Source organism: Streptomyces pinistramenti (assembly GCF_020564935.1).
GTDB classification, from domain to species: domain Bacteria; phylum Actinomycetota; class Actinomycetes; order Streptomycetales; family Streptomycetaceae; genus Streptomyces; species Streptomyces pinistramenti.
In genome coordinates this window covers 1-56969 of the sequence record NZ_JAJCXB010000041.1, presented here as the reverse complement: position 1 = coordinate 56969, position 56969 = coordinate 1, and the positions used below count along the sequence as shown (strand labels likewise).

The following is a 56969-nucleotide window of genomic DNA, read 5'->3' as shown; positions in this document are numbered from 1 at the left end:
CGGGGCGGCCGTGGTGGTGGCGGTGGTGCTGGGGGTTGTGCTGGGGGGATGACCGGCGGGCGGTGGTGCGGTGGTCGTGGACGGGTTCGGGGGCGCCGGGCGGGTGGGTGTGCGGTGGCGTGGCAGGGGCCGGGAGGCGGTCGTAGGCTGGCCGTATGTCGACCCATGCGAAGCGTGAACGGCTTCTCCTCGCCGACCTGTTGGAGAGCGCGGGCCCCTCGGCGCCGACGCTGTGCGCGGACTGGACGGCCCGGGATCTCGCCGCCCACGTCGTGGTGCGGGAGCGGCGTGCCGACGCGGCGGGCGGGCTCTTCGTCAAGCCGTTGGCGGCGCGTCTTGAGCGGGTGCAGGCGGAGTATGCGCAAAAGCCGTTCGACGAGCTGATCGGACTGATCAGGAGCGGGCCGCCGCGGATGTCGCCGTTCGCCCTGAAGCAGATCGACGAGGCGTCGAACACCGTCGAGTTCTACGTCCATGCCGAGGACGTGCGCCGGGCTCAGCCGGACTGGGTGCCGCGGGCGTTGGATCCCGTGTTCTCGGACGCCTTGTGGACGCGCCTGGAGAAGATGGCGCGGCTGCTGGGGCGGAAGTCGCCGGTGGGGCTGGTGCTGCGGCGACCGGATGGGCGGGTGGCGGTGGCGCGGCGAGGGGTGCCGGTGGTGACGGTGGTGGGTGAGCCGGGTGAGTTGACGTTGTTCGCGTTCGGGCGGCAGGGGGCGGCAGATGTGTCGCTGGAGGGGGATGAGGCAGCGGTGGGGCGGGTGGTTACGGCGGCTCTGGGGGTGTGAGGGGGCCGGGTGCGGTGTCGTGGTTATGAGGAGGTAGGAGGCAGGTGGGACCGGAGGATGTTCTGGAGTTCTCTGGCGGCTCGTGGGGGTGAGACGTCGCCGCGGTGGGCCATGGAGATGGTGCGGTGCATGCCGGGGGTGGCGAAGCGGGTGATGCGGAGGCCGGAGCGTTCGGCGACCATGCTGGGGACCACGGCGATGCCCAGGCCGGCGCGGGCGAAGCCGAGGACGGCGTCCATTTCGCCGCCCTCGACGGTGAAGGCCGGTTCGAAGCCGGCCGCGCGGCAGGCGGCGGTGGTGAATTCACGGAGGTCGTAGCCGCGGCGGAACATCGCCAGCGGGCGGTCGCGGAGGTCTTCGACGCGGATGCGGCGGCGGCCTGTGGGGGCGGGGGCGTCGGGGGAGGAGACCACGACGAGTTCCTCGCGGAGGAGTTCGGTGGTGGTCAGGGCGGGAGCCTGGACGGGGAGCGGCGTGATGACCAGGGCCAGGTCGAGTGCGCCGGCGGCCAGGGCGCGGACGAGGTCCTGGGAGCCGTCCTCGTTCACGATCAGGTCGACGCCGGGGTAGCGGGTGTGGAAGGCACTGAGGACGTCGGGGACGAGGGTGGCGCAGAGGCTGGGCGGGGCGCCCAGGCGCAGGCGGCCGCGGCGGAGCTGGGCGACTTCCTGGACCTCGCGGCGGGCCGTTTCGGTGTCGGCGAGGATGCGGCGGGCCAGCGGGAGGAGGGTTTCGCCGGCGTCGGTGAGGGTGATGTGGCCGCGGGCGCGGTGGAAGAGGTCGGCGCCCAACTCCCGTTCCAGGGCGCGGATCTGCTGGGAGAGGGAGGGCTGGGCGACGTGTTCGCGGTCGGCGGCGCGGGTGAAGTGGCGGGTGTCGGCGACCGCGGTGAAGTAGCGGAGCTGCTGCAGCTGCATGGTGGGGATGGTAGGCCACGATAGGCATGGGCTATCGAGATCAGCTGGTCCATGTCTTGGACTGATGAGGGTGGCGGTCCCTACCGTCAGGACTCATGGCACTGGACACTCGGACGGATCGACGGCCGTCCTTCGCGGGCCTGCTGTGGGGCTCGACCGTCGGCAAGAAGACGGCGATGGCCGTCAGCGGCGTGGTGATGCTGCTGTATCTGGTCGCGCATCTGCTGGGCAATCTCAAGATTTTCTTCGGGGCCGGGGAATTCGATGCGTACGGGCAGTGGCTGCGGACGGTGGGTGAGCCGTTTCTGCACCATGAATGGTTCCTGTGGATCGCGCGGGTGGTGCTCGTGGTGTGTGTCGTCACGCACGGGGTGGCCGCCTATCAGCTGAGCCGGCGGGATATCGCGGCCCGGCCGACGGGATATGTGCACAAGAGGCGGCGGGCGAGTTATGCCACGCGAACGATGCGGTGGGGCGGGGTCATTCTCGCGCTGTTCATCGTCTGGCACATTCTCGATCTGACGACGCTGACGGTGAACCCGCGGGCCGAGTCCGGGCATCCGTACGAGAATCTCGTCGCGAGTTTCGACCGGTGGTATGTGGCGGCCTTCTACATCGTGGCGATGCTCGCGTTGGGGCTGCACATCCGGCACGGGTTCTGGAGTGCCGCGCAGACGCTGGGAGTGGGCAGCCGTGCCCGTGACCGTGTACTGAAGACCGTCGCCGATGTTCTTGCGCTGGTGCTGACGGCGGGTTTCGTTTCCCTGCCGGTCGCCGTGCTGTGTGGATGGGTGAGTTGACATGGCTTTCAGTGATTACGAGACCGGGGATCCGGTCGTTGACGAGAAGGCTCCCGGCGGGCCGATCGCCGAGCGGTGGGACACCCGGCGATTCCAGGCGAAGCTGGTGAATCCGGCGAACCGCCGGAAGCAGAGCGTCCTCGTGGTGGGCACCGGTCTCGCCGGTGGTGCGGCGGGTGCGACGCTGGCCGAACAGGGTTATCACGTGGTGCAGTTCTGCTATCAGGATTCCCCGCGGCGGGCGCATTCGATCGCGGCGCAGGGCGGCATCAACGCGGCGAAGAACTACCGGAACGACGGGGATTCCGTGCACCGGTTGTTCTACGACACCGTGAAAGGCGGCGACTTCCGGTCACGGGAGTCGAATGTGCACCGCCTCGCGCAGGTGTCGGTGGAGATCATCGACCAGTGTGTGGCGCAGGGCGTGCCGTTCGCGCGGGAGTACGGGGGCCTTCTCGACACCCGTTCGTTCGGCGGGGTGCAGGTGTCCCGGACGTTCTACGCACGCGGGCAGACGGGCCAGCAGCTGCTGCTGGGTGCCTATCAGGCGCTGTCCCGGCAGATCGCCGCGGGGAATGTGGAGATGCATCCGCGGACCGAGATGCTGGACCTGATCGTCGTGGACGGGCGGGCCCGCGGCATCGTGGCGCGGGATCTGGTCAGCGGGCGGATCGCCACGTATTTCGGCGATGCGGTGGTCCTGGCGAGCGGGGGCTACGGCAATGTCTTCTACCTGTCGACCAACGCCATGAACTCCAATGCGACGGCCGTGTGGCGGGCGCACCGGCGGGGTGCCTACTTCGCCAATCCGTGCTTCACGCAGATCCATCCGACGTGCATTCCGCGGACCGGTGACCATCAGTCGAAGCTGACGCTGATGAGTGAGTCGCTGCGCAACGACGGCCGTATCTGGGTGCCGAAGGTGAAGGGTGACCTGCGGCCGGCCCGGGAGATTCCGGAGGACGAGCGGGACTACTACCTGGAGCGGATCTATCCGGCGTTCGGCAATCTCGTGCCGCGCGACATCGCCTCCCGGGCCGCGAAGAACGTGTGTGACGAGGGGCGCGGTGTCGGGCCCGGCGGGCAGGGCGTCTATCTGGATTTCGCGGATGCCATCGGGCGGATGGGGCGCGCCAAGGTCGAGGAGAAGTACGGGAATCTCTTCGACATGTACGAGCGGATCACCGCGGAGAATCCGTACGAGGTGCCGATGCGGATCTATCCGGCGGTGCATTACACGATGGGCGGGCTGTGGGTGGATTACGACCTGCAGACCACCGTCCCCGGCCTGTTCGCGATCGGTGAGGCCAATTTCTCCGATCACGGCGCGAACCGGCTGGGCGCTTCGGCGTTGATGCAGGGGCTGGCGGACGGCTATTTCGTCCTGCCGTCGACGATCAACGACTATCTCGCGCGGCATCCGCACGACGACGCTGTGGACGCGGGTCATCCGCAGGCGGCGGCGGTGGTGCGGCAGACGGAGGAGCGGCTGGCGCGGCTGCTGGCCGTCGACGGGGACCGTACGCCGGATTCCTTCCACCGTGAGATCGGTGAACTCATGTGGGAGTTCTGCGGGATGGCCCGGACGGAGAGCGGGCTGCGCAAGGCGCTGGAGCGGATTCCGGAGATCCGGGCCGAATTCTGGCGGCGCATCAAGGTGCCGGGCAGCGGCGAGGAGTTCAACCAGTCGCTGGAGAAGGCCAACCGGATCGTGGATTACCTGGAGTTGGCCGAGCTGATGTGCCTCGACGCGCTGCATCGCGGCGAGTCCTGCGGCGGACACTTCCGTGAGGAGTCGCAGACGCCGGACGGCGAAGCGGCCCGGCGCGACGAGGAGTTCTCGTACGCGGCCGCCTGGGAGTACCGGGCGGCCGGGGACGGCCCCAAAGACGAATCCGGCGGCCCCGGTGCGCCCGTCCTGCACAAGGAAGACCTGGTCTTCGAGTACGTCCATCCCACCCAGCGGAGCTACGCATGAAGCTCACCCTGCGCGTCTGGCGCCAGAAGAGTCCCGATGTCCCCGGCGCCATGGCCGCCTATGAAGTCGACGGTATTTCGCCGGACATGTCGTTCCTGGAGATGCTCGACACCCTCAACGAGGAGCTGATCCTCGGCGGCCAGGAGCCGGTCGCCTTCGACCACGACTGCCGCGAGGGGATCTGCGGGGCGTGCAGCCTGGTGATCAACGGCGATGCGCACGGCCCGGAGCGCACCACCACCTGCCAGCTGCACATGCGGTCCTTCCGGGACGGCGACACCATCGATGTGGAGCCGTGGCGGGCCGCGGCCTTCCCCGTCGTCAAGGACCTGGTCGTGGACCGGTCGTCGTTCGACCGGATCATCCAGGCCGGCGGCTACGTCGCCGTGCCGACCGGGGCGGCGCCCGACGCCCATGCGACGCCGGTGCCGAAGCCGGACGCCGACTTCGCCTTCGAGCACGCCGAGTGCATCGGCTGCGGCGCCTGCGTGGCGGCCTGTCCGAACGGCTCGGCGATGCTGTTCACCTCGGCGAAGGTCAACCATCTCAACGTGCTGCCGCAGGGCGCCCCGGAGCGCGAGTCCCGGGTGCTGGAGATGGTCTCCACGATGGACGACGAGGGGTTCGGCGGCTGCACCCTGGCCGGGGAGTGCGCGACGGCCTGCCCGAAGGGGATCCCGCTGTTCAGCATCACGTCGATGAACCGGGAGTTCGTGCGGGCCGCCCGCAAGCGCCGCTGACGCGGAGTCAGACCGCGGCGGTGCCGATGAGCCCTTCCCGGGTGACGAGCGCGGCGAGTTCCGGCTCGCTCAGCCCTCCGGTGCCGTCGGGCCGCCGCGGCAGGACGAGGTAGCGGCTCTCCGCGCTGGAGTCCCACACCGTGATCGCCGTGTCGTCGGGCAGATGCAGCCCGAACTCGGCGAGTACGGCGCGGGGTTCACGGACCACGCGGGAGCGGTACGCCTCGCTCTTGTACCAGGACGGCGAGGGGCCCAGCAGTCCGATGGGGTAGCAGGAACACAGGGTGCAGACGAGGACGTTGTGGGCGTGTGGGGTGTTCGCGACGACCTTGAGGCGCTGCTCCTGGATGCCGCCCTTCATCGACAGGCCCACCTCGGGCAGCGCGGCGTTGGCATCGGCCAGCAGCCGGGCGCGGAAGCCGTCGTCGCTCCAGGCGCGGGCCACGATCCGGGCTCCGTTGAGCGGGGTGGCGCCCTTGAGCATCGCGGCGAGGACCGCGTCCAGCTGGTCCTGGCCGACCACTCCGGCGTCGATCAGCCGCTCCTCCAGCCGCCTGACCCGCGCCGCCACCGGCACACTCGCGTGCTCACCGCTCATCCCGCGTCCCCTCCACCCGTTCCATGTACGACTCCCAGAGGTCGACCGTGACCTCGTGCTCTCCGGCGCCCCACAGGTCGCGGGCGGCGAAGGCGACGGTGTAGACGGGCTCCACGCGCGGCGCCGCGGCGCCCGCCGCGACCTCGTCGGCGAGCGCCCAGCGTCCCTGCATCTCGACGATCCGCCCGGTGTGCCCGCGGACGTACCGGGGCGCGCGGGTGTGCCCCGCGGGGTCGGTGGCGCGCACCCGCACCCGCTCCCCCGCCCGGAACTCAGTCACCTGTGCCCACCCCGCGGCGCTCCAGGAGCGTTTCGATGGCGGCCAGCCAGCGCTCGTAGTAGGACGCCGCCAGATAGTCGGCCGGCGGCAGCCGTTCGACGGTGTCGCGGAACTCGTCGAGGCGGTAGACGCCGTTGCGTACCAGCACGGAGTTCAGCGCGAACACCCGTGCCTCCCAGTCGGCGTGGAACGGCGGTTCGTCCGCCTCGATCTCCAGCGCCCCGAAACCCGTCTGCCCGCCCACATCATTGACCCGGCTCATGGGCGGAGCCTACGGGGACCGGCGGGCCGGGTTCAGCGGACCGGGTGCCCGGCGTCCCGGAGTGCGTCCTTGACCTGACCGATGCGCAGGTCGCCGAAGTGGAAGACGGACGCGGCGAGGACCGCGTCGGCTCCGGCGTCGACGGCGGGCGGGAAGTCGGCGAGCCGGCCGGCGCCGCCCGAGGCGATGACGGGGATGCTGACGTGCGCGCGGACCGCCCGGATCATCTCGACGTCGTAGCCGTCCTTGGTGCCGTCCGCGTCCATGGAGTTGAGGAGGATCTCGCCGGCGCCCAACTCGGCGGCGCGGTGGGCCCATTCGACGGCGTCGACGCCGGCCGGGCGGCGGCCGCCGTGCGTGGTGACCTCGAAGGAGCCGCTCTCGGTGCGGCGGGCGTCGACGGAGAGGACCAGGACCTGGCTGCCGAAGCGTTCGGCGATCTCGCGGATCAGGTCGGGACGGGCGAGGGCCGCGGTGTTGATGCCGACCTTGTCGGCGCCGGCCCGCAGCAGCTTGTCGACGTCCTCGGGGGTGCGCACGCCGCCGCCGACGGTGAGCGGGATGAAGACCTGCTCGGCGGTGCGGCGGACCACGTCGTAGGTGGTCTCGCGGTTGCCGGACGAGGCGGTGATGTCGAGGAAGGTCAGCTCGTCGGCGCCCTCCTCGCCGTAGATCTTGGCCATCTCGACGGGGTCGCCCGCGTCGCGCAGGTTCTGGAAGTTCACGCCCTTGACGACCCGGCCGTTGTCCACGTCCAGGCAGGGGATGACTCGGACCGCCAGGGTCATGGGTCACGGCTCCTTAGGAGGGTTGCTTGAAAGCTTCTAGTTCTACTTCGACCAGGACGCGGGAGTCGAGGAACCCGGAGACCACGACCAGGGTCGCGGCGGGCGGGGCGGCGCCGAACAGCTCGTGGTGGGCGCGGCCGACGGCGTCGACGTCGCGTGCGTGGGTCAGGTACATGCGGGTGCGCAGGACGTCGGCGCTGTCCAGGCCGAACGGGGTGAGGGCGGCGAGGGCGACGCCGAAGGCGGCCTTCGTCTGTTCGTAGGGGTCGCCCTCGCCCTGGAGCACGCCGTTCACCAGCGGCATGGTGCCGGCGACCAGGACGCGGTCGCCGGCCGCCACGGCGCGCGCGAAGCCGATGGCCTCTTCCCAGGAACTTCCGGTCCGTACGCGCTCGATGGTCATCACGCCGCCTTTCGGTTACACCGTCACGACACTGCTGCCAGCGCCTCTTCCAGGGTGAACGCCTTCGCATAGAGCGCCTTGCCCACGATCGCGCCCTCGACACCTTCGGGCACCAGAGCCGCGAGGGTCCGCAGGTCGTCGAGCGAGGAGACGCCGCCGGAGGCGACGACCGGCCGGTCGGTGGCCGCGCAGACGTTCTTGAGCAGTTCGACGTTGGGGCCCTGGAGGGTGCCGTCCTTGTTGATGTCGGTGACGACGTAGCGGGCGCAGCCCTCGGAGTCGAGCCGGGTCAGCGTCTCGTACAGGTCACCGCCGTCGCGGGTCCAGCCGCGGCCGCGGAGGGTCGTGCCGCGGACGTCCAGGCCCACCGCGATCTTGTCACCGTGTTCGGCGATGACCTTGGCGACCCACTCGGGGCTTTCCAGGGCCGCGGTGCCGAGGTTGACGCGGCGGCAGCCGGTGGCGAGGGCGGCGGCCAGCGAGGCGTCGTCGCGGATGCCGCCGGACAGTTCGACCTTGATGTCCATGGAGCGGGCGACCTCGGCGATCTGGGCACGGTTGTCGCCGGTGCCGAAGGCCGCGTCGAGGTCGACGAGATGCAGCCACTCGGCGCCCGCCTGCTGCCAGGCCAGGGCGGCCTGGAGGGGATCGCCGTAGGACGTCTCGGAGCCGGACTCGCCGTGCACGAGGCGGACGGCCTGGCCGTCGCGGACGTCGACGGCGGGGAGGAGTTCGAGCTTCGGGTGCATTACAGAGTCTCGATCCAATTACTCAGGAGCTGGGCACCGGCATCGCCGGACTTCTCGGGGTGGAACTGGGTGGCCCACAGCGGACCGTTCTCGACCGCGGCCACGAAGGGCTCACCGTGGGTGGCCCAGCTGACCTTGGGCGCGGTGATGTGCGGGTTGCCGACCTCCAGCTCCCACTCGCGCGCCGCGTAGGAGTGCACGAAGTAGTAGCGGGCGTCGGCGTCCAGGCCCGCGAAGAGCCGGGTGCCTTCGGCCGTGTCGACGGTGTTCCAGCCCATGTGCGGGACGACGTCGGCCTTGAGGGGGCCGACGGTGCCGGGCCACTCATCGAGGCCGTCGGTCTCCACGCCGTGCTCGATGCCGCGGGCGAAGAGGATCTGCATGCCGACGCAGATGCCCATGACCGGGCGTCCGCCGGAGAGCCGACGGTCGATGATCCACTCGCCGCGGGCCTCCCGCAGGCCCCGCATGCAGGCGGCGAACGCGCCGACGCCGGGGACCAGCAGCCCGTCGGCGTTCATCGCGCGGTCGTAGTCGCGGGTGATCTCCACGTCGGCGCCGGCGCGCGCGAGGGCGCGTTCGGCGGAGCGGACGTTACCGAAGCCGTAGTCGAAGACCACGACCTTCTTCGAAGCCGTCAATTCCACACCTCCAGCCGCATCACGCCGGCGACCAGGCACATGGCGGAGCCGATGGCGAGCAGCGTGATCAGGCTCTTGGGAAGTTTCTGCTTCCAGAAGGAGTAGACGCCGCCGATGAGGAAGAGACCGACCAGGATGAAGGCGGTCGACAGGCCGTTCACAGGGCACCCTTCGTGGAGGGGAGGATTCCGGCGGCGCGCGGGTCGCGCTCGCTCGCATAACGCAGGGCCCGTGCCAGGGCCTTGAACTGGCACTCCACGATGTGGTGGGCGTTGCGGCCGTAGGGCACGTGGATGTGCAGCGCGATCTGGGCCTGCGCGACGAACGACTCGAAGATGTGCCGGGTCATGGTCGTGTCGTAGCTGCCGATCATCGGCGCCATGTTCTCGGGCTCGGTGTGCACGAGGTAGGGGCGGCCGGAGAGGTCGACGGTGACCTGGGCGAGCGACTCGTCCAGCGGGACGGTGCAGTTGCCGAAGCGGTAGATGCCCACCTTGTCGCCGAGGGCCTGCCGGAAGGCGGTGCCCAGCGCGAGGGCGGTGTCCTCGATGGTGTGATGGGTGTCGATGTGCAGGTCGCCGTCGGTCTTGACCGTGAGGTCGAAGAGGCCGTGCCGGCCGAGCTGGTCGAGCATGTGGTCGTAGAAGCCGACCCCGGTCGACACGTCGACCTGGCCGGTGCCGTCGAGGTCGATCTCGACCAGTACCGACGTTTCCTTGGTTGTGCGCTCCACGCGTCCCACGCGGGTCATCGCTGGTTCTCCTTCGAGCTGCGTTCTGTGAACAGCGCGCGCACCGCGTCGAGGAACGCGTCGTTCTCGGCCGGGGTGCCCGCGGTGACCCGCAGCCATCCCGGTACTCCGTTGTCCCGGACCAGTACGCCGTGGTCGAGGAGGGCCTGCCAGGCGACGTGCGCGTCGTCGAAGCGGCCGAACTGCACGAAGTTGGCGTCGGACGCGACGACGTCGCAGCCGATCGCGCGCAGCTCGGTGACCAGGCGGTCCCGCTCGGCCTTGAGCTGCTGGACGTACTTCAGGAGGGTATCGGTGTGCTCCAGGGCGGCGAGCGCGGTGGCCTGGGTGACCGACGAGAGGTGGTACGGGAGGCGAACCAGCTGCACGGCGTCGACGACGGCGGGGTCGGCGGCCAGGTAGCCGAGGCGCAGTCCCGCGGCGCCGAACGCCTTGGACATGGTCCGCGAGACGACGAGGTTCGGGCGGCCCTCGATCAGCGGGAGCAGCGAGGGGCGGTGGCTGAACTCGCCGTACGCCTCGTCGACGACGACGAGGGCGCCCGCGGCGGATGCCTTGGCGGCCTGGGCGGCGTCGTGGAGCGCGAGGACGGTCTCGGCGTCGACGGCGGTGCCGGTGGGGTTGTTGGGCGAGCAGATGAAGACCACGTCGGGCCGGTGCGCGGCGATCTCGGCGCGGGCCGCGTCGACGTCGATGGTGAAGTCGTCGTTGCGGGCTCCGGAGATCCAGCCGGTGCCGGTGCCGCGCGAGATCAGCGCGTGCATGGAGTACGACGGTTCGAAGCCGAGGGCGGTGCGGCCGGGGCCGCCGAAGGTCTGCAGCAGCTGCTGGATGACTTCGTTGGAGCCGTTGGCGGCCCAGACCTGGGCGGTGGTGACGTGGTGGCCGCCGGTGCGGGAGAGGTACGCGGCGAGGCCGGTGCGCAGTTCGACCGCGTCCCTGTCGGGGTAGCGGTTGAGGTTCCTGGCGGCCTCGGTGACGCGTTCCGCGATCCGCTGGACCAGCGGCTCGGGCAGCGGATAGGGGTTCTCGTTGGTGTTCAGACGCACCGGGACGTCGAGCTGCGGTGCGCCGTAGGGCGACTTGCCGCGCAGTTCGTCCCGGATGGGGAGATCGTCGATGCGGGTCGCAGCGGGGGTGCGGGTCACGTGCCTGCTCACTTGTTCTGTGGGACCTTCCAGCCGAACCTTGCCTTCAGCGCGGCGCCGTGGGCCGGGAGGTCCTCGGCCTCGGCGAGGGTCACCACATGGTGGGCGACCTCGGCCAGCGCGTCGCGGGAGTAGTCCACGACATGGATGCCGCGCAGGAAGGACTGCACGGACAGGCCCGATGAGTGGCAGGCGCAGCCGCCGGTGGGCAGGACGTGGTTGGAGCCCGCGCAGTAGTCGCCGAGCGAGACCGGGGCGTAGGGGCCGACGAAGACCGCGCCGGCGTTGCGGACCCGGGCGGCGACGGCCGTGGCGTCGGCGGTCTGGATCTCCAGGTGCTCGGCTCCGTAGGCGTCGACGACCTTCAGGCCCTCGTCGACGCCGTCGACGAGGACGATCGCGGACTGCTGCCCGGCCAGTGCCGCGGTGATCCGTTCGACGTGCTTGGTGGCGGCGACCTGCGGTGCGAGGGCGGCCTCGACGGCGTCGGCGAGCGCGGGCGAGTCGGTGACCAGGACGGCGGCCGCCAGGGTGTCGTGCTCGGCCTGGCTGATCAGGTCGGATGCGACGTGCTCGGGGTCGGCGGTGGCGTCGGCGAGCACCGCGATCTCGGTGGGCCCGGCCTCGGCGTCGATGCCGATCCGGCCCTTGAGCAGGCGCTTGGCGGAGGCGACGAAGATGTTGCCGGGGCCGGTGACGAGGTTGACCGGGCGGCATTCGTCGGTGCCGTAAGCGAACATCGCGATGGCCTGGGCGCCGCCGGCCGCGTAGACCTCGTCGACGCCGAGCAGCGCGCAGGCGGCGAGGATCGTCGGGTGCGGCAGGCCGTCGAATTCCTTCTGCGGCGGGGAGGTGACGGCGATGCCCTCGACGCCGGCTTCCTGGGCCGGGACGACGTTCATCACGACGGACGACGGGTAGACCGCCAGCCCGCCGGGGACGTACAGGCCGACCCGCTCGACCGGCACCCAGCGTTCGGTGACCGTGCCGCCGGGGACGACCTTGGTGGTGGTGTCCGTGCGGCGCTGTTCGCGGTGGACGATCCGGGCGCGCCGGATGGACTCCTCCAGGGCGGCGCGGACGGCCGGGTCGAGTTCCTTCAGGGCCCGGTCCAGCGCGTCGGCCGGGACGCGTACCCGCTCGATCTCGACACCGTCGAACCGCCGCGCGTAGTCGATCAGCGCGGCGGTGCCGCGATGGCGCACGTCCTCGCAGATGGGCCGCACCTTCTCCAGGGCGGCTTCCACGTCGAACTCGGCACGGGGCAGCAGGTCGCGCAGGGCGCCGCCCTCGGGAAGGGCGTCACCGCGCAGATCGATTCGGGAGATCACCCTCCCAGTGTCTCAGACCGGCTCCCGCGTCCCGCCGCCCGTATCACTGAGTGATACAACGCGCCGCACGGTCAGGAGATGCCGGCCGAAGTTGACCGGAGTTGGCCCTGACCGCGCGTGTTCAGGCGCTCACCGGGCGGGAATGGGCCTGGTACAGGCGTACGCAGGCCCGTACACGACCGGTACGGATGGCGGCGGGATGCGCCGGATCCGTACGGAGACAGGGAGGGGGAACCCGCAGTGACCGAGCCCGGGGACGGCGACGCGCCGGCCGATCTGCAGCTGACATCGGCGGAATGGAGCATGTGGCAGGCGTTTCGCAACGGCAGCACCTGCGATCTGCACATCGGGGATCCGGCCCGGGACGATCCGCACGGACAGCATCTGTGGGGGCCCGACCGCCGGGTGCGGGCCCGTGTGGTGGCGCTGCTGCTGCTGGACGGGCCGCCGCCGCAGCCGGGCCGGGTGCCCGCGCTCAAGCTCACCGGCGCGTACATCACCGACATCCTCGACCTCGCGGGCGGTGCGATCAAGCCATTCGTGGAGCTGCGGGACTGCCGCTTCGAGGGCGAGGTGGTGCTGCCGGAGAGCCGTTTCACGACGCTGCGGATGGTGAACTGCGCGATACCCCGGGTGGAGGCGGCGCGGCTGCAGACCGAGGGCGATCTGCATCTGCCGCGCTGCGTGGTGCATTCCGGCATCCGGCTGACCGACGCGCACATCGGCACGGACCTGCTGCTCAACCAGATCGTGGTGCACAAGGACCGGCAGGGCAGGTCGATCATGGCGGACGGGCTGACCGTCGCCCAGGACCTCCAGGCCGAGATGATGGAGTCGTACGGCGAGCTGTCGCTGCGCGGCGCGACCGTGGGCGTATCGCTCAGCCTGCGCGGCAGCCGGCTGAGCAATCCCTTCGGCCGCCGGGCGCTGAACGCCCCGCAGCTGACCGTCGAGCGGACCCTGCACCTGACCGCGGCCGGCCTGGCGAACTCGCCGTTCTCCAGCAGTGCCACTCCCCCGTACGGCACCCCGCACACCCCCGCCCGCGGCACCCGTATGCAGCGCTTCGAGTGCGAGGGCGGGATGCGGCTGGACGACGGGCGGTTCGGGGACGCGGTCGATCTGGAGCACGCGCGGTTCATCATGGAGTCCGACCAGGAGCTGTCGCTGCGCCGCATCCAGACGCCGGAGCTGCGGTTCCTCGGGGAGCGTCCGCAGCGTGGCCGGGTCATCCTCTCCGGCGCCCGGGTCGTCAACCTCGTCGACAAGTCGGCCAGCTGGCCGGGGCTCGGCGGGCTGTGGATGGCCGGTTTCTCCTACGAGACGCTGATACCGCACGGGCACTTCCCACTGGCGCTGCGGCTCCAGTGGGTGGCCGCTGCGACGCCGGAGTACGCGCCGGAGCCGTACGAGATGCTCGCCACGGCGCTGCGCGTCAGCGGTGAGGACGCCGGCGCCCGTGAGGTGCTGCTGGCCAAGCAGCGGCGGCGCCGGGAGACGCTGCCGCTGGCCGCCAAGGCGTGGGGGTTCCTCCAGGACTGGACGGTGGCCTACGGCTACCGGCCGGGCCGGGCCGCGGTGTGGATGGCGATCCTGTGGGCGATCGGCACGGCGTACTTCTCCCACTCGCCGCCCCCGCCGATGAAGCCGGACGAGGCACCGTCGTGGAACCCGTATCTGTACGCGCTGGATCTGCTGCTGCCGGTGATCGATCTCAATCAGGGGACCGCGTGGAAGCCGTCGGGCGAGGCGCAGTGGGTGGCCGCCGTCATGATCATCACGGGGTGGATCCTGGCCACGACGGTCGCCGCGGGCGCCTCGCGGCTGCTGCGGCGGCAGTAGCGGAGCCGGTGGCGCGAAGGCTCCCGGGCATCGCGCCCCGGCGTCCGCCGTCCGGGCGCGGGAGCGGAGGCGTGGCCTCCGCCCGGGGGGCGGGCACGACGCCGGACGCACTCCTCTAGGCTTACCGGCTGTGACCTCCGTGCGCCTGCCGCTCTTCCCGCTGAACTCGGTGCTGTTCCCGGGACTCGTACTCCCGCTGAACGTGTTCGAGTCGCGGTACCGGGCGATGATGCGCGACCTCGACGCGCTCCCCGAGGACGACCGCCGTTTCGGCGTGATCGCGATCAGGGACGGCCGCGAGGTCGCGCCCACCGCCCAGGGCATGCCGGACGCGACGGTGCCGGCCGCCGAAGGCCCCGCCGCGGGCTTCGGCGACGAACCGATGGCGGCCTTCCACGCCGTGGGCTGCCTCGCGGACGCGGCAACCATCCGGGCCAAGTCTTCGGACGACGACACCGGCTACGAGGTGCTGGCCACCGGCACCACCCGCTTCCGGCTGCTGTCCGTGGACGCGTCGGGCCCGTATCTGACCGCCGAGATGGAAGAGCTGGACGAGGAGCCGGGGGACGGCGCGGGCACCCTCGCCGCCGGTGTCGTGCGGGCGTTCCGCACCTACCAGAAGCGGCTGGCCTGGGCGAACGAGCGGACGCTTTCCAGCGGCCAGGACCTGCCCGCCGATCCGTCGGTGCTGTCGTATCTGGTCGCCGCGGCCGCCGTCCTGGACGTGCCGGCCAAGCAGCGGCTGCTGGAGGCACCGGACACCGCGGCCCGGCTCGGCCAGGAGCTGAAAGTCCTTCGCCAGGAGTCGGCGGTGCTCGGCAAGCTCCCCTCGCTGCCGGCCGTGGACCTGACCCGGCAGCCGACCAGCCCCAACTGACGTACGCCCGGCGGCATACCGACGTTGCCACCCCACCGACCCAAGGCACCTCACGTTGTCCAAGAAGCCGAAGAAGGCCCGGCAGCAGGACCGGCCGGGCGCAGCGGGCGGCACCCCCGCGACCGTCGTACTGGCCGCGTCCGGCGTGCCCTTCACCCTCCACTCCTACGTGCACGACCCGGCCGCCCCGTCCTACGGCGAAGAGGCGGCCGAGGCGCTCGGAGTGGCGCCCGAGCAGGTGTTCAAGACGCTGCTGGCCGAGGTGGACGGCGCCCTGACGGTCGCGGTGGTGCCGGTGTCCGGTGCCCTCGATCTCAAGGCGCTGGCGGCCGCGGTGGGCGGCAAGCGCGCCGCGATGGCCGATCCGGCGGCCGCCGAGCGCAGCACGGGATACGTACGCGGCGGGATCTCGCCGCTGGGGCAGCGCAAGCGGCTGCGGACGGTCGTGGACGCCTCGGCCGAGGGCCGGGCGACGGTCTGTGTGTCGGCGGGCCGGCGCGGCCTGGAGGTCGAGCTGGCCCCCGCCGACCTGGTCGCCCTCACGGGGGCGCTGGTCGCGCCGATCGCGCGCGGCTGAACGGAGGCCGGGGGCGGCTCAGACGCCCGGCGGCCGCTGCTCGTGCGGGTCGGGCCAGTGCGCCGCGAACATCTCCGGCTCCGGGTCGCGCGGCCCGAACAGCCCGGTCAGTGCCAGCTGCGCCACCATCGCCCCGACCGGCCAGCCCAGCAGCACGCCCATGGCCTGCAACCGGAGCGGTCCGTCGAAGGTCACTCCGGTACCGACCTGCTTGGCGTGCGCGACGACGTCGTCGGTCGGGCCGAGCGTCATACCGAGCTGCCAGCCCAGCACGGCGCCCAGGAGTCCGCCGACGACCAGGGCGACCACCAGCGGGATGCCGCCGCGCCTGCGGAAGAGGAAGACCACGGCGCCGCTGACGAGGCCGAAGCCGAGGGAGAGCAGCAGGAAGGTGCCGTCGGCGCCGATCGCCTCCTCGCCCTCGGTGTTCTTGAGGTAGACGTTGCGGGTGTCGGCGACCAGCGGAATGTGCGGCGCCAGCCAGGCCCACAGCACGCCGAGCAGCGCGCCGCTGACCGCCAGCGCCAGCGCGATCACCGCGGCGTCGCGCATCTCGCGGCCGAACGGCGGGTCGTCGGCGCCGGACGGCGGGTGGGCGGGCAGGTCGGCCGAGGACCCGGTGGCGGGCGCGGCCCAGGGATTCTGCGGCTCTTCGGACGGTTCGTTGTCGGGCGTCAGCGGTGCGGTCACCCCGTCATCGTGCCAGGTGGGCGGGGTGCTGTCGGCAGCAGGACGGCGGTCGGGTGCTGCGGCGCCGGTCAGCGGCTCGCCGCCCGGCGGAAGGCCCAGGTCGCGAGCGCGAGCGAGAGCAGTCCGACGGCGGCGCAGACCCCCAGGTCGGCACCGACCGCGAACCAGTCCGGGTGCGGTTCGAAGGTGCGCGACAGCGCCTCCACGCCATAGGTGGAGGGCAGCAGATCGCGGGCGTAGCCGATCACCGTCGGCATCCGCTCGGCCGGCAGCACACCCAGCAGCAGCGCGGCCGACATGCCCAACTGGCCGCAGAGGGTGGCGAGTTCCTGGCGCGGGGCGAGCAGGCCGAGGAAGGCGCCGAGGCCCGACAGGGCCGCGCCCGCCAGCGGGAGCACGGCGGCCAGTACCCAGAGGTTGGCCATCGGCAGCTGGAAGAGGCCGCAGCCGACGAGGGCGGTCACCACCGTCCCCGGCACCGTGAACGAGGCGTACGCGCCGGCCGCGCCGAGCACCACGGCGGCCGGCGGCACCGGCAGCGTCGCGTAGTGGTCGAGGCCGCCGCCGGCCCTGAGCTGCCCGAAGTACTGGGCCAGGAGGTTGAGCGCGACGAACGCGACGACCAGCACGCTGGATCCGGAGACCACGGCGCGGGCCTCTTCGGTGCTGTCGACCACGCCGCGCATCAGGACCATGATCCCGACGGACTGGAAGGTGGCGACGAACAGCAGCGGAATCCGCGCGACCCGGGCCCGGGAGAGCTGGGCGCGGTAGACGGCGCCGAGCGCGGGCAGCAGCCGGGCGCGCGGCGCCAGCGTGGCCGCCGGGCCGTACCCGTCGCGCTCCCCGGCGCCCGGGGGCACCGCACCGGCCTCGGCCACCGCCTGCACGGGAACCACACTCACGCGTTCATCCTGCCTTCCTCGGTACGGCGGTACGGCGTCACGGCCCGTCGCCGGGGGTGCGCGGCGCGCCGCGTCCCGCTGCCGCCCGGCCTGCGTCCGCCGTGCCTCACGCCTTGACCAGCCCCTCGGAGCGGCCGCCGAGCGCGAGGTAGACATCCTCCAGGCTCGGGGTGGCCAGCGTGAAATCGTCCAGGGCGGCGAAGGCGGCGCCCGAGGTGACCGCGGCGACCGCGGCGCGGGCCTCGTCGGCGGGCAGCCGCAGGGTCCAGCGGCGCCCCGATGCACGGGCCGCCGAGCGCAGCGCGGCGACCTCGGGGACATCGAGCGGCGGCCGGTCGCGCCACACCAGCTCCAGCCGCACCTCGTCGCTCACCCGTTCCTTCAGCCCGCCGGGTGTGTCGCAGGCGATCAGCTGTCCCCTGTCGATCACCGCGACCCGGTCGAGGACGCTCTCGGCCTCCAGGACGTTGTGCGTCACCAGCAGGACGGTCGCGCCGCGCTCGGCCCGGCGGCGGTCGACGGCGGCCCAGACGGCGCGCCGGGCGACCGGATCCATGCCGGTGGTCGGCTCGTCCAGGACCAGCAGCGGCCGCTCGCCGGTCAGGACGGTGGCGAAGCAGGCAAGACGGCGCTGCCCGCCGGAGAGCTTCTTCAGGGGGCGGCCGGCCAGCTCTTCCAGGCCCAGTTCGCCGAGGATCGCGTCCCGCTCGGCGCGTGCCCTGCGCGGGTCGAGGCCGCGCAGCCGGCCGGTGGTCTCCACGGCCAGGGAGACGGTCATCTCGTCCAGGGCGGTGGATTCCTGCCCGAGGTAGCCGAGCAGCCGGGCGGCGCGTTCGGGGTGGCGCACCACGTCGTGGCCGAGGATCCGGACGCTGCCCGCGTCGGGCCGCAGCAGTCCGGTCAGCTGGCGTACCAGGGTGGACTTGCCGGCGCCGTTGGGGCCGAGCAGGCCGAAGATCTCGCCGCGGTGGACATCCAGGGTGATGCCGTCGCTGGCTCGTACGGCAGGCGCCTGTGCCGCCCCGCGGCGCCCGCGCATCGCGGGGTACGTCTTGACCAGGTCCCGCACGGCGCACACCGTCTCGCCGCGGTCCGCCTGTTTTGCGCCCGTCCTCACGAGCTATGAGGGTACGCGTCCCCGGCCCGCCACCGGCCCGCGGGGCGGCGGTGACAGGGCCTCGGGGGCCGGGGGTGCGCGCGGGTCAGTCTGCGACCGGTGCGTGTTCGGCGGCGGTGCGCAGGTCCACCTCGCGCCAGAAGCCGGCCCTGATCGCGTACCGGTCGTGCTCGTCGATCTGGTCGTCCTTGTGGGCGAGCAGCCCGAAGCGGGCGGCGTAGCGCAGGAGTTCACCGTCGATGCGGTGCGGGATGCGGGGGTATTCGGTCGAGAGCAGCTGGAGATGGCTGGTGCCAGAGAGCCGGTCGGTCCAGCGCCTGGCGAAGACCTGGCCGACCTCGAACGGGTCGCCGCTGACAGCGGTGATGTCCTCCTCGCGGTCGGCCCAGCGCTGTTCGGCGCTGGTCAGCTGGGCGAGGGTGGGCAGCAGCGCGGTCTCGGACGGCTCGCCGACCGGGCCGCCGCGCTCCACCCAGCCCTTGTCCGACGACCAGCGCAGGGTGGCGCTGGGGGCGGGCAGCTGGGGCGCGGCCGGCGTCGGGGAGGCGCCGGACGCGCGGCCGAGCCCGGCGAGGTCCTTGGGGGTGGGGACGCCTTTGGTGGTGCCCGAGCCGTTCTCGCTCGCGGCCGCGGCCCCGTCGTGTTCGGCCGCCGGCCGGGCGCTGCCGTTGCTGCCGCCGTGCCGTTCGCGGCTGTCTTCGGCGGTGTCGGGCCCGGAGGCGGAGGCCGCGGCGGCGGCTGCGGCGACCGCGGATTCGGGGAGGGGCGCGGAGAGGATGGCGGCGATCTCCGGGCGGGGCACCGGCGGCGGGGCGCAGGGGCCGCCCAGTTCCTTGGCGCGTACCGCGCGGGTGATCCAGGCGCGGTCCAGGACGCGGCGTTCGTCGGCCTCGGCGACGAGATCCTCGGACTGGTTGTAGTCGCCGTCGGCGGCCTGCACGGCCCAGAGATGGACGGCGACGCCGTGTTCCTTCGCGGACATCAGTCCGGGCAGCAGGTCGCCGTCGCCGGTGACCAGGACGATGTCGGAACAGGCGCGGTTGCGGGCGAGTTCGGTCAGTTCGGCGTGCATGGCCGCGTCCACGCCCTTCTGCGCCCAGCGTCCGTCGCTGCGGGTCAGTGCGCCGAGCCGGACGGTGACCCGGGGCATCACGCGCAGCCTGCGGTGTTCGGGCTGGGGGACGCGGTCGGGGGCGCCGTCGAACCAGTAGATGCGCAGCAGCGGCTGTTCGGTGTCGGCCTCGGCACGTTGGCGCAGGCCCTGGATGAGGGCGGCGTGATCGACGGTGATCCGGGACCGGGCGGGTTCTCCTGCCAGCAGGCTCGCAGCGGCGCCGAGCAAGTATCCGGCGTCCACCAGGACGACGCAGCGATCCATGTTCCACCCTCTTCCCTGAGGTGCTGAAGTCCGGTCGCCCCCCGACTCGGGCCTGTGGCGCGAGTTTCCTTCGGGTTTACCTTCGAGTCTGCCCGACCGTACGGGGGTTATCTGCCCGAACTCGATCATCGGCGTGGCGGATTCGGCGGCTCCGCGGGCGGGGCCGGGCACTTACCCTTCTCACTCATGGTAATTGCCCGAAATGCAGGGTGGTGTCCGGCATGTAACTCTGGTCGCGGCCCCGATCCCAGGATCCCCCTCAGGAGGCAGATCATGGCCAAGCACAAGAAGGACCGAAGTAAGCAGCAGAAGAGCGGCCCGGCCGAACACGGCCGCGAGCAGGCCCAGAAGTCGGCCATCGAAGCGATCTCGCAGCCGCAGCAGTCCGCGCAGGGCAGCCCGACGGACGTGGCCCGCAAGCACCAGCGGCGCTTCGGCCACAACTGACGCATTCCGCAACGGAGTCGAGGGGCGCACCCGCATCGGGCGCGCCCCTCGCGCGTGCGTTCCTGCCGCTCAGCCGGCCAGACAGGACGGGCCGAGCAGCACCTTCAGGTCGCCGAACAGCGCGGGATCGGCCGTGACCCGGTGCCGGTCGAGGCGCAGCACCGTCGTCTTACGGGCGCCCTGGAGCTTGATCCGCACCTCGGTGGAGCCGCGGTGGCTGGTCAGCACCTCGCCCAGCTTCTCGACCAGCGGCGGGCTGACCTTCACCGTCGGGATGGTGATCGTGACCGGCGCGTTCGCGCCCGCCTCCGAGAGGTCGGGGACCATCATCTCCATGGCGACCAGCCGCGGGATGTCCTCGCGCTTGTCGAGGCGGCCCTTGACGAACACCACGGTGTCCTCGACGAGCTGGGTCGACACGAGCTGGTAGGTGGCGGGGAAGAACATGCAGTCGATGGAGCCCGCCAGGTCCTCGACGGTCGCGATGGCCCAGGCGTTGCCCTGCTTGGTCATCTTGCGCTGGAGGCCGGAGATGATGCCGCCGATGGTGACGATCGAGCCGTCCGAGTAATCGCCGCCGGTCAGCTGGGCGATGGCGGCGTCCGCCTTGTCGGACAGGACGTGTTCAAGCCCGAACAGCGGGTGATCGGAGACGTACAGGCCCAGCATCTCCCGTTCCTGGGCGAGGAGATACGCCTTGTCCCACTCGATGTCCGAGAACTCGACGTCCAGACCGAAACCGGGGCCCTCGTCCGCTGCGGCGTCGCCCATGCCGCCGAAGAGGTCGAACTGCCCCTCGGCCTCCTTGCGCTTGACCTGGACGACGTTGTCGATCATCGGCTCGTACTGCGCGGTGAGGCCCTTGCGGGTGTGCCCCATCTCGTCGAACGCGCCGGCCTTGATCAGCGATTCGGTGGTGCGCTTGTTGCAGGCGGCGGCCTCGACCTTGTCCAGGTAGTCGGGGAAGGAGGCGTACTTTCCCTTGGCCTTGCGCGAGCGGATGATCGCGTCGACGACGTTGGTGCCGACGTTGCGGACCGCGGTGAGGCCGAAGAGGATCACGTCGTCACCCTGGGCGGCGAAGTTGGCCTCGGACTCGTTGACATTCGGCGGCAGCACCTTGATGCCCATGCGGCGGCACTCGTTGAGGTAGACCGCCGACTTGTCCTTGTCGTCGCGCACCGACGTGAGCAGCGCCGACATGTACTCGGCCGGGTAGTTGGCCTTCAGGTACGCGGTCCAGTAGGTGACCAGGCCGTACGCCGAGGAGTGCGCCTTGTTGAACGCGTATCCGGCGAACGGGACCAGCACGTCCCACAGGGCCTGGATCGCCGCGTCGGAGTAGTTGTTCTTCTTCGCGCCCTCCTGGAACAGGACGAAGTTCTTCGCCAGTTCCTCGGGCTTCTTCTTGCCCATCACGCGGCGCAGGATGTCGGCCTCGCCGAGCGAGTAGCCGGCGATGATCTGCGCGGCCTTCTGCACCTGCTCCTGGTACACGATGAGGCCGTAGGTGAGGCCGAGCGTCTCCTTCAGGGGCTCTTCGAGCTCCGGGTGGATCGGCGTGATCTCCTGGCGGCCGTTCTTGCGCTCCGCGTAGTTCGTGTGCGAGTTCATGCCCATCGGGCCCGGCCGGTACAGGGCCGAAACGGCGGAAATGTCCTCGAAGTTGTCGGGCTGCATCTGGCGGAGCAGCGAGCGCATCGGGCCGCCGTCGAACTGGAAGACACCGAGCGTGTCACCGCGGCAGAGCAGTTCGAAGGTCTTCGGGTCGTCGAGCGGGAGCGAGAGCATCTCCAGGTCGATGCCCTTGTTGGCCTTCACCATCTTGACGGCGTCGTCCATGATGGTCAGGTTTCGCAGGCCCAGGAAGTCCATCTTCAGGAGGCCGAGCGACTCGCACTGGGGGTAGTCCCACTGCGTGATGGTGACGTTGTCGGTGTGCCGCGTCCAGAGCGGGGCGTGGTCGACGATCGGCTCGCTGGACATGATCACGCCGGCCGCGTGCACACCCATCTGCCGGACCAGGCCCTCGACACCCTTGGCGGTGTCGATGACCTTCTTGACGTCCGGCTCGTTCTCGTACATCCCCCGGATCTCGCCCGCCTCGCTGTAGCGCGGGTGCTTGGGGTCGGTGATGCCGCTGAGGTCGATGCCCTTGCCGAGGACGTCGGCGGGCATGGCCTTGGTGAGGCGGTCGCCCATCGCGTACGGGTATCCGAGCACGCGCGCGGAGTCCTTGATCGCGTTCTTGGCCTTGATCTTGCCGTACGTGCCGATCATGGCGACCTTGTCGGCGCCGTACTTCTCCGTCACGTACCGGATCACTTCGACGCGCCTGCGCTCGTCGAAGTCGATGTCGACATCGGGCATGGAGACGCGCTCGGGGTTGAGGAACCGCTCGAAGATCAGCCCGTGCGTGATGGGGTCGAGGTCGGTGATGCCCATCGCGTACGCCACGATCGAACCGGCCGCGGAGCCTCGGCCCGGACCCACCGCGATGCCGTTGTTCTTCGCCCACATGATGAAGTCGGCGACCACGAGGAAGTACCCCGGGAACCCCATCTGGATGATGATGTCCATCTCGTACTCCGCCTGCTTCTGGCGGTCTTCGGGGACACCGCCCGGGTAGCGGCGGTTCATGCCGACCCGGACCTCCTCCTGGAACCAGGTGACCTCGGTGAAGCCGTCGGGGATGTCGAACTTCGGCATCAGGTCGCGCTTCTCGAACATCCCGGTGGTGTCGATCTGCTGGGCGACCAGGAGGGTGTTGCGGCAGCCCTCCTGCCAGGCGTCCGACGAGTCGATGGCGTACATCTCGTCAGTGGACTTGAGGTAGTAGCCGGTGCCGTCGAAGCGGAAGCGGTCCGGGTCGGAGAGGTTCTTGCCGGTCTGGATGCACAGCAGGGCGTCGTGCGCGACGGACTCATGGGCGTAGGTGTAGTGCGAGTCGTTGGTGACCAGCGGCGGGATGCCCACCTCCTTGCCGATCCTCAGCAGGTCATCGCGCACCCGGCGTTCGATGTCGATGCCGTGGTCCATCAGCTCCAGGAAGTACCGGTCCTTGCCGAAGATCTCCTGGTACTCGCCGGCGGCCCTGCGGGCCTCGTCGTACTGGCCGAGGCGCAGCCTGGTCTGGAGCTCGCCCGAGGGGCAGCCGGTGGAGGCGATCAGACCCTCCGACCACTTGGCGATGGTCTCCTTGTCCATCCGCGGCCACTTCTGCAGCCAGCCCTCGGCGTACGCGTCGGACGAGAGGCGGAAGAGATTGTGCAGGCCGGTCTTGTCGGCCGCCCAGATCGTCTTGTGGGTGTAACCACCCGAGCCGGAGACGTCGTCCCGCTTCTGGTGCGGCTGGCCCCACTGGATCTTGCGTTTGGTCCGCCGGGACTCGGGCGCGACGTACGCCTCGATGCCGATGATCGGCGTCACGCCGGCCTTCTGGGCGCTGTGGAAGAAGTCGTAGGCGCCGTGGAGGTTGCCGTGGTCGGACATGGCGATGTGCGACATGCCCATGTCGTTGCAGGCGTCGAACATGTCCTTGAGCCGCGCGGCACCGTCCAGCAGGGAGTACTGGGTGTGGACGTGCAGGTGCGTGAAGGGCGGCTTGGCCACGGCTGGAGACCTCCGGAAACGGTGACGGACAGTGGGGGCGGAGCGGCACGCGGCACCTCGGCGAGGGGGTGCCGGCGGACGGGTGGACGGTCTCGAAGTCTACGACCCGGCACTGACATCGCCGCCGCGGCGGCGGCCGGCCGGGCGCTGCGCGAGGGCGACGGACGGCGGCCGGCCGGGCACTCGCGGGCGGCCTCGCGCGTTGTCACCGGCGGAGCACCGCACCGGTCGTCCGTCCGGTCGTCCGTCCCGATCGTCACAGCCAGGAGGCACCCGGCGATGTCGCCCCAGCACGCACCGGCGCAGGACACCGCGCAGCGCAGCGAGGAGATCCTCGCGGTCTTCGGCACCGCCTTCGGAGAGCTGCTCGCCGCCGATCCCGCGGCCTTCCGCGTCAAGTTCCGGAAGATGGCCGCTTCGGCATTCGCCTTCTACCGCGGGGCGGCGTGCCTGTTCTACAAGGACCTGGAGGCGGAGCCGGACGGCGGCGCGTATCTGGACGACCGCACCGGCCGGGTGTGGATCCACGGCGATCTGCACGCCGAGAATTTCGGCACGTACATGGACGCAACGGGCCGACTGATCTTCAACGTCAACGACTTCGACGAGGCGTACGTCGGCCCGTTCACCTGGGACCTCAAGCGGTTCGCCGCGTCCGTGGCGCTGGTCGGCTACGCCAAGGCGCTCTCGGACGGGCAGATCACGGACCTGGTGCACACCTACGCCGCGGCCTACCGCGAGCGGATCCACGCGCTGGCGTCCGCGTCCGGTGGCGCCGCCGACGAGGAGCTGCCGCCCTTCACCCTGGACACCGCCCAGGGCCCGCTGCTGGGCGCGCTGCGCGACGCGCGTGCGCTGACCCGGTTCGGGCTGCTGGAGTCGATGACCGAGATCCGCGACTTCGAGCGGCGCTTCGCGGCGGACGGCGGATCCGTGGAGCTGGACGCGGCGACCCGCTACAAGGTCCTGGCGGCCTTCGACGGCTATCTGGAGACGCTGCCGGAATCCAGCCTGTCCCGCCCCGACTCCTACCGCGTCAAGGATGTGGTGGGCCGGCGCGGCATCGGCATCGGCTCGGCCGGGCTGCCCTCGTACAACATCCTCCTGGAGGGCAACAGCGACGCCCTGGAGAACGACGTGGTGATCTACCTGAAGCAGGCGCAGACCCCCGCGGTCTCCCGGCACATCACCGACGCCGAGGCCCGCGCGTACTTCCTGCACGAGGGCCATCGCACGGTCATCTCGCAGCGCGCCCTGCAGGCGCACGCCGACCCGTGGCTGGGCTGGACGGAGCTGGACGGCGCGGGCCAGCTGGTCGCCGAGATCTCGCCGTACGCGGTGGACCTGGACTGGTCGGATCTGGACGACCCGGAGGAGATCGCGGTGGTGGTGGCCGACCTGGGCCGGGCCACGGCGACGATGCACGCGTCGGCCGACGACGAGAGCGGCCACTCGCTGGTGCCGTTCTCGACGGAGCGGGCCATCGACGCGGCCCTCGCCGCCGACGAGGACGGTCTCGGGCAGCTGCTGGTGGACTTCGCGCACACCTACGGCGCCCGCGCCCGCGCCGACCACCAGATCTTCGTTGACCTCTTCCGCAACGGCCGGATACCGGGGCTGTGACGCGCGGCGGCCGGGCCGTCCGGGTCGGGCCGGGCGGCGGGACGCGGCACCGGGAACCGCCCGTCCCGTGCGCCGTTTCCGCTGCGCCCTCCGTGACCACCCCTTTCGTGGCCCCTGCCCCGCCCCATGGCACACTCGCTGCCATGGACATCTCGGCGGCGCACCTGCGGGCGGTGCGTGCAGCGCTCTTCACGGCGCTGTGCGTGACGCTGTCCGCGGCGTCCCACGTGCTGCTGTCGCGGATGCCGCTGCCGCTGACCACCGTCGCCGTGCTGTCCGCCGCCGTGTTCGCGCTCGCCTACGCGCTGGCCGGCCGGGAGCGGAGCTACGGCCGGATCGCGGCCCTGCTGGTGCCCCTGGAGCTGGCCGCCGACGCGTCCTTCAGCATCGGCCAGCACACCTGTTACGGCAGCGGCCCGGTGACCGGACCGCTGCGCTCCCTGGGCGTGAACCTGCTGTGCGGCGGCGGCAGCGTCGGCACCCCGCTGGCGCAGCTGCCCGAGCACGACCCGCGCAGCGCGCCCGCCACGGCCTGGCTGCTGCTGCTCGGCGCGCATGTGCTCATCGGCCTGCTGGCCGCCGCCTGGCTGCGCCGCGGCGAGGCGGCGCTGGCCCAACTGCTCGGCGCGGTCGCCGGCTTCGCCTTCCGCCCGCTGCTGATCGCCGTCGCGATGGTCGCCCGGGTGTCCGCTGCGGACCGTCCGGCCGTCCCGCGGGGCGCCGCCGGGCCACCCGCCCGCGCCGTCCCCCTGCTCGTGCACTGCGTCGTACGCCGTGGACCGCCCTGCGTGCTCGCTGCCTGAGGCCACGGCCCGGCACCGCGCGTGGCGCCCGCAGCGGGCGCGTACGCCGTCCCGTCAGCACGCACGTCCCTTCCACGGAGCAGGATCAGTCATGAGCAATCGCAACAACCAGGCCAACAAGCAGGCAGCGCGCGAGCGGCTGCGCGCCGAGCGCGAGCGGCAGGCGAAGAAGGAGAAGGTCCGCCGGCAGCTGACCGTCGGCGGCGCGATCGTCGCGGTGCTGGCCGTCGCGGGCGGCATCGGCGTGCTGGTCGCCAACTCGGGCGGCGGCGATGATGGCGGGGGCGCCGCCGCGGCCGCGGGCGACAGCAAGGTGTGGGCGAAGGCCGCCAAGGCCGAGCTGGTCAAGCCGGCCAACACCTCGGGCGCCAAGGGCACCACCCTCGTCGTCGGCAAGCCGAACGCGAAGAACACCCTCGAACTCTTCGAGGACCCGCGCTGCCCCGGCTGCGCCAACTTCGAGCAGAACGTGGGTGAGACGGTCCGCAAGGACGTCAAGGCCGGCAAGTACAAGGCGCACTTCCACCTCGCCACCTTCCTGGACGCCAACCTCAAGGGCACCGGCTCCAAGAACGCGCTCAGCGCGCTGGGCGCCTCCCTGAACGTCAGCCCGGACGCCTTCCTTTCGTACAAGGAAGCGCTGTACTCGAAGGAGTACCACCCGGACGAGATGGGCCCCGACAAGTTCGCCGACGACAGCTACCTGATCAAGGTCGCGGACACCGTCCCGGCGCTGAAGGGCAACGCGGCCTTCCAGAAGGCGGTCAAGAAGGGCACCTACGACCGGTGGGCGCTGGAGATGTCCGACGAGTTCAACTCGCACGCGGACGTCAAGAACACCCCGACGGTCAAGCTCAACGGCACGGTCCTGGGCGCCGAGGGCTCGACGGGCAGCAAGGTCGCCCCGTCCACCCCTGAGCAGTTCACCAGCATGGTCGACAAGGCCGAGAAGTCCTGATCCCGGCCGGATCCGGCCACCGGATCCGGCCCGCCTGGGCATCGCCGCCCGCCGCGCTGCGTCCGCGGGCCGATGCCAAATCTTGACCCGGGAGTCTGCCGTGCTCATGGCAGACTCCCGGCATGCAAGGGACCGGAGTTGACCACCGGGCCCGTTCGGGGGCCGGGCTGAGAGCGGTGCGCGCCGCGGTGTTCACCGCGCTGTGCGTCACCCTGTCCGCCGCCTCCCATGTCCTGCTCTCCCGCACCCCGCTGCCGACCGCGACCCTCGCGGCCCTGTGCGCCGCCGTGTTCGCCGCGGCGTACGCGCTGACCGGCAGGGAGCGCGGGTACGGCGCGGTCGCGGCGCTGCTGGTGCCGCTGGAACTGGCCGCCGACACGGTCCTCACCACGGGCCAGCACGCCTGCTACGGGCCGGCCGGCGGGCCCGTCACCGGGCCGCTGCACTCCGTCGGCGTCGATCTGCTGTGCCGGGGCGGCGAGTGGGGCACCCCGCTGGCCGGGGTGGCCGACCGCCCCGGCGGCCCGCTGCCCGCCGCGCCCTGGCTGCTGCTCGCCGGCCACCTGGCGGCCGGGCTGCTGGCCGCCGCCTGGCTGCGCCGCGGGGACGCCGCGTTGGACCGGCTGCTGCGGGCCGCGGCCGCCGAGGCGTTCCGGCCGCTGCGCACGGTCCGCGCGCCGGCCGCCGCGCCGCTGCCGCCCCGCCACCGCACCCGGCCGCCCGGCCCGCGGCCGCGGGCGTACGGGCTCCCCCTCCTGGTCCGCTGTCTGCCGCGCCGCGGCCCGCCGGCCGCCGTCGCTCCCTGAGTACGCCGCACACGCGCCCATCAGCCACGACGAGGGATCGGACCCCCATGAGCAACCGCAACAGCCAGGCAGGCAAGTCGGCAGCCCGCGAACGGATCCGCGCCGAGCGGGAGAAGCAGAAGAAGAAGGAGAAGGCGCGCCGCCAACTCACCGTCGCGGGCGCCGTGGTGGGCGTCCTGGTCATCGCGGGCGCCGTCGGCTTCGCCGTGGTCAAGGCGACCGAGCCCACCGGCTGGGAGGCCGCCAAGGAGGCGAAGCTGGTCAAGCCCGCGCACACCCAGGGCAAGAACGGCACCGAGATCCTGATAGGTGACAAGAACGCCAAGGAGACCCTGGAGGTCTTCGAGGACCTGCGCTGCCCGATGTGCGCGTCCTTCGAGCAGAGTTCGGGCAAGTCCCTGATCAAGGACATCAAGGACGGCCGCTACAACGTCCGTTTCACTCTCTACACCTTCCTGGACGGCGGCGAGGGCGGCGAGGGCTCGAAGAACGCGCTGAGCGCGCTCGGCGCCGCGCTGAACGTCAGCCCGGACGCCTTCCTCGCGTACAAGTCCGCGCTGTACTCCGCGAAGAACCATCCCGACGAGCGGGACGACGCGTTCGCCAAGGACGCAACGCTGCTCAAGGTCGCCGCCCAGGTGCCGGAGCTGAAGGGCAACAAGGCGTTCGAGACGGCGGTCGAGAAGGGCACCTACGACCGCTGGACGATGGACATGACGGCGCTGTTCGGCCGCAAGGGCATCAAGGCCACCCCGTCCTTCGTGCACGGCGACAAGAAGCTGGTGCTGCCCGAGGTGCCGCAGCAGCGGATGACGCAGGAGGAGTACAACGAGTACGCCGACGCCAACTTCCGGAAGATGATCGACAAGGAGTTCGGCCCGGCGAAGGGCAGCGGCAAGGACGGCAAGGGTCAGAGCCCAGGCGGCGGCCAGGGCATCGCCGCGGGCGAGAAGGACCCGACGGCCGGGCACTGAGCCGCAGCGCCGCGCGTAACTGCCGTACGGGCGACGGGTGGATGAATTCCCGGACAGCGCCCTCCCCGTCGCTCGTACCGGCCAGTAAGGTGATCCGCCGTGACCGATCACGACCAGATCTCCCGCCGCACCGCCGTCACGGCCGTAGCCGCCACCGCCGCCCTGCTGCCGCTCGCCGGCGCACCCGCAGCCTTCGCCGCGACCGCCCAAGAGGCCCGGGAACCAGGGCAGTTGTTCCTCCACGGCGTCGCGTCGGGCGACCCGCTGCCCGACGGCATCCTGCTGTGGACCCGCGTCACCCCGGCGCCCTCTGCGGTGCCGGGATCCGGCCGCGGCCCGGCCACCGAGGTCGGCTGGGAGGTGGCCGCCGACCGGGACTTCAGCACCGTCGTCGCCCGCGGCAGCACGACCGCCACCGCGGCCGCCGACCACACCGTCAAGGCCGACGTGCGCGGACTGCGGCCCGCCACCCGCTACTTCTACCGCTTCACCGCGCACGGCGCGCACTCCCCCGTCGGCCGCACCCGCACCGCCCCCGCCCACGACGCGGCGGCCGGCCACGTCCGCTTCGGCGTGGTCTCCTGCGCCAACTGGGAGTCCGGCTACTTCTCGCCCTACCGCCACCTCGCGGCCCGCGCCGACCTGGACGCCGTGCTGCACCTCGGCGACTACCTCTACGAGTACAAGTCCGGCGCATACCCGGACTTCCCGCACGTCGTACGCCCCCACTCCCCCGCCCACGAACTCCTCACGCTCGCCGACTACCGCACCCGGCACGGCGTCCACAAGACCGACCCGGACGCGCTGGCGCTGCACGCCGCGCACCCGGTCATCGCCATGTGGGACGACCACGAGTTCGCCGACAACGCCTGGTCGGGCGGCGCGGTGAACCACACCCCGGAGACCGAGGGCTCCTGGAGCGCGCGGATGGCGGCGGCGAAGCAGGCGTACTTCGAGTGGATGCCGGTCCGCCCGTCCACCGCCGGCACCACCTACCGCAGGCTGCGCTTCGGCACCCTCGCCGATCTGCACCTGCTGGACCTGCGCTCGTTCCGCGACGAGCAGGCGAAGCCGGGCAGCGGCGCGGTCGACGATCCGGGCCGCACGCTCACCGGACGGGCCCAACTGGACTGGCTCAAGGCCGGACTTGAGCGCTCGGACACCGCCTGGCGGCTGGTCGGCACGTCCGTGATGATCTCGCAGGTGGCCTTCGGCGCCGTCCCCGCGCACCTGCTCGGCCCGCTCGCCGGCATCCTCGGCCTCCCCCAGGAGGGCCTCGCCGTCAACACCGACCAGTGGGACGGCTACACCGACGACCGCCGCGAACTCCTCGGCCACCTCAGCGACCGCTCCATCGGCAACACCGTCTTCCTGACCGGCGACATCCACATGGCCTGGGCCAACGACGTGCCGCTGCGGGCGGCCACCTACCCGGCGACCGCGCCGGTGGCGACCGAGTTCGTGGTCACGTCCGTCACATCGGACAACGTCGACGACATCCTGCACGTCGCCCCGCAGACCGTCTCCCTGGCCGGGGCCGCCGCGATACGGGCCGCCAACCGGCATGTGAAGTGGCTGGACATGGACTCGCACGGCTACGGCGTCCTGGACGTCACCGCCGAGCGGACGCAGATGGACTACTTCGCGGTGTCCGACAAGACCGACCCGCAGGCCACCAGCCGCCTGCTGCGCTCGTACCGGACGCGCTCGGGCACCCAGCGGGTGGAGCGGAGCGGGACGCCGGTGCGCTGAGCAAGCAGGGGCGGCGTGGCCGGGCCCGGCACCACCGGGGGCCGCGCCGCCGCCGTCCGCTACAGGTCCGCCACGAACCCCAGCGCCACCTTCCAGGCGCTCTCCGCCGCTTCCTCGTCGTAGTCCGCGAGGCCGGGGTCGGTGAAGAGGTGCCCGGCGCCCGCGTAGCGGAAGACCTCGACGTCCGCGCCGGACCGGCGCATCTGGAGGTACCACGCGGTCAGCCAGTCGTGCGGCTCGAACGGGTCGGGGTCGGCGACATGCAGCTGCACGGGCAGCTCGTCGACCTCGGTGCCCTCCGCGATGTCCGACGTGCCGTGCAGCAGCAGGAGGCCGCGGGCCTTCTCGTCGGCCAGCGCGAGATTCTGGGCCACCGAGCCGCCGAAGGAGAAACCGGCGTAGACCAGGCCGCGGTCCGAGTACGGGGCGGCCGCCGTCACCGCGCGCCGCAGCAGCTCGTCCTTGCCGATCTCGTCCTTGATCACGATGCCGTCGGCGACCGATTCGGCGGTCCTGCCGTCGAACAGATCGGGGACGATCACCTCATGGCCCGCGGCCCGCAGCCGGTCGGCGCCCGCGTGCACCGCGGGACGCAGCCCGCACACCGAATGAAACAGCACAATCGTCGAAGAACCGCTGGTCGCGGGCTCGGTGGAGGCCGGCACTGAGATCACACCCCTGTTGTTGAATCGCTCTCTCCCCATCCTGCCAGTTACCGTCGGTGGAACCGCCACGCGCGCCTCGCGCCGGGCGCCGCGCACACCCCGCGACGGCAACGGACCGCTCCGGCACCGGCCGGGAATCAGCACTGCCAAGGAGGAACCGACGTGTCCATGGAGGACGTGCTGCGCCCGCTGACCGTCATCGGCGGCTCGCTCGTCATCACGCTCGCCCTGGGCTGGCTCGCCGACCTGGCCCTGCGCCGCATCGACGCCGCCCACCCGGAGACCCCGCTGTGGGGACTGCTCCGCCGCTGCCGGATACCGCTGCAACTCCTGCTGTGCGCGGCCCTGTTGCGCGGTTCGTACGACGCGACCGGCCTCGGTCTCGTCGACGACCACACGATGGGCATCGGCCGGGCGCTGACCCTGGTACTGATCGCGGCGTCCGCCTGGCTCGCGGTGCGCGTGGCGGCGGCGATCGTCGAGGCGTCGTACTCGCGCTACGCGGCGAACGCGCACGACCGGGCGCGGGTGCGGCGGGTACGCACCCAGATCACGCTGATCCAGCGGGTGGTGACCGCGGTGGTGATCACCGTCGCCGCGGCCGCGATGCTGCTGACGTTCCCCGAGATGCGCGCGGTCGGCACGTCCGTGCTGGCCTCGGCCGGCCTGCTGGGCATCGTCGCCGGTGTCGCCGCCCAGTCCACGCTGGGCAACCTCTTCGCCGGCCTCCAGATCGCCTTCGGCGACATGGTGCGGATCGGCGACACGGTCGTGGTGGACGGCGAGTGGGGCACGATCGAGGAGATCACCCTGACGTTCCTGACCGTGCGGACCTGGGACGAGCGGCGGATCACCATGCCGGTGTCGTACTTCACCGGCAAGCCGTTCGAGAACTGGTCGCGCGGCGGCGCCCAGATGACCGGCACGGTCTTCTTCCACCTCGACCACTCCGCGCCGCTGGAGAAGATGCGGCCGCGGCTGCACGAGATCCTCCAGGAGTGCCCGGAGTGGGACGGCCGCGCCTGGAGCCTGGTGGTGACCGACACCACCCCGTCCACGATGGTGGTCCGCGCGCTGGTCACCGCCCGGGACGCGGACACCATCTTCACGGTGCGCTGCCAGGTACGCGAGCGGATGATCGAGTGGCTGCGGACCGAGCATCCGTACGCGCTGCCGCGGATCAGCACCGCGCAGGCCCCGGGCCACGACGCGGCCGCCCTCATCGAGCAGCGGGCCGCCCCGCCACTGACGAAGGACGGCCGCTGAGCAGCCGGGACACCGTCACGGCGTACCGCGCAGGCTGCGCATGTCGAGCTGGCGCAGCACCCGGTCGACGATCTCCGGGTCGACACCCGGCTCGCTGCGGGCGGCCAGTACCTCGTGCCGCGCCGCCGACAGCATCTCGCCCTGGATGCGCTGCACCTTCTTCATCCGCGTGATGCGCTTCTCGAAGTGCTCGCGCCGGTCGTCGTCCACGATGTCCGGCGCGATCCTGGCCCCGATGTCGTAGGCGCGGCGGGCCAGCTGATCGTTGATCTCCTCGGGCAGCTCCTCGACCTCCAGGATCTCCCGCAGCCGGTGCTTGCACGCCTTGATGACGCGCAGCGCCAGCGCCCGCTCCAGCTCGTCCTCGGCCTCCGTGTCGGCCCGCACCCGCAGCTTGCGCACCAGCCAGGGCAGCGTCAGGCCCTGCACGACCAGGGTGGTGAGCACCACGGCGAAGGCGATGAACAGGATCTCCTCGCGGGCGGGGAAGGCGCCGCCGTCGTCCACCGTGTACGGAATGGCCAGCGCCAGCGCGACCGACGCCACACCGCGCATGCCCGACCACCACATGATGAGCGTCTCCCGCCAGCTCATCGGGATGTCCTCGTCGTAGTCGCGCCGCTTGTGCATCCGCTTGGCGAGCCAGGCCGCGGGCAGCAGCCACAGCAGGCGTACCGCGACGACCACGGCGACGACGGCCGCGCCGGCCCCGAGCATCTCGCCCCAGCGGCCCGACGCGGCGCCGAAGATGTTGTGCAGCTCCAGGCCGATCAGGCCGAAGGCGACGCCGGTGACGAGGGTGTCGACGACTTCCCAGAAGGTGTATCCGGCGAGCCGGCCCATCACGTCGTCGGCGTCGACCGCGTACTCGGCGAGGAAGAGTGCGGTGGTCAGCACGGCCAGGACGCCGGAGCCGTGGAACTCCTCGGCGATGACGTAGGCGATGAACGGCACCAGCAGGGTCAGGCCGATCTGGAGCGTCGGGTCGCCGAGCAGCCCCATCAGCTTGTTGGCGACCCAGCCCAGTACCAGTCCGACCGCTATGGCGACCACGGCGGAGAGGAACAGCGAGCCGACCGCGCCGGGGGCGGAGAAGGTGCCGCTGACCGCAGCCGCCAGGGCCACGTGGTAGAGGACGATCGCGGTGACGTCGTTGAACAGCCCCTCGCCCTCCAGGATGGAGACCATCCGCCGGGGCAGCCCGAGCTTGCCGGCCACCGCGGTCGCCGCGACCGGGTCGGGCGGTGCGACCATCGCGCCGAGCACCACGGCTCCGGCGAGCGGCATACCCGGCACCACGGCCTGGGCGACCGCCGCGACGGCCGCGGTGGTCGCGAAGACCAGCGCGACGGCGAGCAGGAAGATGGGCCGGATGTTGGCGGTGAACTGCCGCCAGGAGGTGCGCTGCACCGCCGCGTAGAGCAGCGGCGGCAGGACCAGCGGAAGGATGTACTCCGGCGGGATGTCGACGTTCGGGACGAACGGCAGCAGCGCGAGGACGGCACCGGCCAGGGTCATCAGCACCGGCGAGGGCAACCCCAGCCGGTCGCCGACCGGGACGGTGACCACAGCCCCGAGAAGAAGCAAGAACAGCAGGGCGAGCTGGTCCACGGGGTTACGCTCCGGGGTCGAGTCCGATCACATTCCGCCCCAAGCCTGCCATGTCCGCACAGCAACCGGTCTCGCCCGGTCCGTCCGGTGTGCTGACGCCGCCCTGCTCCGGCGTCAGGAACTCTCGTCCCGCACGGTGTCCAGGGCCCGCTGGAGGTCCTGAGGGTAGGCACTCTCGAACTCGACCCAGCGGCCGTCCGAAGGATGCTCGAAGCCCAGCCGCATGGCGTGCAGCCACTGCCGGGTCAGCCCGAGCCGCTTGGCGAGCGTGGGGTCGGCGCCGTAGGTGAGGTCGCCGACGCACGGGTGGCGGTGCGCGGACATGTGCACCCGGATCTGATGGGTGCGGCCGGTCTCCAGCTTGATGTCGAGGAGGCTGGCCGCGCGGTACGCCTCGATCAGGTCGTAGTGCGTGACCGACGCCTTGCCCTCGGCGGTGACCGCCCACTTGTAGTCGTGCTGCGGGTGCCGGCCGATGGGGGCGTCGATGGTGCCGCTCATCGGGTCCGGGTGGCCCTGGACCAGCGCGTGGTAACGCTTGTCGACCGTGCGCTCGCGGAACTGCTGCTTGAGCAGCGTGTAGGCGCGCTCGGACTTGGCGACGACCATCAGCCCCGAGGTGCCGACGTCGAGGCGGTGCACGATGCCCTGCCGCTCGGCGGCACCGGAGGTGGAGATGCGGTAGCCGGCCGCGGCCAGGCCGCCGATGACGGTGGTGCCGCTCCAGCCGGGACTGGGGTGCGCGGCGACGCCGACGGGCTTGACGATCACCACGATGTCCTCGTCGTCGTGCACGATCTCCATGCCGTCGACCGGCTCGGCGATGATCTCGACCGGCGCCGCGGCCTGCGGCATCTCGACCTCCAGCCAGGCACCGCCGTGCACCCGCTCGGACTTCATCACCTCGGCGCCGTCGACCCGGACCTTGCCGCCCGCCGCGAGCTCGGCGGCCTTCGTACGGGAAAAGCCGAACATGCGGGCCAGCGCGGCGTCGACGCGCTCGCCCTCCAGGCCGTCCGGTACGGGCAGGGTGCGGATCTCGGGAAGGGTGCTCACCCCACGAGTATGGCAGTCCGGCAGGGGTGACCTGCCCGGCGGTGGATCCGCGGCCCGTGGGCCCGGGATCGCCGGGCCGCGGTCAGTCCTTGTGGAGCGTGCCGTCGGGGTCCAGGCCCCGGAAGGACAGGATCACGACGAGGATGCCGCCGCAGACGATCGCCGAGTCGGCGAGGTTGAACACCGCGAAGTGCGCCGGGGCGATGAAGTCGACCACCGCGCCCTCGAAGACACCGGGCGACCGGAAGATGCGGTCGGTCAGATTGCCGAAGGCGCCGCCGAGCAGCAGCCCCAGCGCGATGGCCCAGGGAAGGCTGTAGAGCTTGCGGGCGATCCTGGCGATCACCACGATCACCGCGGCGGCGATCAGCGAGAGGAAGATCGTCAGCGCCTCGCCGATGCTGAACGCCGCGCCGCGGTTACGGATCACCTCGAACTGCAGCAGCGTCCCGATCACCTCGACAGGCGCGTGATGCTCCAGCTTCGCGACGACCAGGATCTTGCTGCCCAAATCCAGCAGATACACGACGAGCGCGACGAGGAGCAGGGCGAAGATCCGCCGCTTCCCGCGGCTCGCGCCCGGTTCCGGCTCCGCCGGCCGTCCCCCTTCGGACCCCTCAGCGGGTTCCGCGCCGGAACCCGTCCCGGGTTCCGGTGTACCGGTGGTGCGTTCCGCCTCTGCCACGTGTGAGTCCCTCAGCCCGTCGGTCCGTGGCCAGGGCCACGCCTGGCACAGGACGAGGGTACGGCACGGCCCTACGGGCACGACCGGGCCCGTAGGACGTCCGGCAGCGGCCCGTCAGCCGCGCCGCTCCTGCTTCTGCTTGCACTCCACACAGAGCGTCGCGCGCGGGAACGCCTGCATCCGCGCCTTGCCGATCGGCTTGCCGCAGTTCTCGCACAGCCCGTACGTGCCTGCGTCCAGCCTGACCAGCGCCCGCTCGGTCTGCAGCAGCATCTCGCGGGCGTTGGAGGCCAGGGCCAGCTCGTGCTCGCGGGTGATGTTCTTGGTGCCGGTGTCCGCCTCGTCGTCGCCCGCACCGTCCCCGGAGTCGCGCATCAGCCCGGCGATGGCGCTCTCGGACGCGGCGATCTCCGCGCGCAGCCGCTCCGCCTCGCTCATCAGGCCGGCCCGCGCATCGGCGACCTCCTCCGGCGTCCAGGGTTCCTCGCCGGGCCGTACGGCCAGCTCGTCCGGAGCCGCGGCCGCGCGGGCCTTGGGCACCGCCGAGTCCTCACCGTGTGCCGCCGTCCGCGCGGCCGCGGTCTTCTTCGCCACCACCGTCTTGGCTCCCGTCTTCTTCGCGGGCACCGCGGCCTTCTTCGCCGCGGTCTTCTTCGCTGAGGTCTTTGTCGCCGAGGTCTTCTTCGCGGCGGGCTGCGCGGAGGTCTTCGCGGTCTTCCTGGCCGGTGCCTTCGCGGTCTTCTTCGCCGAGGTCTTCTTCACCGCGGCCTTCTTCGGGGCCGTCGCGTCGGCATGCGCTCCCTCGGGAGCGGGCCGCGTCGCGCCGGCCTCTTCGGCGGGCGTCGTGCTCTTCTTCGCGGCGGTCTTCTTCGCCACCATGGCCGCGACCCCTTCACATATGTGATCTTGTTCGCGAATCGTGACGGGAACGATAAATCGCCGCACCGACCGCGGCAACGGGACGCACCGCCCATACCCCCGCTCTGCCCTCGGTTGTGCCCCGCTCCCGCCCCGGTAATCCGCCGCGCCCCGGGGACGTCTCACTCCCGGCGCCCCGCGGCCGCCCCTGTCCATTCGGGTCACACCGGCGCCGGATCGCCCCCGGTGCGCGGACGCCGGAAAACCGGTCGGCCGCTGTCACCACGGCCCCGTACACTGGGCCCAGCGAAAGGCATCGACGGGACGAGTAGCGTCGTACGCAGCCAGCAGCGATCCGGGGACGGTGCGAGCCCGGAGGCGTGCACGGCGTGAAGATCACCCCGGAGCCGCCGGAAGAAAGCCCGCGGGTTCGCCCCCGGGGTGAGTAGAACCGGCAGCGCGACCCCAATGAGGGGGCGGTGGAGCGTCACCGCCAAGGAGGGTGGTACCGCGGGAGCACGGCTCTCGTCCCTCCGGACGGAAAACACAGCAGGTGTCCGCCGGAGGAAGCCCCCGATGAGTCCGCAGCCCCAGTACCGCCAGGTACCCGCCCAGGTAGACCTCCCCGCCCTTGAGCACGCCGTGCTCGATTTCTGGCAGGAGCAGAAGGTCTTCGCCCGCACCCTCCAGCAGTCCGAGGGGCGGCCCGAGTGGGTCTTCTACGAAGGTCCCCCGACCGCCAACGGCATGCCCGGCGCCCACCACATCGAGGCGCGCGTCTTCAAGGACGTCTTCCCCCGGTTCCGCACGATGCAGGGCTACCACGTCGGCCGCAAGGCCGGCTGGGACTGCCACGGCCTCCCGGTCGAGCTGGCCGTGGAGAAGGAGCTGGGCTTCAACGGCAAGAAGGACATCGAGGCGTACGGCATCGCCGAGTTCAACGCCAAGTGCCGCGCATCGGTGACCCGCCACACCGACGCCTTCGCCGAGCTGACCACCCGCATGGGGTACTGGACCGACCTCGACGACCCGTACCGCACCATGGACCCCGACTACATCCAGTCGGTGTGGTGGTCCCTCAAGGAAATCTTCTCCAAGGGCCTGCTCGTCCAGGACCACCGCGTCGCCCCCTGGTGCCCCCGCTGCGGCACCGGCCTCTCGGACCACGAGCTGGCGCAGGGCTACGAAACGGTCGTCGACCCGTCCGTCTTCGTCCGGCTCCCGCTGACCTCGGGCCCGCTGGCCGGCGAGGCCGCCCTGCTGATCTGGACGACCACCCCCTGGACCCTGGTCTCCAACACCGCCGTCGCCGCGCACCCGGACGTCACCTACGTCGAGGCCACCGACGGCACGGAGAAGCTGGTCGTCGCCGAACCGCTGCTGGAGAAGGCGCTCGGCGAGGGCTGGCAGCCCACCGGCCGGTCCTTCACCGGCCGCGAGATGGAACGCTGGGCCTACGAGCGCCCCTTCGGTCTCGTCGAGCTGGAGGGCGCCAACTTCGTCGTCAACGCCACCTACGTCACCACCGAGGACGGCACCGGCCTCGTCCACCAGGCCCCGGCCTTCGGTGAGGACGACCTCAAGACCTGCAAGGCGTACGGCCTGCCGGTGATCAACCCGGTCCGCCCGGACGGCACCTTCGGTGAGGAACTTCCCCTCGTCGGCGGCCAGTTCTTCAAGAAGGCCGACGAGGCGCTGGTCGCCGACCTGGACACCCGCGGCCTGCTTTTCCGCCACGTCCCGTACGAGCACAGCTACCCGCACTGCTGGCGCTGTCACACCGCGCTGCTCTACTACGCCCAGCCGTCCTGGTACATCCGCACCACCGCGGTCAAGGACGCCCTGCTCCGCGAGAACGAGAACACCAACTGGTTCCCGGACTCGGTCAAGCACGGCCGCTTCGGCGACTGGCTCCAGAACAACATCGACTGGGCGCTGTCCCGCAACCGCTACTGGGGCACCCCGCTGCCCATCTGGCGCTGCGACGAGGACCACCTCACCTGCGTCGGCTCGCTCGCCGAACTGACCGAGCTGACCGGCACCGACCAGTCCTCGCTCGACCCGCACCGCCCGTTCATCGACGCGGTCACCTTCCCCTGCCCGACCTGCCGAGCCACCGCCACCCGCGTCCCCGAGGTCATCGACGCCTGGTACGACTCGGGTTCGATGCCGTTCGCGCAGTGGGGCTACCCGTACCGCAACAAGGAGCTGTTCGAGAAGCGCTACCCGGCGCAGTTCATCTCGGAGGCCATCGACCAGACCCGCGGCTGGTTCTACACGCTGATGGCCGTCGGCACCCTGGTCTTCGACAAGTCGAGCTACGAGAACGTCGTCTGCCTGGGCCACATCCTGGCCGAGGACGGCCGCAAGATGTCCAAGCACCTGGGCAACATCCTCCAGCCGATCCCGCTGATGGACCAGCACGGCGCCGACGCGGTCCGCTGGTTCATGGCAGCCGGCGGTTCCCCGTGGGCCGCCCGCCGAGTGGGCCACAGCACCATCCAGGAGGTCGTCCGCAAGACCCTCCTCACCTACTGGAACACCGTCGCCTTCCAGGCCCTGTACGCCCGCACCTCCAACTGGGCGCCCAGCGCGGCCGATCCGGCCCCCGCCGACCGCCCGCTGCTCGACCGCTGGCTGCTCGGCGAGCTGAACACGCTGGTCGAAGGCGTCACGGAGTCCCTGGAGGTCTACGACACCCAGCGCGCCGGCAAGCTCCTCTCCTCCTTCGTCGACGACCTCTCCAACTGGTACGTCCGCCGCTCCCGCCGCCGCTTCTGGCAGGGCGACCCGGCCGCGCTGCGCACCCTGCACGAGGTCATCGAGACGGTCACCCGCCTGATGGCGCCGCTCACCCCGTTCATCACCGAACGGGTCTGGCAGGACCTGATCGTCCCGGTCACCCCGGACGCACCGGACTCCGTGCACCTGTCCTCCTGGCCCCTCGCCGACCAGGACCGGATCGACCCGACGCTGTCCGACCAGATGCTGCTGGTCCGCCGGCTCGTCGAACTGGGCCGGGCGACCCGCGCCGAGTCCGGCGTGAAGACCCGTCAGCCGCTGTCCCGCGCCCTGGTCGCGGCGCACGGCTTCGCCGGCCTCTCCGACGACCTGCGCGCGCAGATCGCCGAGGAGCTGAACGTCTCCTCCCTGGCGTCGCTCTCCGAGGTGGGCGGCTCCCTCGTCGACACCACCGCCAAGGCCAACTTCCGTGCGCTGGGCAAGCGGTTCGGCAAGGGCGTCCAGGCAGTCGCGAAGGCCATCGCGGACGCCGACGCCGCGGCCCTCTCCCTCGCCCTGCGCGGCGGCGAGGCCGCGGTCGAGGTCGAGGGCGAACGCATCACGCTGGCTCCCGACGAGGTCATCATCACCGAAACCCCGCGCGAGGGCTGGTCGGTGGCCTCCGACTCCGGCGCGACCGTCGCCCTGGACCTGGAGATCACGCCGGAACTGCGCCGCGCAGGACTGGCCCGTGACGCCATCCGCCTCATCCAGGAGGCACGCAAGAACAGCGGCCTCGACGTCGCCGACCGGATCGCGCTGCGCTGGGAGTCCGCCGACGAGGAGGTCCGACGGGCACTCGCCGACCACGCCGGCCTGATCGCCGACGAGGTCCTGGCCACCACCTTCACCGCGGAACAGAACGCCACCGACGCCGCGGACGGCTACGGCGAGCGGTTCTCCGACGAGGCCCTGGCACTCGCCTTCCGGCTGCGCAAGGCGTAACCCCCGGGCGGCTTCGGCCGCCGTACCCCACCGGGCCCCCGGCGCACACCAGCGCCGGGGGCCCGCGTGTTGGTCCCACACCACACGCCACCGGGCCGGCCCCGCCCCTCCGGTACACACGCCGCAGGCAACGGCCCGGCACAGGCACACAAAAGGCCGGGCCCCGAGGGAAGTTTCCCTCGGGGCCCGGCCTTGATTGCCGACCGTGTACGACGCCTGAGCGTCAGTACGTCAGTTGTCGTCCTCGTCGATGAGGAAGCCGCGCATCGGCGACGGCGCCTGCCCCATCGGCTGCGGGCTCTGCGGCCGCACCGGAGCCATCGGCTGGGTCATCGCGGGCGACATCTGCTGCTGGCCGCCGTACGAAGGACCGCCGCTGGCACCGCCGTTGTGGCTGCCCATCGACTGACCGCCACCCATGGTGTGGTTGCCGCCCATGCTGCCCGCACCGGCCGACGCCATCGAGGGCGACGGCGGCAGCGAAGCGGTCGCCGGGGTCCGCGGCGGAGCCAGCGAGTCGTCCGCCTGGTTCTCCAACTGACGCAGCTGGCTCTCCAGGTACGACTTCAGTCGCGTGCGGTACTCGCGCTCGAAGCCGCGCAGGTCCTCGACCTTGCGCTCCAGCGTGGCGCGCGCGGACTCCAACGAGCCCATCGCCACACGGTGCTTCTCCTGCGCGTCCCGCTCCAGCGCATCGGCCTTGGCGCGGGCGTCCCGCTCCAAGCCCTCGGCCCGGCTGCGCGCCTCGCCGACGATCTTGTTGGCCTCGGAACGGGCCTCCGCAATCGCCTGGTCGGCGGTCTGCTGAGCCAGCGACAGCACGCGAGCGGCACTGTCACCACCGGGGCCGCCCTGCTGCTGCGCCTGGGGCAGCTGCTGCGGACCGCCGGGGCCGCCCAGGGGGCCGCCACCCATCGGACCGCCGGGGCCCATCGGGCCAGGACCGTGCGGTCCGCCCTGCGGGCCGTGGCCACCGGGACCTGCGGGCAGCTGAGGTGCTCCACCGGGCAGTTGGGGAGGTCCACCCATCCCCTGCTGCTGCGGCGGCACCGGCTGCGGACCGGATATGGCGGCGGGCACCGGTGCACCCGGTCGCTGCTGCTGCTGGTCCTGCTGCTGGTCCTGCTGTTTCCGCAGGCCCTGCTGCTGGTTCTGCGCGGCGGCCCGCGTGGCAGCGGCCAGCTTCGCGCGCAGATCCTCGTTCTCCCGCAGCAAGCGGGTCAGTTCGGCTTCGACCTCATCGAGGAAGGCATCGACCTCGTCCTCGTCATAGCCTTCTCGGAGGCGGACGGTCGTGAACTGCTTGTTCCGCACGTCCTCGGGGGTCAACGGCATCTCTACTTCACCTCAACGTAGTCGTCGGCAATCGGCAAGACCGTATCGTTCACACCAACAACACCGACCTCACGACGGTGATCAGGATGTACACGATGATCATCAATACGAAGAAGGACAGGTCGAGCGCCACGCCCCCGAGACGCAGCGGCGGGATGACCCGCCGCAGAAGCTTGAGTGGCGGATCAGTGACAGTGTAAGTGGCCTCAAGAATGACGACCATTGCCTTGCCGGGTTGCCATGAACGGGCGAACTGGAAGACATAGTCCATCACCAGCCGGAAGATCAACACGATCAGGAAGCAATACAGCGCGATGTAGATCACCTGCCCAAAGACACTCATCTCGCGCGTCCCTCCCCTTGATCCCTGTGTTGGCCTCGCGGCCTTGGTGTGCCCGGTGTTGCGTCTCAGCTCTGGTTGAAGAACCCGCCCTCAGCGATACGGGCCTTGTCCTCCGCCGTGACATCGACGTTAGCAGGCGACAACAGGAACACCTTCTGCGTCACCCGCTCAATGCTGCCGTGCAGACCGAAGACAAGACCGGCCGCAAAGTCGACAAGTCGCTTCGCATCCGTGTCATCCATCTCCGTGAGATTCATGATCACCGGAGTGCCCTCACGGAAGTGTTCCCCGATGGTACGGGCTTCGTTGTAGGTCCGCGGGTGAAGTGTGGTGATGCGGTAAGGCTCCCGCTCGGACACAACTTTGGGCATGATCACCGGTGCGTTCTTCTCCAGATTCGGACGGTCGGGTGTGATGGATGCCACGGGGGCGATTCGGGCGGGTCGTCCACTTTCGACGGGGAGAGAAACGGGCTCGCGCGGCGCGGGAGGCTGCACGGATCTGACCGGTTCCTCCCGTTCCGGGCGCGTCTCGGGCTGCACTTGGTGCTGTTGCCGTCGCCCTCGATCCGGTTCCGGGTCAAGCTCGGGCTCGAACTCGTCGTCGGGGTCGAAGCCCCGGCCGTCGTACCCATCGTCCTCCACGAGGCCGAGGTAGACCGCCATCTTGCGCATCGCGCCGGCCATTCTCTGCGTCCTCCGCTCTGTGGTGGATCGGCTCCGTCACCGGGCGCCTTGGATCCACTCGGCCTGTCCCGCTTCTTGCGGTAATGACCATATTTTGTGCTGTGGTCCGACTCTTGGCGACGTTACCCGAGGCGTGGTCGGACTCCGAGTACCGCAGTGCCGACGCGTACATGTGTCGCTCCGGCTGCCACGGCGTCTTCCAGGTCCGTACTCATGCCTGCTGACACCATGTTGGCAGCAGGATAAGCGGCGCGCAGGTCGGATGAGATTTCCATCAGCCGCTCGAAAGCGGCGCGTTGGCGTCCCGCGTAGGCGCCCGACAGCGGTGCGACCGTCATCACACCGTCCAGGCGCAGCCCTTGGGCGCCGGCGATCTCCTCGGCGAGCACCGGAACACCATCCGGCGCCACCCCGCCACGACTGCCCCGCTCCCCCGACTCGGCGTCCAGCGCGACCTGGATCAGACAGCCGATCTCCCGCTCCGCGCGCACCGCTTCCCTGGAGAGTGCGGTGACCAGCCTGGCGCGGTCCACCGACTGTACGAACCCGGCGTAACCGGCCACCGACCGCACCTTGTTGGTCTGCAATTGACCAACAAAATGCCAAGTAAGGGGAAGATCGGCGCATTCGGCAGCTTTGGGTGCCGCATCCTGATCGCGGTTCTCCGCAACTTGCCGCACCCCCAACTCGGCGAGCAGCCGGACATCGCTCGCGGGATAGGTCTTGGTGACCACGATCAGGGTCACCTCGTCACGCCTGCGGCCCGCGGCGGCGCATGCGGTGGCGATGCGGTCCTCCACCCGCGCCAGATTGCCGGCCAGTTCAGTCCTGCGATCCGTCACAGCGTCAGCCGTCCAGCCATACGTAGCTCGCGAGCCGCCCGGTTGTGCGGTCGCGCCGGTAAGAGAAATGGTCCGCCGATTCCAGGGTGCAGATGTGGGAATGCTCACGGATCTGCACCCCGGCGGCGGCGAGTTGGGCCGTCAGGCCCGCGGCGATGTCCACGGCCGGAGTGCCCCAACTGGTCGTCGACCACGCCTGGGGCACCGCTGCGGTGACCTTCTCCCGCAGGTCCCCGGGGACTTCGTAGCACCGTCCGCACACCGCGGGCCCGGTGTACGCGACGATCCGGTCGGCTCGCGCGCCGAGCCGGACCATCGCCTCGACGGCCGCCGGTGCCACGCCGGCCACCAGGCCGGGACGCCCGGCGTGCGCGGCGCCCACGATCCCGGCGACCGGGTCGGCGAGGAGTACGGGGGTGCAGTCGGCGGTCAGTACCGCGAGCGCGAGTCCACGGCGCGCGGTCACCACCGCGTCCACGGACGGGATGTCGTCCGTGCGCCACGGTCCTTCGACCACCGCGACGTCCTTGCCGTGCACCTGGTTCATCCAGACGACGGCGCCCGGGTCGAGGCCGAGCCCTCGCGCGGCGAGCGCGCGGTTGTCCCGTACGGCCTGCGGGTCGTCGCCGACCGCGCCGCCGAGATTGAGCTGATCGTACGGAGCGGCGCTCACCCCGCCCCACCTGTCGGTGAAGGCGAAGTGCGCGCCGCTCTCGTGGTGCTGTTGCCCTATCACGTGGGTGTTTCGGCTACTTCAGGAAGTCGGGGACGTCCAGCTCCTCGGCCGCGCTGTCCGAGTACGGACGGGCCGGGGGAACCTGCGGGGTGGCGGTCGGCTGGGCCGGCACCTCACCCAGCGAGGAGGTCTCGGCCGAGGCCGGCTCCTCGTCCCGTACGGGCACCGCGCCGAGTCCGCCGAAGGACGAGGACCGCGGTTCGGCCGGGGCCACCGGACGGCTCGGCGCGGGCGCCGGCTCGTCACGCTTGGCGGAGGACGACCCGATCACCGTGTCCCGACGGGCCGGCGGCTGACCGCCGTCGAAGCCCGCGGCGATGACGGTCACCCGCACCTCGTCGCCCAGCGCGTCGTCGATGACCGCACCGAAGATGATGTTCGCCTCGGGGTGCGCCGCCTCGCTGACCAGCTGCGCGGCCTCGTTGATCTCGAAGAGACCGAGGTCCGAGCCGCCGGAGATGGAGAGCAGCACGCCGCGTGCGCCGTCGATGGAGGCTTCCAGGAGCGGCGAGGAAATCGCCATCTCCGCCGCGGCCACCGCCCGGTCGTCGCCGCGTGCGGAGCCGATGCCCATCAGCGCGGAACCGGCCTCCGACATCACGGACTTGACGTCGGCGAAGTCGAGGTTGATCAGGCCGGGCGTGGTGATCAGATCGGTGATGCCCTGGACACCCGACAGCAGCACCTGGTCCGCGGACTTGAACGCGTCGAGCACGCTCACCTGGCGGTCCGAGATGGACAGCAGCCGGTCGTTGGGGATGACGATGAGGGTGTCGACCTCTTCACGGAGGCTCGCGATGCCGTCCTCCGCCTGGTTGGCCCGCCGACGGCCCTCGAAGGTGAACGGGCGGGTGACCACACCGATCGTCAGGGCACCCAGCGAACGGGCGATGTTGGCGACCACGGGGGCGCCGCCGGTGCCGGTGCCGCCGCCCTCGCCCGCGGTCACGAAGACCATGTCGGCCCCCTTGAGGACCTCTTCGATCTCCTCGCGGTGGTCCTCGGCCGCCTTGCGGCCCACGTCCGGGTTGGCGCCGGCGCCGAGTCCGCGGGTCATTTCGCGGCCGACGTCGAGCTTGACGTCGGCGTCGCTCATCAGCAACGCCTGCGCATCGGTGTTGATCGCGATGAACTCGACGCCCTTGAGCCCGACCTCGATCATCCGGTTGATGGCGTTCACGCCACCGCCGCCGATGCCGACGACCTTGATGACTGCGAGGTAGTTCTGCGGTGCTGCCACGTCGAAGGCCTCTCGCCTCGAGTTACGTGTCGTCGCCTCACATTCCGTGTGGACGCCGACTGATGCCGATGGGACGGTCCGTAATGCCGACCCGAACCCTAACGTTGAAGTTTAGGGTTACCTGTGCCTGTGTTCCTTGGAAGCAAAGCCCCTTTGGAACGAGACACTAAGTCGACAAGTGGCGCACGTTCAACGAACACGCCGAACCTCCCGTTTTTCTTTTCACCCTATGTGATCACCCATAGTGGTAGCCATCCAGGGTGCTGGCCTGCGATGACGTACGTCAACTCCCCGATACCGCAGGCGCGCTGGGAACCGAGACATCGAAGTGGCGTGCGTCACGCGCGGCTTTCAGCAAGGCGGTGAGCACCTTGGCCTTCTCCGGCCCGCGTTCACCACTTCCCCACACCACGGTGCGGTTCCCGGCCAGTTCCAGAGTGATCGAGTCGTAGGACCGAACGCGAACGATGCGGACCTGTTTGCGTACGTCTTCGGGCAGATCGGCTGCGGCGGTGACCGCGGCGCGACGCAACCGGTCGTTTCCGAAGCGGTGCAGACTCGGAGCGTCCTGCGCCGTCATTTCCAGTTGCGGAACGCCCTTCGGCGCGGTGGCGACGGTGGCGAAACGGACGCCTTCCACGTCCACTTCGATGAACTTCCGGTCCGATCGCATGATCAGTTCGGGCGTCCTTTCGGTCACCTTCAGACCGATGCGGTGCGGCCAGGAACGCACCACGTCCACGGTCTTGATGCGCGGCAGCCGCTCACGCAGCCTGCGGGCCACGGCATCCGTATCGACCGACGCCAGCGGCGCGTTCATCGGAACATCAGCCGCGTCAACGACCTCACGCGGGGTCAACACCGCGGTGCCGCTCGCCTTGACGCCTTCCACCCGCAGCCATTTCGAGCCGTAGAGCGCCCAGATGGCGAAGCCGCCGAGGAGGACGACGAGGATCAGAATGATGATCGGACCACGGCGGCGCGGTCCGGGAAGCGGGAGTCGCAGCCGGCGGAACCACCGGGCGCGGGACGGTTCGGCGGCGGGCGGGCCGGACGACGCGTTCGCTCCACCGCTCCGGGCGGTCGTCGGTCCGGCCACGCTCCCCCTGCCTTTCGTCGCTAGTTGTGCTGCTGGGCAATCGCCTCGTACACCATGCCGACCAGCAGTTCATCCGCGTCCCTGCGGCCGAACTCGGAGGCCGCGCGGGACATCTCGTACAGCCGGTGCGGGTCGGCGAGGACCGGGAGCACGGTGTTCTGCACCCACTCCGGGGTCAGTTGTGCGTCGTCGACCAGCAGGCCACCACCGGCGTTGACCACCGGCTGGGCGTTCAGCCGCTGTTCGCCGTTGCCGATCGGCAACGGGACGTAAGCGGCGGGCAGCCCGACGGCGGACAGTTCGGCGACGGTCATCGCGCCCGCGCGGCAGAGCATCATGTCGGCCGCGGCGTACGCGAGATCCATCCGGTCCACGTACGGTACCGGCACATACGGCGGCATTCCCGGCATGTTGTCCACATGCGGCATTTCATTCTTCGGGCCGACCGCGTGCAGCACCTGGATCCCGGAGCGCTGGAGCGCGGGGACGGCGGCCTGGATGACTTCGTTGAGCCTGCGCGCGCCCTGGGAACCACCGGACACCAGCAGCGTCGGGAGGTTGGGGTCGAGCCCGAAGGCCGCCCGCGCCTCGGGGCGGACCGCCGCGCGGTCGAGGGTGGCGATGGTGCGGCGCAGCGGAATGCCGACGTAGCGGGCCCCGCGCAGCTTGCTCTCGGGGGTGCTGACGGCGACGAACTTGGCGTACCGCGAACCGATCTTGTTGGCCAGGCCGGGGCGCGCGTTCGCCTCGTGGACGACGATCGGCACGCCCAGACGCTTGGCGGCGAGATAGCCGGGCAGCGCCACGTAACCGCCGAAGCCGACGACGCAGTCCGCCTTCGTGCGCTCCAGGATCTGCTCGGCGGCCTTGATCGTGCCGCGCAGCCGCCCGGGGACGGTGATCAGTTCGGGGGTGGGCTTACGGGGCAGTGGGACGGCCGGAATCAGACCCAGTTCGTAACCGCGCTCCGGGACGAGCCGGGTCTCCAGGCCCCGTTCCGTGCCGAGTGCCGTGATCCCCACGGTCGGGTCCTGCCTCCGCAGTGCGTCCGCGAGGGCGAGCGCGGGCTCGATGTGGCCGGCGGTCCCCCCACCGGCGAGTACGACATGCACCGAAATTCACCGCTCTCCGGACGGTCGCTTCTTGACGCGCCGTCTCATCGTCTTCCATCTCACCCCAGCCGATTTCCTTGCGAAAACCGGCTTCCGCGTCGCCAGCGCGGCCAATGCCGCCCGAGCTGCGGGCTCATCACGCGCGAAGGCGATCATCAGCCCGATGGCGAACATCATCGGCAGCAGGGCGGAGCCCCCGTAGGAGAACAGCGGGAGCGGGACGCCGGCGATCGGCAACAGGCCGAGCACCGCACCGATGTTGATCACGGCCTGGGCCGTGATCCAGGTGGTCACGCCTCCCGCGGCATACCTCACGAAGGGGTCCTCCGTGCGTCCGGCCACGCGGATACCCGCATAGCCTAGAGCCGCGAAGAGGGCGAGCACCGACAGCGTCCCCGCCAGACCCAGTTCCTCCCCGGTGATGGCGAAGATGAAGTCGGTGTGCGGTTCCGGGAGTTCACCCCATTTTTCCATACTCGCGCCGAGCCCGGAACCGAAAAATCCGCCTGAGGCCAGAGCGTAGATACCGTGCACGGCCTGCCAGCACTGGTCTCCGGGGCCCGGATCGGTCGCCCCGATGCAGGCCAGACGGGACATCCGGTTGGCGCTGGTCTTGATCAGCAGGGCCCCGATGGCCGTCGCGGCACCCAGGACGCCGACGAACAGCCGCGTGGGAGCACCGGCCAGCCACAGCAGGCCGAAGAGGATCGCCGTGAGAATGATCGCGGTTCCCATGTCCCCGCCGAGCATGATCAGCCCGAGCAGCAGGAGGGCGACCGGGATCAGGGGCACCAGCAGGTGCTTCCACTGCGCCAGCAGCTTCTTCTCCTGCTTGCGGGCCAGCAGATCGGCGCCCCACAGGACGAGCGCGAGTTTGCCGAACTCGCTGGGTTGCATCTGGAAAGGGCCGCCGAGGTTGATCCAGTTCTGGTTGCCGTTGACCGCGACCCCTATCCCCGGCACCTGCACCAGGCACATCAGGAAGACCGAGACCGCCAGCAACGGATAGGCCAGGGCGCGGTGCAGCCGTACCGGAAACCGCGCGGCACACAGCAGCAGGACGCCGCCGATGACCGCGGCCAACAGCTGCTTGCGGAAGAAGAAGCTCGGCGCGAGCCCGGACTGGAGCGCCTTGATCTGCGAGGCGGAGTAGACCATCACCAGGCCGAGCACGGTGATCAGCAGGCTGCCGCCGAGGATCAGGTAGTACGCCGTCAGCGGCCGGTCCCAGGCCCGCTTCGCCTGCGTGTACAGGCGCCGAGGGCCGCCCCGTGAGCGGCTGCCGCGTGACGGGCGGGACGCGGTGACGAGCCGCCGCCGCGGACGCGGCGGTGCCGCCTTCGCCGATCGGGCCGTCATCCTCGTCCCCTCCACAGGTGCTCGCCGCAGGTCATCGACGCGAGCGGGACGAGCGGTCTACTGGGCTCGCGCGCTCAGCTCGCGCACCGCGTCGGCGAAGGCGTCGCCCCGCTTGTTGTAATTCACGAACATGTCCATCGAGGCGCAGGCCGGGGCCAGCAGGACCGTGTCACCTGGCTCGGCGAGACCGGTCGCTTCGCGTACCGCCTCGGGCATCGCCCCAGTGTCGGTCCGGTCGAGGTCGACCACCGGGACATCCGGGGCGTGTCGCGCCAGGGCTTCGCGGATCAGCGCGCGGTCGGCGCCGATCAGCACCACCCCGCGCAGCCGCTGCGCGGACTTCGCCACCAGCTCGTCGAAGGTCGCGCCCTTGGCGAGCCCGCCGGCGATCCACACGATGTGCTCGTACGCGGCCAACGACGCCTCGGCGGCATGGGTGTTGGTCGCTTTGGAGTCGTCGATGTATGTGATGTCCGCGATGTCCGCGATGTGCTGGATGCGGTGTGCGTCCGGGTGGAAGGCCCGCAGCCCCTCGCGTACGGAGGCGGGGCGCACGCCGAAGGCACGGGCCAGCGCCGCCGCCGCAAGGGCGTTGGCGATGTTGTGCGGGGCGGGGCTGCCTGAGCCGGGCGCGATGTCGGTGATCTCGGCGAGTTCCTGGGCCTGTTGCTGCCGGTTCTCGACGAAGGCGCGGTCGACGAGGAGCCCGTCGACGACGCCGAGCTGGGAGGGCCCCGGGGTGCCGAGGGTGAAGCCGACGGCGCGGCAGCCCTCTTCGACGTCGGCCTCGCGCACCAGGTCCTCGGTCGCCTTGTCGGCCACGTTGTAGACGCAGGCGACGGTGTTGCCCTCGTAGATCCGGCCCTTGTCGGCGGCGTACGCCTTCATGGAGCCGTGCCAGTCGAGGTGGTCGGGGGCGAGGTTGAGGACGGCCGCGGAGTGCGCCCGCAGCGAAGGTGCCCAGTGCAGCTGGTAGCTGGAGAGCTCCACGGCGAGGACGTCGTAGGGCCGTTCGCCGCGCTGCCCCTGGCCGAGGACGAGGTCGATGATCGGGGTGCCGATGTTGCCGACGGCCGCGGTGTGCAGGCCCTCGGCCTCCAGGATCGCGGCCAGCATCCGGACGGTGGTGGTCTTGCCGTTGGTGCCGGTGACCGCGAGCCAGGCCGCGGCGTCGGGGCCGCGGAGCCGCCAGGCGATCTCGACGTCGCCGACCACGTCCACGCCGGCCTCGGCCGCCGCCGCGAACAGCGGGCTGTCCGGCTTCCAGCCGGGCGAGGTGACGACGAGGTCGGTGCCCTCGGGCAGGGTCGTGCCGTCGCCGAGGCGCACCGTGATGCCGGGCGCCTCCAGGTCGGCGGCTGCGGCGCGCTGCTTGTCGCCGTCGCCGCCGTCCACGACCGTGACGCGGGCGCCGAGGCCGGCCAGCGCGCGGGCGGCGCTGATGCCGCTCACGCCCAGGCCGGCAACGGTGATGTGCTGCCCTGCGAAGTCCTGCGTGGTCACTTGGCCGCCTGCCAACCGCCGTAGAAGACCCCGAGTCCGACGATCACGCACATGCCCTGGATGATCCAGAATCTGACCACCACAAGGACTTCCGACCATCCCTTCAATTCGAAGTGATGTTGAAGTGGCGCCATGCGGAAGACCCGCTTGCCGGTCAGGCGGAAGGATCCGACCTGGATCACCACGGACATCGTGATGAGGACGAACAGGCCGCCGAGCACTGCCATCAGCAGCTCGGTGCGGGAGCAGATCGCCAGGCCGGCCAGCGCGCCGCCCAGGGCCAGCGAACCGGTGTCGCCCATGAAGATCTTGGCGGGCGAGGTGTTCCACCACAGGAAGCCGAAGCACGCGCCCATCAAGGCGGAGGCGACGACCGCGAGGTCGAGTGGATCGCGTACCTCGTAACAGCCGGGGCCCGCGGTGATCTGGTTGGCGCACGACTCCTGGTGCTGCCAGATGCCGATGAAGGTGTACGCACCGAAGACCATCACCGAGGCGCCGGTGGCCAGGCCGTCGAGGCCGTCGGTGAGGTTCACGCCGTTGGACATCGCCAGGATCATGAACAGCGCCCAGATCACGAAGATCACCGGGCCGATCTGCCAGCCGAAGTCCTGGGTGAAGGACAGCCGGTCGGATGCTGGCGTCTGTCCGCGCAGGTCGGAGAATTGCAGCGAGAGCACCGCGAAGGCGATGCCGACGATCAGCTGTCCGGCCATCTTCGCCTTGGCCCGCAGGCCCAGCGAACGCTGCTTGACGATCTTGATGTAGTCGTCGAGGAAGCCGACCAGGCCCATCCCCGCCATCAGGAACAGCACCAGCACACCGGAGAAGGTGGGGTCGCTGCTCGTGATGACCTTGGTCAGCGCGTACGCGATGATCGTGGCCAGGATGAAGGCGATGCCACCCATGGTGGGCGTACCGCGCTTGCTGTGGTGGTCCCGCGGTCCGTCGTCGCGGATGAACTGCCCGTAGCCCTTTTTGGCCAGCAGTTTGATCAGCACCGGGGTACCGATCAGGGTCAGGAAGAGCCCGATCATTCCGGAGAAGAGGATCTGCTTCATCGAGTTCATCGGGCCGCGGACCCGCTCTCGGCGCCCTGCACGCCCTCGCCGTCCAGCAATGCCGCTGCGACCCGCTCAAGGCCCACCGACCTGGATGCCTTCACCAGTACGACGTCCCCCGGCCGCAGCTCGCTGCGCAACAGGTCGACCGCCGCCCGCGTGTCGGACACGTGCACCGACTCCTCACCCCACGAACCCTCGTTATAGGCGCCCATTTGCAGCCAGGCCGCTTCCCTGCCGCCGACTGCCACGAGCTTGCTGACGTTGAGCCGGACGACCAGGCGTCCGACCGCGTCGTGTTCGGCAAGTGCGTCCTCGCCCAGCTCGGCCATCTCACCGAGCACCGCCCACGTCCGCCCGCCCGTCGCCTTGCCGGCTGTGCCCATCGCGACCAGCGCTCGCAGCGCCGCTCGCATGGACTCGGGGTTCGCGTTGTAGGCGTCGTTGACGACCGTCACGCCGTCCGCGCGCTCGGTGACCTCCATCCGCCACCGGGAGAGCGTGCCGGCTTCGGAGAGCGCGGTGGCGATCTCGTCCACGGACATGCCCGACTCATGGGCGACGGCGGCCGCGGCGAGCGCGTTCGACACGTGGTGCTCACCGTACAGCCGCATGGTCACATCGCTGCACCCGGAGGGTGTGTGAAGCGTGAAGGCAGGCTGACCGAGTCCGGTGAGCCGGACATTCTCGGCACGTACGTCGGCTTCCGGCGCCTCGCCGAACAGCACCGTGCGGGCCTTCGTACGGTGCGCCATGGCGCGGACGTACGGGTCGTCGGCGTTGAGCACGGCGACGCCGCCGTCGGCCGCCGCGGGGAGCGCCTCGACGAGTTCGCCCTTTGCCAGGGCAATCTGCTCGCGGCCGCCGAACTCGCCGATGTGCGCGGTGCCGACGTTGAGCACCACACCGATCTTCGGCGGGGTGAGCGCCGCGAGGTACCGGATGTGGCCGACGCCGCGGGCGCCCATCTCCAGGACGAGATGCCGGGTGCCGTCGTCGGCGCGCAGCGCGGTGAGCGGCAGGCCGATCTCGTTGTTGAGGTTGCCGTCCGGCCAGACGGTCGGGCCGTTCCGCTCCAGGAGCTGGGCGATCAGGTCCTTGGTGCTGGTCTTGCCGGCCGAGCCGGTGAGCGCGACGACGTTCGTGCCGAGGCGTTCGACGACGGCGCGGGCCAGCGCCCCGAGCGCGGCGATCACGTCGTCGACGACGATCGCCGGGACGCCGACCGGACGGGCGGCGAGCACGGCTGCCGCTCCGTCGCCGACGGCACGCTGCGCGAAGTCGTGGCCGTCGGCGCGTTCGCCGGCGAAGGCCACGAACAGGCTGCCGGGGCGGACCTCGCGGGAGTCCTTCACGACCGGTCCGGTGACCTGGAGTTCAGGATCCGGTATGTCGTGCTGCTGCCCGCCGACGATGCTCGCGATCTCGGCGAGGGACAGGGAGATCACAGGTCACCCCCGGCAAGCGGCGGAAATTGCCAACAGAAGGGTTGTGCGCGCATGGCGGTGTGTCATCCCTGGTGGTTCGGCTGCTGCACGGTCAACGAGGCTTCGATGGCCTCGCGCAACACCTGGCGGTCGTCGAAGGGCCGGACCACTCCGGCGATGTCCTGGCCCTGCTCGTGGCCCTTGCCCGCGACGATCACGGTGTCGCCCGGCTCGGCGCGGGCGACGGCTGCGGCGATGGCGGCCGCACGCTCCTCCTCGACGAGGACGGTGCCGCGCTCGTGGATCGGCACCTCGGCGGCGCCGGAGAGCATGGTGGCGAGGATCGCCAGCGGGTCTTCGGAGCGCGGGTTGTCGGAGGTCAGCACGGCCGTGTCGGCGAGCCGCGCGACGGCGGCGCCCATCGGGAGGCGCTTGTGCGGGTCGCGGTCGCCGCCGCAGCCGAGCACGGCGTGCAGCTTGCCGTCGGTCACCTTGCGCAGCGCCCGCAGAACCGATTCGACGGCGTCCGTCTTGTGCGCGTAGTCGACGACGGCGAGGTAGGGCTGGCCGGCGTCGATACGCTCCAGGCGGCCGGGGACGCCGGGGACCGCGGCGACGCCGTCGGCCGCGGTCTGCGGGTCGATGCCCGCGACGACCAGCGAGGTGATGGCAGCGAGTGCGTTGGCGACGTTGAACGGTCCGGCGATCGGCGAGGCGGCCTTCAGGTGCTCGCCGTTGGGGCCGAGCACGGTGAACGTCGAGCCGAGGGTACCGACCTCGACGTCCGCGGCCCGCCAGTCCGCGTCGGGGTGGCCCTCGGCGGAGAAGGTGGTGACCGGGACCTCGGACTCGCCCTCGGCCAGCCGCTTGCCGTACGGGTCGTCGAGGTTGACGACGCCGGCGCGGCTGCGGGCCCTGGTGAACAGCCGGGCCTTGGCCTGGAAGTAGTCCTCCATGCCGGAGTGGAACTCCATGTGCTCCGGGCTGAGGTTGTTGAAGATCGCGACGTCGAAGACGCAGCCGTCGACCCGGCCCAGGACCAGGGCGTGGCTGGAGACCTCCATGGCGACCGCGCGGACACCGCGCTCGCGCATGACGGCGAACAGCGCCTGCAGCTCGGTGGCCTCGGGGGTGGTGCGCTCGGACTTGATCCGCTCGTCGCCGATACGGGTCTCGACGGTGCCGATCAGGCCGGTCAGCCCGCCGTCACCCTTGGCCGCCGCGGCCCGCAGGCCCCCCTCGATGAGGTACGCGGTGGTGGTCTTCCCGGAGGTGCCCGTGATGCCGATCTGGAGGAGGTCCTCGCCCGGCGCCCCGTAGATGGAGACGGCCAGGGCGCCCATCCGGGAGCGCGGGTCGTCGACGACGAGCACCGGGAGGCCGGTCGCCGCGGCGCGTTCCTCGCCCGACGGGTCGGTCAGGACGGCGGCCGCGCCGAGGTCGGCGGCCTGCGCGACGAAGTCGGCACCGTGCAGACGGGCACCGGGCAGCGCGGCATAGACGTCACCGGGGCGGACCGCACGGGAGTCATGGGTGATGCCGGTGACGTCGAGCGCGCCGGAGGCCGGAGCCGGGGTGCCCAGCTGCTCGGCGAGTACCGCCAGGGGGGTGGGGCGGACCTGCTCGGGGCGGGGCGCTCCCGGGTATTTACCGGGTGCGTCCTTCTGGGCGTTGGGGGACTGATCAGCATGTGACACGGCGGTGAGCGTACCGGGCTCGGCGGCTCCGAGGCGAAGTGAGGGGTCTGCGGAGGAACCGTTGCCGGGGTGTGGAGTCCCGTGGGGGGTGATGGTCGTCACGGCGATGTTGCCTCGATTTCATTCGCCTGGCGTGAAGGTGACGGGCAGCCGCGGCGCCTTCACGCCGCTCGGCGGGACCTGCAGGGTTTTCAGCGCGAACTGCATGACCTGCTGGTAGATCGGGCCGCAGACCGAGCCGCCGAAATAGCTCCCCTTGGTGGGGTTCTGGACGGCGCAGTAGACGGTGATACGGGGCTTGTCAGCGGGCGCGAAACCGGCGAAGGACGCGGTGTAGCCGTGGTATTTGCCGGTCTTCGGATCCACCCGGTTGGACGTGCCGGTCTTACCGCCGACGCGGTACCCGTCGATCTTCGCCTTGGCTCCGGTGCCCGCTTCGTCGTCGACCACCGATTCGAGCATGGTGGCGAGCTGCGTTGCGGTCTTCGGGCTCACCACCCGGTTCTTCTCCGGCGCGGGCGCAGGGACGTACTGCCCGTCGGGGCCGGTGGTGCCGCTGACCAGGGTGGGGGCGATGCGCTCGCCGCCGTTCGCGATCGTGGAGTACACGGACGCGGCCTGGACGGCGTTGAGGGACAGGCCCTGGCCGAACGGGATCGTGTACTGCTGCGAGGTGTTCCAGTCCTGGGGCTCGGCCAGGATGCCGTCGGTCTCCCCGGGGAAGCCGAGTCCGGTGGGCCGGCCGATGCCGAACTTGTGGAGGTAGGAGTAGAGCACCCGGTTGGCTTCGGGCTGTGTCTTGCCGAGCTGTCCTGCGGCGAGGATGGTGCCGATGTTGCTGGACTTGGCGAGGACGCCGTTGAGCGTGAGGTGCCAGGTGGGGTGGTCGACGTCGTCGGAGAAGAGCCGGTCGCCGCGGTGCAGCCGGTTGGGCACGGTGACCCGGGTCGCCGGGGTCGCCGCGCCCTCCTCCAGGATGGCGGCCATCGACATCAGCTTGCTGGTGGAACCCGGTTCGAAGGCATCGGTGAGCGCCGCGTTGCCCAGCGCCGCCGGGTCGGCCCTGGCGATGTGGTTGGGGTCGAAGCCGGGCGCGTTGGCGAGCGCGAGGATCTTGCCCGTCCTGGTGTCCTGGACGACGACGTAGCCGCGGTCGGCCTTGGACTTCGTGACCTGCTCGGAGATGGCTTTCTGGGCGGCCCACTGGATGTCACGGTCGAGGGTGAGCTGGACGTTGGTGCCGGGGACCGCGGGGTGTTCCTGGGCATCGGCCGTCGGCACCCGGCGGCCTCCGGACTGCGCGTAGACCAGCTTGCCGTCCTTGCCGGCGAGCTTCGTGTCGAGCCGGGCCTCCAGGCCGCCCGCGCCCTTGCCCTCGCTGTTGACGAAGCCGAGGACGCCGGCGGCCAGTTCGTTGTTCGGGTAGACGCGCTTGCTGTGCCGGTCGGCGAAGATGCCGACCAGGACGTTCGGGCGCGGCGCCGTCTTGGGCGCGGCGGCGGCCTTCGCGTTGAGGCCCGACCGCAGGTCCTTGATCCGCTTCCACACCTGCGGGGTCTGCTGGTGCGCCAGCAGGACGTAACGGGACGAGGACTTGCCGAGCTTCTCGGCGAGGGTCGCCCGGTCCTCACCGAGGATCGGCGCGAGCAGCGCGGCGGCCTGCTGCGGCGCGTCGTCGATCTTGGTCTTGTCGGGCGCCAGCAGGCTCGGGTCCGCGGTGATGTCGTACGCGTCGACGGTGGTGGCGAGGTCCACGCCGCTCCGGTCGGTGATGGTGCCGCGTTCGGCGGCCAGCTTGACCGGGACGTAGCGGTTCACGTTGGCCCTGGCCGCGTACGCGGCGGCATCGACGGCCTGCACCTGGAACAGCCGCACCGCGAAGACCAGCATGACCAGCGTCAGCGCCACGGCGACCAGCCGGAGCCGGGGCCGGGGATTGCCGAGCCGGATCGGACCCGCGGGCCGGGGACGGGCGGGGCGCGCCGCTCCCGAGGGGCGGCGGGCCGCCGGAGGCTTGCCGGACGCGCCGGCCCTGCCGCCTTTCGGCGCCGCCTGTTTGCCGGCCGCGGGCCTGCCGGACGGACGGGCGGCGGGCCGCCGGGGCCCTTCGCTCCGGCCGCGCTGCGC

Annotated in this window: 52 protein-coding genes; 16 read left to right on the top strand and 36 right to left on the bottom strand. The window is 70.9% G+C overall.

Annotation, left to right across the window (positions count from 1 at the left end; translation table 11 throughout):
• The first annotated feature begins 155 nt into the window (after nt 1-155).
• A complete protein-coding gene (locus LIU39_RS24575) occupies nt 156-788 on the top strand; it encodes a TIGR03085 family metal-binding protein (protein ID WP_227049044.1) in 633 nt (210 codons plus the stop codon).
• A 23-nt stretch (nt 789-811) separates the two neighbouring features.
• On the opposite strand, the gene LIU39_RS24570 is transcribed toward LIU39_RS24575, so the two are convergent.
• A complete protein-coding gene (locus tag LIU39_RS24570) occupies nt 812-1705 on the bottom strand; it encodes a LysR family transcriptional regulator (protein WP_227049043.1) in 894 nt (297 codons plus the stop codon).
• Nucleotides 1706-1800: 95 nt separating this feature from the next.
• Here LIU39_RS24570 and LIU39_RS24565 point away from each other — a divergent pair, with 95 nt between their 5' ends.
• The 3 genes from LIU39_RS24565 to LIU39_RS24555 are packed head-to-tail and all read left to right on the top strand — an operon-like array spanning nt 1801 to nt 5223.
• On the top strand, nt 1801-2505 hold the full coding sequence (locus tag LIU39_RS24565; protein WP_227049042.1) for a succinate dehydrogenase cytochrome b subunit: 705 nt from the start codon (nt 1801-1803) through the stop codon (nt 2503-2505).
• A 1-nt stretch (nt 2506) separates the two neighbouring features.
• Complete coding sequence (locus tag LIU39_RS24560) at nt 2507-4483, top strand: fumarate reductase/succinate dehydrogenase flavoprotein subunit (RefSeq protein WP_227049041.1); 1977 nt, start codon at nt 2507-2509, stop codon at nt 4481-4483.
• A complete protein-coding gene (locus LIU39_RS24555) occupies nt 4480-5223 on the top strand; it encodes a succinate dehydrogenase/fumarate reductase iron-sulfur subunit (RefSeq protein WP_227049040.1) in 744 nt (247 codons plus the stop codon). Before LIU39_RS24560 ends, LIU39_RS24555 begins: the two co-directional genes overlap by 4 nt.
• Nucleotides 5224-5230: 7 nt before the next feature.
• Here the strand turns inward: LIU39_RS24555 and LIU39_RS24550 are convergent, their stop codons facing one another.
• The 11 genes from LIU39_RS24550 to hisD are packed head-to-tail and all read right to left on the bottom strand — an operon-like array spanning nt 5231 to nt 12174.
• Nucleotides 5231-5821, bottom strand: coding sequence for a nitrile hydratase subunit alpha (locus LIU39_RS24550; RefSeq protein ID WP_227049039.1), 591 nt, complete (start codon nt 5819-5821; stop codon nt 5231-5233).
• A complete protein-coding gene (locus tag LIU39_RS24545) occupies nt 5811-6101 on the bottom strand; it encodes an SH3-like domain-containing protein (protein ID WP_308409414.1) in 291 nt (96 codons plus the stop codon). Before LIU39_RS24545 ends, LIU39_RS24550 begins: the two co-directional genes overlap by 11 nt.
• A complete protein-coding gene (locus LIU39_RS24540; RefSeq protein WP_227049038.1) occupies nt 6094-6363 on the bottom strand; it encodes an SH3-like domain-containing protein in 270 nt (89 codons plus the stop codon). The genes LIU39_RS24545 and LIU39_RS24540 overlap by 8 nt, the downstream gene beginning before the upstream one ends.
• A gap of 32 nt (nt 6364-6395) precedes the next feature.
• The gene (hisF, locus tag LIU39_RS24535; RefSeq protein WP_227049037.1) at nt 6396-7151 is read right to left on the bottom strand and encodes an imidazole glycerol phosphate synthase subunit HisF; all 756 of its coding nucleotides are present in this window, start codon (nt 7149-7151) and stop codon (nt 6396-6398) included.
• Nucleotides 7152-7164: 13 nt separating this feature from the next.
• Nucleotides 7165-7554, bottom strand: a complete 390-nt coding sequence (locus LIU39_RS24530) for a RidA family protein (RefSeq protein WP_227049036.1) — start codon at nt 7552-7554, stop codon at nt 7165-7167.
• Nucleotides 7555-7577: 23 nt separating this feature from the next.
• On the bottom strand, nt 7578-8303 hold the full coding sequence (priA, locus tag LIU39_RS24525) for a bifunctional 1-(5-phosphoribosyl)-5-((5-phosphoribosylamino)methylideneamino)imidazole-4-carboxamide isomerase/phosphoribosylanthranilate isomerase PriA (RefSeq protein WP_227049035.1): 726 nt from the start codon (nt 8301-8303) through the stop codon (nt 7578-7580).
• Entirely contained in the window at nt 8303-8950 is a 648-nt protein-coding gene (gene hisH / locus LIU39_RS24520) for an imidazole glycerol phosphate synthase subunit HisH (protein ID WP_227049034.1), read from the bottom strand. The genes priA and hisH overlap by 1 nt, the downstream gene beginning before the upstream one ends.
• On the bottom strand, nt 8941-9105 hold the full coding sequence (locus tag LIU39_RS24515) for a CG2302 family histidine operon protein (protein WP_227049033.1): 165 nt from the start codon (nt 9103-9105) through the stop codon (nt 8941-8943). The genes hisH and LIU39_RS24515 overlap by 10 nt, the downstream gene beginning before the upstream one ends.
• On the bottom strand, nt 9102-9695 hold the full coding sequence (gene hisB, locus LIU39_RS24510) for an imidazoleglycerol-phosphate dehydratase HisB (RefSeq protein WP_227049032.1): 594 nt from the start codon (nt 9693-9695) through the stop codon (nt 9102-9104). Before hisB ends, LIU39_RS24515 begins: the two co-directional genes overlap by 4 nt.
• Complete coding sequence (locus LIU39_RS24505; protein WP_227049031.1) at nt 9692-10855, bottom strand: histidinol-phosphate transaminase; 1164 nt, start codon at nt 10853-10855, stop codon at nt 9692-9694. Before LIU39_RS24505 ends, hisB begins: the two co-directional genes overlap by 4 nt.
• On the bottom strand, nt 10852-12174 hold the full coding sequence (hisD, locus tag LIU39_RS24500) for a histidinol dehydrogenase (RefSeq protein ID WP_227049030.1): 1323 nt from the start codon (nt 12172-12174) through the stop codon (nt 10852-10854). The genes LIU39_RS24505 and hisD overlap by 4 nt, the downstream gene beginning before the upstream one ends.
• Nucleotides 12175-12414: 240 nt before the next feature.
• Here hisD and LIU39_RS24495 point away from each other — a divergent pair, with 240 nt between their 5' ends.
• The 3 genes from LIU39_RS24495 (at nt 12415) to ybaK (ending at nt 15470) form a co-directional block, all read left to right on the top strand.
• Nucleotides 12415-14016 carry an oxidoreductase gene (locus LIU39_RS24495; protein ID WP_227049029.1) on the top strand — a complete coding sequence of 534 codons (1602 nt, stop codon included), beginning with the start codon at nt 12415-12417 and terminating at the stop codon, nt 14014-14016.
• A 130-nt stretch (nt 14017-14146) separates the two neighbouring features.
• Entirely contained in the window at nt 14147-14893 is a 747-nt protein-coding gene (locus LIU39_RS24490; RefSeq protein WP_227049028.1) for an LON peptidase substrate-binding domain-containing protein, read from the top strand.
• Nucleotides 14894-14948: 55 nt separating this feature from the next.
• On the top strand, nt 14949-15470 hold the full coding sequence (gene ybaK, locus LIU39_RS24485; protein ID WP_227049027.1) for a Cys-tRNA(Pro) deacylase: 522 nt from the start codon (nt 14949-14951) through the stop codon (nt 15468-15470).
• Between the two features lie 18 nt (nt 15471-15488).
• On the opposite strand, the gene LIU39_RS24480 is transcribed toward ybaK, so the two are convergent.
• The 4 genes from LIU39_RS24480 to LIU39_RS24465 form a co-directional block, all read right to left on the bottom strand.
• The gene (locus LIU39_RS24480) at nt 15489-16160 is read right to left on the bottom strand and encodes an ABC transporter permease (RefSeq protein ID WP_227049026.1); all 672 of its coding nucleotides are present in this window, start codon (nt 16158-16160) and stop codon (nt 15489-15491) included.
• A 68-nt stretch (nt 16161-16228) separates the two neighbouring features.
• Nucleotides 16229-17065, bottom strand: coding sequence for an ABC transporter permease (locus tag LIU39_RS24475; RefSeq protein ID WP_372464029.1), 837 nt, complete (start codon nt 17063-17065; stop codon nt 16229-16231).
• 106 nt (nt 17066-17171) lie between these two features.
• Complete coding sequence (locus tag LIU39_RS24470; RefSeq protein WP_227049025.1) at nt 17172-18182, bottom strand: ABC transporter ATP-binding protein; 1011 nt, start codon at nt 18180-18182, stop codon at nt 17172-17174.
• A gap of 85 nt (nt 18183-18267) precedes the next feature.
• Complete coding sequence (locus LIU39_RS24465; RefSeq protein ID WP_227049024.1) at nt 18268-19560, bottom strand: NYN domain-containing protein; 1293 nt, start codon at nt 19558-19560, stop codon at nt 18268-18270.
• Nucleotides 19561-19833: 273 nt separating this feature from the next.
• Here LIU39_RS24465 and LIU39_RS24460 point away from each other — a divergent pair, with 273 nt between their 5' ends.
• Nucleotides 19834-20007 (top strand): hypothetical protein, encoded by a 174-nt coding sequence (locus tag LIU39_RS24460; protein WP_227049023.1) that lies wholly within the window; start codon nt 19834-19836, stop codon nt 20005-20007.
• 69 nt (nt 20008-20076) lie between these two features.
• On the opposite strand, the gene dnaE is transcribed toward LIU39_RS24460, so the two are convergent.
• Nucleotides 20077-23619: a DNA polymerase III subunit alpha gene (gene dnaE / locus LIU39_RS24455; RefSeq protein ID WP_227049022.1), complete on the bottom strand. Its 3543-nt coding sequence runs from the start codon at nt 23617-23619 to the stop codon at nt 20077-20079.
• A 279-nt stretch (nt 23620-23898) separates the two neighbouring features.
• Here dnaE and LIU39_RS24450 point away from each other — a divergent pair, with 279 nt between their 5' ends.
• From LIU39_RS24450 to LIU39_RS24425, 6 genes are all read left to right on the top strand, one after another.
• A complete protein-coding gene (locus tag LIU39_RS24450; protein ID WP_227049021.1) occupies nt 23899-25242 on the top strand; it encodes a DUF2252 domain-containing protein in 1344 nt (447 codons plus the stop codon).
• A 143-nt stretch (nt 25243-25385) separates the two neighbouring features.
• On the top strand, nt 25386-26045 hold the full coding sequence (locus LIU39_RS24445) for a hypothetical protein (RefSeq protein WP_227049020.1): 660 nt from the start codon (nt 25386-25388) through the stop codon (nt 26043-26045).
• Between the two features lie 91 nt (nt 26046-26136).
• Nucleotides 26137-27003, top strand: coding sequence for a thioredoxin domain-containing protein (locus LIU39_RS24440; RefSeq protein ID WP_227049019.1), 867 nt, complete (start codon nt 26137-26139; stop codon nt 27001-27003).
• Between the two features lie 122 nt (nt 27004-27125).
• Nucleotides 27126-27809, top strand: coding sequence for a hypothetical protein (locus LIU39_RS24435; protein WP_227049018.1), 684 nt, complete (start codon nt 27126-27128; stop codon nt 27807-27809).
• Nucleotides 27810-27856: 47 nt separating this feature from the next.
• Nucleotides 27857-28783: a thioredoxin domain-containing protein gene (locus LIU39_RS24430; protein ID WP_227049017.1), complete on the top strand. Its 927-nt coding sequence runs from the start codon at nt 27857-27859 to the stop codon at nt 28781-28783.
• A gap of 99 nt (nt 28784-28882) precedes the next feature.
• The gene (locus tag LIU39_RS24425; protein WP_227049016.1) at nt 28883-30535 is read left to right on the top strand and encodes an alkaline phosphatase D family protein; all 1653 of its coding nucleotides are present in this window, start codon (nt 28883-28885) and stop codon (nt 30533-30535) included.
• Between the two features lie 59 nt (nt 30536-30594).
• On the opposite strand, the gene LIU39_RS24420 is transcribed toward LIU39_RS24425, so the two are convergent.
• Entirely contained in the window at nt 30595-31200 is a 606-nt protein-coding gene (locus LIU39_RS24420) for a dienelactone hydrolase family protein (protein WP_227049058.1), read from the bottom strand.
• Nucleotides 31201-31368: 168 nt separating this feature from the next.
• On the opposite strand from LIU39_RS24420, the gene LIU39_RS24415 reads away from it, so the two are divergent.
• Entirely contained in the window at nt 31369-32466 is a 1098-nt protein-coding gene (locus LIU39_RS24415) for a mechanosensitive ion channel family protein (RefSeq protein ID WP_227049057.1), read from the top strand.
• Nucleotides 32467-32481: 15 nt separating this feature from the next.
• Here LIU39_RS24415 and LIU39_RS24410 read toward each other — a convergent pair whose 3' ends face one another.
• From LIU39_RS24410 to LIU39_RS24395, 4 genes are all read right to left on the bottom strand, one after another.
• Nucleotides 32482-34077, bottom strand: a complete 1596-nt coding sequence (locus tag LIU39_RS24410) for a Na+/H+ antiporter (protein WP_227049015.1) — start codon at nt 34075-34077, stop codon at nt 32482-32484.
• A 114-nt stretch (nt 34078-34191) separates the two neighbouring features.
• On the bottom strand, nt 34192-35133 hold the full coding sequence (locus tag LIU39_RS24405) for an RluA family pseudouridine synthase (RefSeq protein WP_227049014.1): 942 nt from the start codon (nt 35131-35133) through the stop codon (nt 34192-34194).
• Nucleotides 35134-35215: 82 nt separating this feature from the next.
• A complete protein-coding gene (gene lspA, locus LIU39_RS24400; RefSeq protein WP_227049013.1) occupies nt 35216-35818 on the bottom strand; it encodes a signal peptidase II in 603 nt (200 codons plus the stop codon).
• 114 nt (nt 35819-35932) lie between these two features.
• Complete coding sequence (locus tag LIU39_RS24395; protein WP_227049012.1) at nt 35933-36697, bottom strand: TraR/DksA family transcriptional regulator; 765 nt, start codon at nt 36695-36697, stop codon at nt 35933-35935.
• Nucleotides 36698-37252: 555 nt separating this feature from the next.
• Here LIU39_RS24395 and ileS point away from each other — a divergent pair.
• Complete coding sequence (ileS, locus tag LIU39_RS24390) at nt 37253-40402, top strand: isoleucine--tRNA ligase (RefSeq protein WP_227049011.1); 3150 nt, start codon at nt 37253-37255, stop codon at nt 40400-40402.
• Between the two features lie 231 nt (nt 40403-40633).
• On the opposite strand, the gene LIU39_RS24385 is transcribed toward ileS, so the two are convergent.
• The 14 genes from LIU39_RS24385 to LIU39_RS24320 all read right to left on the bottom strand — a co-directional run.
• Entirely contained in the window at nt 40634-41737 is a 1104-nt protein-coding gene (locus LIU39_RS24385; protein ID WP_227049010.1) for a DivIVA domain-containing protein, read from the bottom strand.
• Between the two features lie 49 nt (nt 41738-41786).
• Nucleotides 41787-42080: a YggT family protein gene (locus LIU39_RS24380; protein ID WP_227049009.1), complete on the bottom strand. Its 294-nt coding sequence runs from the start codon at nt 42078-42080 to the stop codon at nt 41787-41789.
• A gap of 65 nt (nt 42081-42145) precedes the next feature.
• A complete protein-coding gene (locus LIU39_RS24375; RefSeq protein WP_227049008.1) occupies nt 42146-42766 on the bottom strand; it encodes a cell division protein SepF in 621 nt (206 codons plus the stop codon).
• A gap of 122 nt (nt 42767-42888) precedes the next feature.
• Nucleotides 42889-43608 carry a YggS family pyridoxal phosphate-dependent enzyme gene (locus LIU39_RS24370; RefSeq protein WP_227049007.1) on the bottom strand — a complete coding sequence of 240 codons (720 nt, stop codon included), beginning with the start codon at nt 43606-43608 and terminating at the stop codon, nt 42889-42891.
• A 4-nt stretch (nt 43609-43612) separates the two neighbouring features.
• Nucleotides 43613-44344, bottom strand: coding sequence for a peptidoglycan editing factor PgeF (pgeF, locus tag LIU39_RS24365; protein ID WP_227049006.1), 732 nt, complete (start codon nt 44342-44344; stop codon nt 43613-43615).
• Nucleotides 44345-44357: 13 nt separating this feature from the next.
• Nucleotides 44358-45584 (bottom strand): cell division protein FtsZ, encoded by a 1227-nt coding sequence (gene ftsZ, locus LIU39_RS24360; RefSeq protein ID WP_227049005.1) that lies wholly within the window; start codon nt 45582-45584, stop codon nt 44358-44360.
• Between the two features lie 283 nt (nt 45585-45867).
• Nucleotides 45868-46683, bottom strand: coding sequence for a cell division protein FtsQ/DivIB (locus tag LIU39_RS24355; protein ID WP_372464028.1), 816 nt, complete (start codon nt 46681-46683; stop codon nt 45868-45870).
• A gap of 20 nt (nt 46684-46703) precedes the next feature.
• Nucleotides 46704-47795 (bottom strand): undecaprenyldiphospho-muramoylpentapeptide beta-N-acetylglucosaminyltransferase, encoded by a 1092-nt coding sequence (murG, locus tag LIU39_RS24350; protein ID WP_227049004.1) that lies wholly within the window; start codon nt 47793-47795, stop codon nt 46704-46706.
• Nucleotides 47796-47801: 6 nt separating this feature from the next.
• Nucleotides 47802-49154 carry a putative lipid II flippase FtsW gene (ftsW, locus tag LIU39_RS24345; RefSeq protein ID WP_227049003.1) on the bottom strand — a complete coding sequence of 451 codons (1353 nt, stop codon included), beginning with the start codon at nt 49152-49154 and terminating at the stop codon, nt 47802-47804.
• Nucleotides 49155-49211: 57 nt separating this feature from the next.
• Nucleotides 49212-50657: a UDP-N-acetylmuramoyl-L-alanine--D-glutamate ligase gene (murD, locus tag LIU39_RS24340; protein WP_227049002.1), complete on the bottom strand. Its 1446-nt coding sequence runs from the start codon at nt 50655-50657 to the stop codon at nt 49212-49214.
• Complete coding sequence (mraY, locus tag LIU39_RS24335; protein ID WP_227049001.1) at nt 50654-51718, bottom strand: phospho-N-acetylmuramoyl-pentapeptide-transferase; 1065 nt, start codon at nt 51716-51718, stop codon at nt 50654-50656. The genes murD and mraY overlap by 4 nt, the downstream gene beginning before the upstream one ends.
• Nucleotides 51719-51723: 5 nt before the next feature.
• Nucleotides 51724-53166, bottom strand: coding sequence for a UDP-N-acetylmuramoyl-tripeptide--D-alanyl-D-alanine ligase (locus tag LIU39_RS24330; protein ID WP_227049000.1), 1443 nt, complete (start codon nt 53164-53166; stop codon nt 51724-51726).
• Between the two features lie 62 nt (nt 53167-53228).
• A complete protein-coding gene (locus tag LIU39_RS24325; protein WP_227048999.1) occupies nt 53229-54944 on the bottom strand; it encodes a UDP-N-acetylmuramoyl-L-alanyl-D-glutamate--2,6-diaminopimelate ligase in 1716 nt (571 codons plus the stop codon).
• Nucleotides 54945-54962: 18 nt separating this feature from the next.
• Nucleotides 54963-56969 (bottom strand): peptidoglycan D,D-transpeptidase FtsI family protein (locus LIU39_RS24320; RefSeq protein WP_227048998.1); only part of this gene is annotated, 2007 nt, incomplete at its 5' end.

What these genes read in the sequence shown, in the direction of transcription:
- LIU39_RS24550 (WP_227049039.1), bottom strand. Translation starts at nt 5,821, where the DNA reads ATGAGCGGTGAGCACGCGAGTGTGCCGGTGGCGGCGCGGGTCAGGCGG.
- LIU39_RS24460 (WP_227049023.1), top strand. Translation starts at nt 19,834, where the DNA reads ATGGCCAAGCACAAGAAGGACCGAAGTAAGCAGCAGAAGAGCGGCCCG.
- LIU39_RS24375 (WP_227049008.1), bottom strand. Translation starts at nt 42,766, where the DNA reads ATGGCCGGCGCGATGCGCAAGATGGCGGTCTACCTCGGCCTCGTGGAG.
- LIU39_RS24450 (WP_227049021.1), top strand. Translation starts at nt 23,899, where the DNA reads ATGTCGCCCCAGCACGCACCGGCGCAGGACACCGCGCAGCGCAGCGAG.
- LIU39_RS24560 (WP_227049041.1), top strand. Translation starts at nt 2,507, where the DNA reads ATGGCTTTCAGTGATTACGAGACCGGGGATCCGGTCGTTGACGAGAAG.
- mraY (WP_227049001.1), bottom strand. Translation starts at nt 51,718, where the DNA reads ATGAAGCAGATCCTCTTCTCCGGAATGATCGGGCTCTTCCTGACCCTG.
- ileS (WP_227049011.1), top strand. Translation starts at nt 37,253, where the DNA reads ATGAGTCCGCAGCCCCAGTACCGCCAGGTACCCGCCCAGGTAGACCTC.
- LIU39_RS24395 (WP_227049012.1), bottom strand. Translation starts at nt 36,697, where the DNA reads ATGGTGGCGAAGAAGACCGCCGCGAAGAAGAGCACGACGCCCGCCGAA.
- LIU39_RS24430 (WP_227049017.1), top strand. Translation starts at nt 27,857, where the DNA reads ATGAGCAACCGCAACAGCCAGGCAGGCAAGTCGGCAGCCCGCGAACGG.
- hisB (WP_227049032.1), bottom strand. Translation starts at nt 9,695, where the DNA reads ATGACCCGCGTGGGACGCGTGGAGCGCACAACCAAGGAAACGTCGGTA.
- LIU39_RS24380 (WP_227049009.1), bottom strand. Translation starts at nt 42,080, where the DNA reads ATGAGTGTCTTTGGGCAGGTGATCTACATCGCGCTGTATTGCTTCCTG.
- LIU39_RS24540 (WP_227049038.1), bottom strand. Translation starts at nt 6,363, where the DNA reads ATGAGCCGGGTCAATGATGTGGGCGGGCAGACGGGTTTCGGGGCGCTG.
- LIU39_RS24435 (WP_227049018.1), top strand. Translation starts at nt 27,126, where the DNA reads ATGCAAGGGACCGGAGTTGACCACCGGGCCCGTTCGGGGGCCGGGCTG.
- priA (WP_227049035.1), bottom strand. Translation starts at nt 8,303, where the DNA reads ATGCACCCGAAGCTCGAACTCCTCCCCGCCGTCGACGTCCGCGACGGC.
- LIU39_RS24415 (WP_227049057.1), top strand. Translation starts at nt 31,369, where the DNA reads ATGGAGGACGTGCTGCGCCCGCTGACCGTCATCGGCGGCTCGCTCGTC.
- LIU39_RS24565 (WP_227049042.1), top strand. Translation starts at nt 1,801, where the DNA reads ATGGCACTGGACACTCGGACGGATCGACGGCCGTCCTTCGCGGGCCTG.
- ftsW (WP_227049003.1), bottom strand. Translation starts at nt 49,154, where the DNA reads ATGACGGCCCGATCGGCGAAGGCGGCACCGCCGCGTCCGCGGCGGCGG.
- LIU39_RS24385 (WP_227049010.1), bottom strand. Translation starts at nt 41,737, where the DNA reads ATGCCGTTGACCCCCGAGGACGTGCGGAACAAGCAGTTCACGACCGTC.
- LIU39_RS24530 (WP_227049036.1), bottom strand. Translation starts at nt 7,554, where the DNA reads ATGACCATCGAGCGCGTACGGACCGGAAGTTCCTGGGAAGAGGCCATC.
- LIU39_RS24445 (WP_227049020.1), top strand. Translation starts at nt 25,386, where the DNA reads ATGGACATCTCGGCGGCGCACCTGCGGGCGGTGCGTGCAGCGCTCTTC.
- LIU39_RS24555 (WP_227049040.1), top strand. Translation starts at nt 4,480, where the DNA reads ATGAAGCTCACCCTGCGCGTCTGGCGCCAGAAGAGTCCCGATGTCCCC.
- LIU39_RS24570 (WP_227049043.1), bottom strand. Translation starts at nt 1,705, where the DNA reads ATGCAGCTGCAGCAGCTCCGCTACTTCACCGCGGTCGCCGACACCCGC.
- hisF (WP_227049037.1), bottom strand. Translation starts at nt 7,151, where the DNA reads ATGACCCTGGCGGTCCGAGTCATCCCCTGCCTGGACGTGGACAACGGC.
- LIU39_RS24440 (WP_227049019.1), top strand. Translation starts at nt 26,137, where the DNA reads ATGAGCAATCGCAACAACCAGGCCAACAAGCAGGCAGCGCGCGAGCGG.
- LIU39_RS24575 (WP_227049044.1), top strand. Translation starts at nt 156, where the DNA reads ATGTCGACCCATGCGAAGCGTGAACGGCTTCTCCTCGCCGACCTGTTG.
- LIU39_RS24465 (WP_227049024.1), bottom strand. Translation starts at nt 19,560, where the DNA reads ATGGATCGCTGCGTCGTCCTGGTGGACGCCGGATACTTGCTCGGCGCC.